A 57,671-nucleotide genomic window follows, 5' to 3' on the forward strand; every position below is an offset into this window, starting at 1 on the left:
GCGTGTGCGGTTTAAGAAACTCATGAAGGAGCGTTTCTTAAACCGAATTTGGGTTTACAGACACGCAGTGGTGTGCTGTCAACGAAGCTTATGCCCGTGCATTTGCCCAACAGGACCTTCTTGATAAACAAGCTTGAGGGTATGACTACATCCCTTTCCAGTTCTACTAAACGGTTATAAGAAACAACTTTGGGAAACAGATGGCGAAGATGCTTACATACTTTTTCAAGATAGAAATGTTTAAAGCAGCGATAACCGGAAGTGTGGAAAAGAATCATTATCAGCATGACTTCTGCCTTTGACATTGTAGAACTTCGATGATATTTTCTTTTTCCAGTAGGTTTTAGCGTATATTTTGCTGTTATAGCATCAAATAACTTGCAGAAGTCGTCTGCCATACAAAAGATTTCTGTAATTTTGTCTTCGGTGATCATAGCGATTTTTGTTTGTAATTATTTGTATTTCAACACCTTAAAATTACAACAAATTTCTCTAATCACCAAATTTATAGACACTTATAATTCGTCGAACTCACGTTAAATAGTAAGGAAGTAGACAATAGCAAAACTGATAAACAAGTTTGGTTGTCAAATCAGACAATCTGTTGGTCTTCTAAAATTTTCATAAATACTTACAAGCGTATAGCCTGAAAGCTAAGCAACTTAATAATTTATAAAAAGCAGATGCAATAAGAAATAAATTTGTACTTTTGCTCTCCAAAAGTGTTTCAACATATATGCGCAAGGCCCTACTCTATATTTTCATTTCCTCACTCTTTTTGACGGGATGTAACGAAACAAACAATCTTTTGAAGTCATCTGACTATGACTATAAGTATGAAGCTGCCAAACAGCTTTATGCTGAAGGACATTACAATAGTGCTTCTTATCTCTTGCAAAACGTGTTAACAGCCATGAAAGGCTCTAACAAAGGAGAAGAAAGTCTTTATCTACTTGGACTAACCTCTTTAAAGTCCAAAAACTATGATGCTGCTTCTACCTACTTTAAGAAGTATAATGAAACCTACCCTAAAGGAATTTATGCAGAAGAGGCTAAATTCAACACAGGTATGGCTCTATATTTAGGTACTCCAGAACCTAAATTAGATCAAACAGCTACCTATCAAGCCGTTAATCAGTTTCAGCAGTTTTTAGACGCTTATCCAGCTAGTCATCTTAGAGAAAATGCGCAACAATGTATTTTCGAACTACAAGATAAACTTGTAGAGAAACAATATCTCAATGCTAAATTGTATTACGACCTAGGTTCTTATATTGGCAATGGCGTAAATGGTAACTATGAAGCATGTATCATAACAGCCGAAAATGCAATCAAAGATTTCCCTTACACAAAGCGTCGCGAGGATTTAGCATATCTTATTCTGAAAGCTAAGTTCGATTATGCTCATAATAGTATAGCTCAAAAACAAGAAGAACGCTTCAACGATGCAATAGATGAATATTATGGATTCTTGAATGAATATCCTGAGTCTAAATATCTTAAGGATGCAAAGGCTTATTACGACAAAACTCCTGTAAAATATAAACGTTCTACAAATAATTAAGACGAAGCCTTTCTTCTTTCGTTTTGCTCCCACTAGACACTTCAAAAAAAGAATATAATAAAGAATACGAATATGGATTACAAAAACAGCAAAGCCCCCACAAACACAGTCACGCACAACATTATGGACTTTGCCCGTGGTACAGGAAATGTCTACGAAAGCGTTGTCATTATGTCGAAGCGCGCTAATCAGATTGCAGCCCAGATGAAGGAAGATTTGAGCAAAAAGTTGAAAGAGTTTGCTCAAACTAATGACAATTTAGAAGAGACCTTTGAAAACCGCGAGCAAATTGAGATTTCTCGTTACTACGAAAAACTTCCTAAACCGACGTTAATTGCTATCGACGACTTCCTCCACGATAAAATCTATTATCGTAATCCGGCGAAGGAAAAAGACATGTTAGACTAAACCGTATTCAAGTATGTTACAACGCATTCAAAGCGTATATCTTCTATTGGCCGGATTGATTCCGGCCATAGCCTTATTCGCACCTTTAGCATTTTTCACCAAAGGAAATGGCTCATATATAATGATGGCAACAGGCTTTATGGCAGCTGAAATAGCGCCATACTCTGGTAGCTCTCAAATCCCTTGGGGAATCGGCACCTTTGCAGTGCTGACCATCATTCTTTCGTTGCTCAACATCTTCAAATACAAAAACAGATCACTGCAAATAAAACTCTGCAACTGGACGGTTTTATGTATTGTTTTGTTCTATGTGGCTTATGTTGCTTATTGCATCATCTTTAGTCAAAACACTGCAACAGAATTCACACCAGCTCTCTGTGCTGGTGCCCCTGCTCTCTCTCTCATCTTTGTTATCTTAGCAAAAATGGCAGTCAAACGTGATGAAGCACTCGTTAGAGCAGCCGACAGAATTAGATAAAATAAAACAATGCTAAAGTAGGCTTGGCACCAATAGTTCAAACCTACTTTAGTTCTCCTATACCCCGATAAAACAAAGAGCCATGAGTCTCAACAAAGCTATGCTCATCGGCAATGTTGGAAAAGAACCCAATATCCGATATATAGACAACGGTGTTTGTACTGCCGCATTCCCTTTAGCCACAACTACTCCTGGTTATACTCTTCCCAATGGAACACAAGTACCAGAACGCACGGAATGGCACAACATTATGCTTTGGCGAAAATTGGCTGAAGTGGCAGAAAAATATGTACACAAAGGAGACAAACTCTACATTGAAGGAGAAATAAGGACAAGAAGTTATCAAGACAAAAAAGGCACAACACGATATATCACAGAAATTTGGGGGAAAGAAATGCAGATGCTTTCATCTAAACCCATAGTTGAATCAGCTCCTACAGGCAATACCGAAACAGATAAGCAAGAAGAGAATGCCACAACTTCTGACAAATCTTCACTTCCTTTCTGATGCGCCAGAGATCTCTTTTTGGCATGCCACCGAAACAGTAGAGGAACTTGTTTCTTTGCTCCCTGCAAAGAAACAATACAAAGAGGAAATAGAACAATTTGGAGCACTATTACGAAAAAAGGAAAGACTGGCAACTCGAGTACTCCTACACAGAGCATTAGGAGTAGAAGCTAACATCGACTATCTTCCCTCTCGCCGTCCAGTCCTCACCTTTCCTAAAAAAGAAATTAGCATTAGCCATTCACATAGCTATATTGCTTTCTCAACGGCAAAATTTCGCCACGGAATTGACATTGAAGTTTATGGTTCTAGAGCTTTGAAACTCCATAAAGCTTTCTTAAATGAATCAGAAGTTAAACTCTTAGCTAAAGAAGATTCAGAACAAATGGCCACTATGTTGTGGAGTGCAAAAGAGGCTGTCTATAAATTCGCAGACATACAAGGATTAGATTTCTCTAAAGATATTCTTATCACAAACTACACTGCCGACACTCTGCATATATATCTTCCCCGTTTCAAGAAAGAAAGTATTGTTCATTATTTTTTTCTGCAAGATTTTGTCCTTACTTATGCCATACAAGGACATAAAATAGAAATAGGAAAAATATCCTTATAGCATTTGTAAATATCCTTATAGCGTTGGCGTATGCTATAAGGATATTTACAAGCCTCCTTATTGTATTTTTATCTATCCTTTATAAGGTAGATGCCCGTTCTACAAAAGAAGCAAGCCTAACTAATTTCTGAAAAATTAGCTTTATTTTTTTTCAAGAGCTGCAGCTGCTGCCAAATAACAGTATTTTGTGGGAGATTTTCCTTTGGATCTTCTTCGAGAATTTTCTCAGCCACATGGCGTGCTTCTTCCATGAGATCGTTATCACGAAGAATATTTGCAATTTTCAAGTCGAAGGGCATTCCACTTTGTGCTGTTCCTTCTAAATCACCTGGCCCTCTAAGCTTCATATCTTCTTCTGCAATTTCAAAACCGTCATTGGTGTCGCACATAATTTGCAAACGACGACGCGTATCCTCTGAAAGTTGAGGTCTCGAAACTAGGACGCAATAACTTTGCTCTGCTCCTCGTCCTACTCGTCCCCTTAACTGATGCAACTGAGATAAGCCAAAACGCTCTGCATTCATAATAACCATAACACTAGCATTAGGAACATTCACGCCCACCTCTATTACCGTCGTTGATATTAGTATTTGCGTTTCATTATGGATAAAAGCCTGCATTGCAGCATCTTTTGTGTCGCTCTTCATCTGTCCGTGAACAAGTCCCACCTTGAAGTCTGGAAACCACGCTTGAAACTGTTGCGCCCCCTTTTCTGCATCTTGAAGATCTAGTTTCTGACTTTCTTTTACAAGAGGATATACCACATATACTTGACGTTCCAATTGTAATTGATAACGAATACCATCTATCAATTTCTCCAAACTATTTGTGTAGTAATGGACCGTAGAAATGGGTTTTCTCCCAGGTGGTAGTTCATCTAAAATAGAGACATCCAAATCACCATAAACAGTCATCGCCAAAGTACGAGGAATGGGCGTTGCTGTCATCACTAAGATATGTGGTGCACGATGATTCTTTTGCCAAAGGGCTGCCCTCTGCTTCACGCCAAAACGATGTTGTTCATCGATTACAGCAAGACCTAAATTTTGGAAATGAACTGTAGGTTCTATCAAAGCGTGTGTACCAATAAGAATTTTTACGCTTCCTGTTGAAACTTCTTCTAGAATTTTTTTCCGTGTTTTTCCCTTAACGCTTCCTGTAAGAAGTTCAACACGAAGAGGCATACCTTTCACGAGTGACTTAATTGTTGCACAATGTTGCTCTGCAAGTATCTCTGTAGGGGCCATGATGCAAGTTTGGAAATCATTATCAATCGCTATTAAGCAACACATCAATGCAACAATGGTCTTACCACTGCCCACATCTCCCTGAAGCAAACGATTCATTTGTGCTCCACTGTTCAGATCGCTTCGTATTTCTTTTATGACTCGCTTTTGGGCTCCTGTCAGAGAAAAAGGCAAGAAATCATTATAGAAAGAAAGAAAATTCTTTCCGATATGCGCAAAATTAAATCCAACAACTTTATTTTTCCGACCTTTACGATAATGGAGAATATCAAGTTGAAGATAGAACAACTCCTCAAACTTCAAGCGATGAAGCGCTAAAGGCAACTCTTCTGAAGAAGTAGGAAAATGTGCTGCGCGTAAGGCTGAGTATAAACCTACTAACTGATTTCGATGTATTAGATAATCGGGCAATGTTTCTTGTAACTGCCCTTTCGGTATCAAATCAAAGGCATTATGAATGAGTTTTGCCAAGATCTTTGAAGTGAAATTGGCTTTCTTCATCTTTTCGGGAATAGAATAGATAGGTTGTAATCCTAAATTTGGATTAGATGTGCTAGGCTCAATCTCGTCGAGCTCTGGATGAGCAAAAGAGTACGTCTGACGATAAAGATTAGGCTTACCTAATAAAAGATAAGTGTAGCCTATTTTATAATTCTCTGTCACAAAGTTCAATCCGCCAAACCATACAAGTTCCACATATCCCGTCCCATCTGTAAATACAGCTTTCAGACGACGCTTCCTCCCCTTTCCCTCATCTGAAAAATCTACGATTTGACCTTTTAACTGGATATACGGAATAGCACTTTCCACCTGCAGAGCTTCCTCAGGAATAACCGAAGCCATCTCACGTATAGTATAGATTCTACTACGGTCTATATACCGATAGGGAAATGTATAAAGTAAATCCCCAACGGTTTCAATACCCAGACTATCCTTAAGAATTTTAGCTCGTCCAGGCCCAACCCCTTTTAGATATTTAATGTCTTGAGAAAGAATCTGCACCTGCTGTATTTTCTTTATCACTCTTTATTCCAGTATCATTCCTTGGCGCATCTTCTTCACTACATCGCGAGAAATAAAACGTTTCAAAATGGCAAAAGCAAAATCCATTGCGGCACCAGGACCGCGTCCTGTAATAATATTGCCATCTTCCTCTACAAGAGCCGTAGAATGAATAGCTCCTGGTAGTTGCCCTTCAAAACCAGGATAGCATGTTGCTTTACGCTCTTTAAGAATACCGGCTGCAGACAAAACTATAGGGCCAGCACAAATAGCACAAACCAAACGTTCTGCAGCATTTTGGGTTTGAAGAGCTTTGCGTAACGCCAAGTTGCCACGTAAGTTTGATGCTCCAGGCATTCCTCCAGGAATAATCATAGCTTCGGAATCCGATAGATCAATGGAGTCTAATGTTGCATCTGCCACAACTCTAACACCATGGGAACTTCTCACTTCAAGTCCACTACTTATGCTAACAAGCTGTACATCTAGTCCTGCACGTCGCAACACATCTAACGGTGTTAAAGCTTCTATATCTTCAAAACCATTTGCTAAGAAAATATGAATCATATTATTTCCTCTTTTTATTAAGACATTACTAGCTTAATCTTGAAGACAAGCTAGATACTGATGAATGGTTTCTTTTAATCCTAAATATAAAGCATCGCAAATAAGAGCGTGCCCAATACTTACTTCATCTAGCCAAGGAATCTGTTGATGAAAATATCGTAAGTTATGCAAGCTTAAATCGTGTCCCGCATTCAATCCTAGCCCTATTTCCTTAGCATAGGTTGCAGCTTCAAGAAAATCTGTTATAGCAACTTCAGGGTTTTGCACATAAGTGGCGGCATAAGGCTCTGTATATAGTTCTACCCGATCTGCGCCTGCACGTTTTGAGAATTCTACCATTCTCTTATCTGCGGATACAAAGAAACTTACACGAATTTTTTTTTCATGAAAATGAGCTGCTATATCCATGAGAAAATCTAAATACTTCTCAGTATCCCATCCCGCATTAGACGTTAATTGGTCTGGTTTGTCTGGCACTAGGGTAACTTGATTTGGCTTTACCTCACATACTAGTTTGACAAATTCCTCGGAAGGATAGCCTTCAATATTAAATTCGGTTGTCAGAAGAGGTCTCAATTCGTAGACATCATTATAACGAATATGCCGCTCATCAGGACGAGGATGTACTGTAATACCTTGAGCACCAAATCTCTCACAATCTTTTGCAACTTTCAAGAGATCTGGATTATCTCCTCCTCGAGCATTGCGTAGAGTAGCCACTTTATTTATGTTCACACTCAACTTTGTCATAGCAATCTACTTTTATATTGAAAAATAATGCGTATCTTCGCTCCGTTTCAAAATGCGAAAGTAGAAAATTTATTTGAATTTCCGGATATCGCTGAAATGTTTATAGTTAACATCAGGTAAGTAAATGGAGGAAAAACAAATTAAAATAGCCCTTTTTGGTAATGCTAATCAAGTAAAGAAAGGAAATTATATAAAAGAACTCTTACAGAAATTAACTGATAAAGGAATAATTGTCTGCATAGAGCATCAGTTTGCCCAATTCATCTCAAAAACTTTACAATTAAGTATTAATGATTTTCAACAATTTATTTCTTATCAAGAAACACAAGCAAATCTTGTCATCTCAGTAGGAGGTGACGGAACGTTGTTACGTACTGCTGCAGCTATTGGCAATAGCATAACACCAATTTTAGGTATAAATACGGGGCATTTAGGGTTTCTTGCAGATGTAAGTCCCGCAAATATTGATACAACTATCGAGGCGTTTCTGAATGGATACTACACGATAGAAGAGCGTAGCCTTCTATCCGTAGAATCGACACAGAATCTATCTGTTTATCCCTACGCTCTCAACGAAGTTGCCATATTAAAATTCGACAATTCAGCCTTAATCCAAGTAACAGCAGAAGTTGATGGAAATTTACTCACATCTTATCTAGCAGACGGACTTATTATCTGCACACCAACAGGTTCTACTGGATATTCACTGAGTGTGAATGGTCCTATTATTTCTCCTTATTCCAAAACTTTTTGCATAGCTCCGATTGCTCCCCATAGTCTGAATATTCGCCCAGTTATTGTGGATGATAGTTCTGTTATAACATTAAAAGTTACATCGCGCACACAAAAGTTTCTTATGGCCATAGATGGTCGTAGTCAAGTGATGGACGAGACTGCAACAATCGTTCTTAAAAAAGCCCCATACACTATTAGAGTTATGAAAATAAAACACCAACACTTCTTTGATACGTTGCGCGACAAAATGGGTTGGGGAGCAGATCAGAGATAAAATTCATGCAAATACCTTTCTTTCATAAAAAACGATTTTCGGCAGAAGGAAAAAAACTTCTTTCTTATCGTGTCCTATCCCAATGGTTATGGCGAACAAGTGCGGGATATAGACTGCAAGCTACCATCAATACCATAATCGGTATAATCTTAGTTCTAACAGATCTTGCCTTTGTTTGGGGAACTAAATGGGCTGTTGATATTGCAACAAATAGCAACAACAAATCTCTAAAGCCTGCTATACTTTTCTTGGGCTGTATCATTATCATACAAATACTATTGGGAATAACCTCACGATGGATTAGAGCCATTCTTGGGGTAAAAGCGCAAAACAAGATGCAGCACGATGCTTTTTCTCACTTGCTACGAAGCGATTGGAAAAGTATGCAACAGTTTCATACAGGAAACTTAATCAACCGTATAGAAACAGACGTCAATAATATTATTGGATTTATCACAGAAAGCATCCCTTCACTTTTCACAACTATCTTCCAATTTATTGGTGCTTTCCTTTTTTTATTCTATATGGATAAAACGCTGGCCTGCGTGATTGTCTTGGTCGTTCCGTTCTTTCTTATCAGCAGCAAACTATATGTACGCAAGATGCGGACATTAACACGAACTGTTCGCGAAACAGAAAGCAAGATCCAAAGTATCATACAAGAGAGCCTACAACACACAATGGTCATTAAGACCTTGGGACGTACACAAACAATACTAGAAAAACTCTCTACAACTCAAAGACAACTCCGGAAAGAAATTGTGAGTAAAACAAAATATGCCACAATTTCTTCCAGTTTAATGAATGCAGGATTCGCTACTGGCTATCTCCTTACCTTCACATGGGGAGCTGTGAGTTTGCATAGAGGTCTTATTACCTATGGAGCATTGATTGCATTTGTACAACTAGTATCTCAAATACAAGGCCCAGTAAAACAACTCACTCGCTTCATTCCGGTATTTATAAGTTCCTTTACTGCCACAGAGCGCCTCATCGAATTAGATAATATCCCTCTGGAACGAAATGAGAATGATTTACGAGTGGAGTCATCAGCAGGAATAAGCATAGATAACCTAACATTTTGCTACTCGAAAACGTCACGTAAGATTTTCGATAATTTTAGTTTTAACTTTCCAGCAAGTAGCATTACTGCAATTTTAGGAGAAACAGGCAGTGGGAAAACGACACTTATCAGATTATTATTATCTCTCATTGCGCCAAAAGAAGGATATATTACTTTACAAGACAAGAGTAAGAAATTTCCAATTAGCCCAGAAACACGTTGTAACTTTGCCTATGTGCCACAGGGTAATACTCTTCTTAGCGGAAGCATACGAGAAAACTTACTACTAGGTTCACCTTTAGCTTCAGAAGAAGAGATGAAACAAGCACTTGAAGATGCTGCAGCAGAATTCGTCCTCTCCCTTCCAGAGGGGCTCGACACTATTTGCGGAGAAATGGGACATGGATTATCTGAAGGTCAGGCTCAACGCATAGCCATCGCGAGAGCTTTGCTAAATCCAGCTCCAGTTCTTTTGTTAGATGAGGCAACGAGTGCGCTTGACGCAGAAACCGAAAGTCGTGTTATTAAAAGAATTATTCAGAAATACCAAAATCGGACAATTATCTTTGTAACACATCGCCCAGAAATTCTCAAATATTCCACACAAACTCTTTTTCTTTAGTTGCAAAGAGATTTTCCCAAGATTTTTCCAATAAATTCTCTTTTTATTTTATCACTCTATATGCTAAAAATCAACATTTTAACCTCTACAAACCAATATCCTCTCCCATTTAGTAAGAAAAAAAAGAATAAAAGATTTGGTAGTTAAAAAGAAAGTAGTACCTTTGCAATCGCAAACGGGAAAGTGCCGTGCGGCCAGCTCCCTACAAACCCCCCAGGGCTTGATCGCAGCAAGGGTAGTTGGTTGTAGCGGTGCGATACGGAGAGCTTTCCCACCCCCGCCTCTTTAGCTCAGTTGGCCAGAGCACGTGATTTGTAATCTCGGGGTCGTTGGTTCGAATCCGACAAGAGGCTCAAAAGACACTTAGCTTTAACTAAGTGTCTTTTCTTTTTATTTATAATATTCTTTTGACACTATTTGTTCAGCTTTTCACCAGTGGAGGACTGCACGCCCTCCTATCCCCGTTTTTAAGTGATTTCCTAAAGATACAAAGCCACTTAGGTCCAGTATGGGAGTTGCTATGCCATAACCTAATTCACAATAGGCAGATAAAGAACGTAAGGTTACAAAATTTAGGTATATGCGCTCCTTTTCTATATATCGAGTCAATCCAGGCAAACGTGAGAAAAGTAACATTGGGCTTTCATAAGCAATGGAAGTCTTAACATAATAAGGACTATCATTATACCAATGATTCCCTAACAGATAAAAACGACCAGACATTTCATCAGCCCAATCACTCAAAATATTCTCATCGCGAAAGAGATCATAATCTATAAAAGCCTGCCGACTCTTATTCAAGAAGAATCCTGAACCTATACGGAAGAACAATGTTCTTAGAGCATACAATCTGTGGGCATATTGAACATCTACTTCATAACGTTCGTAGCTACATTGAAAACTCTTCGTATGTAGCCCTCGCTCATAGTCCAGCCTAAAAGTTGGCCATTTACTATAAAGAGGTATTTTTCTTTCTTCTTTGCGATAATAATACAAAGCTGGTGTCCACTCCAAACGAAGGTGTGGAGCAAAAGAATAGAGGGATTTTGAAAAATAGCTAAGCAACCGTTCTTTCATCCATGGCAGTTGAACATCATTAAGAACTAAACAACGACGATGGAAATTCAGACCTGTTGTTATTTTCAAGCCAATTTTCGGTTGAAAAGAGAAATATAACTTAGAGTAGATATCTCGATAATTTGTAAAAATATCATTCCTCGAAAGATTTATTAGTTCACTTCCCGCATGGTTTTGTTCAAGCTGCCGACGAAAATAATCAGCTTGCTGCTTTGAATAAGTATAATTTCCCGAACCAACTTCAAAGCGTAAATGGGCCTCCCAAACAGGTAAGAAACTATAATCAAGTGGCAAACGCCAATAGAGTTTCCTCTCTTTGAAACTATAACTTAGCTTTGGAAACCAAACAATTTGCTGCTTAGTTCTAAGATTGAAAGAAATTTTCAAACGAGTTTGTACCTGCAAACCTTTTCGATGACTCCATGCAAACATTTCTGGAGTAATAATTGCTGGAAGTCGCAAAGAATTTGAGCCAAAACTTATATGATGCCGATCAAGAAAGAGATCCTCCATATCACTCCAAGAAAAACGTTTTTTCTTGACCGTGATATTAGAATCTATCTTCGTGGTATCCGTCAGAAGGGAAACCGAAGAAGACTCTCTCCACAAAGGAGTTTTTAGTCTATTAACGCAGTTCGTATCAACTCGTAGATAATAAAGATGAGTTAAGTCGAATGTCTTATTACTGGCAATAGAAATTTGTTTATTTACAGAGAAGTCATACTTAATACTAACGTCATACTTAGCTTTTAAGCGATTCCCTAGCAAGTTTAGGTTTAAATAGATTTGCAGTTGGTAGGGAAATAGACAAGCGAGACCTGTACGAGGAACCCTCCCAACAACTCGGATGTTCATAGCATCATAATAGAAAGACAAGTCAAAATTAGTAACAGCTCCTGTCCCTATGTCCACATCATATATTCCTTCAACTAGTTGTGTATTTCTAAATCGTGGTCGCACTTCTACATGAGCACATTCTCGTCCTCCCTCTGTAAAACGATAGCATAATTCATAGGTATAATACCTTCTATTTTGTCCGTTAAAAGGTGAAAGGATATTATCTGTAAAAATCTGAGAAGAATAAAGAGATAAACTAAAACGCTGACGAATTATATCCGAAGTATTACGGAGTCGAGGAAGATTAGAATAAAATTCAATCTCTTTAATATCTACCGCTCCATTTGCATGATGCTGAAAGAACATCCGACTTTGAGTTTCATATTCATTATCTCCTCTTTCAAAAGTAAAAAGTCCACGAATCCAACGTGTAACAACATTACTCCGATGAGTCTGCAGATGACAACGAGCCTCAATAGAAGCAGCGTATTCCTTGGCAGAGAGTGAATATCTAGAGGGGAATGTATAAGTTAGTCGACAAAGAGAATCCATCGATACCGCCCTAGCCTGCAATATTTGAAAGCAAAAAGAAAAACAGATAAAAAGAAAGCAAATGTATCCTAGCCTCACCTCACTAAAGAAGTGAACCTTTAACATTATCGTTCTTAGCACTATTTTGTTACTCTCTATTTTCAATCTTCAAGATATCTTCTAAATTCCGATTTAGCTTCACGAATTTGTTCGTCAGTGAGAGAGTAAGACTGATTAACAAGCCATTTGCTAAAAGCTGCAAGAGCCTTAGTTTTCATTACGGCTCGACCTGTTCTAACTCCACTTTGAAAACTATGAGAAGGTAACAGATTTCTATTAAAATTTCCGTCAGACATATTTATGTAATTCTTCTATTTCATACTTAAGAACGGGAAACAGCTTTAACTCCTCTTACTGCCCTCAACTTACGAATTAAGGCATTGAGCACTTGTGTGTCATCTACTAAAATTGTAAGCATACCACTAAACAACCCTTCGTGAGAATCTATATTGATACTGCGAAGCATAATATGTTCCTCCTTTGAAATAACAGATGTTATATTATTGACAATACCTAAATCGTCTTGGCCTATCACATTAAGCACAATAGGATATTGTCCCTTCCCCTTTCCTGCCCAACGAGCACGTACAATCCTGTAGGGAAAACGCATACGGAGAGCTGGAGCATTAGGACAATTATTTCGGTGTATCTTGATACCTCCACTCACTGTAACAAAGCCGAAGACTTCGTCTCCATAGACAGGGTTACAGCAATGAGCCATTTGAAAATGCAAACCTTTGAGCTCATTGTCAATAACCAAGACATCATCTGGTATTGTTATATTTGCAGCCAATTTTTTTTCAAGATTGAACTCTTCGGCACTGCGTTGCACAAGATGATCTGATGAATTTTGATTACGGTTAAGAATCTCAAGATATTGTTCTATTACAGCATTCAGATCTAAGCGATTATCTGCAATAGATTTGTAAAACTCATTAGCTTCTTTGAAACCTAATTTCTTTATCGTTATATTCCAAGCTGATTCGTCCCAAGTAATCTTCCGGTTCTTCAACTTACGCTCCAACACCTCTCGAGCAAAATTCCCATCAGTAGCCTGCAAGTCATTCACACTAGAACGTATCTTTGCCTTTGCACGTGAGGATACTACCCAATTAACCCACTCCAACTTCGGAGTTTGAGTCGTAGATGTTATAATCTCTACCTTCTGGCCACTTTCTAAGGGCTGACGTATTGACACATTACGCCCACCTATACGAGCTCCTACGCAATGATCACCCACATTGGTGTGTATCAAATAGGCAAAATCTAGAACGATAGCTCCCTCTGGAAGTTTGTACAAATCTCCCTTGGGAGAAAATACATAGACAGAGCCTTCATGAAGATCAGAACCTAAACTCTTCGACAACTGCGATTCATCACCTTGCTCTAGAGCTTCTCGAATATTGGCTAACCAAGTATCAACCCCTCTATCCGAAGCCTTGATACCTTTGTAACGCCAATGTGCAGCCAAACCATGTTCTGCTATTTCGTCCATACGAGACGTGCGGATTTGTACCTCCACCCATTTATCTTCTGGACCACGCACTGTTATATGAAGACTTTCATACCCATTGCTCTTAGGGACAGTAAGCCAATCTCGTAGACGACGTAAATTCGACTCATACTTATAGGTTATAAGTGAAAAGACCTTCCAACAAAGTTCTTTTTCTTTTTCAAAAGGAGCATCTATAATTACTCGAATTGCAAACAAATCATAGACGCCCTCAAAAGAACAATGTTGCTTCTTCATCTTTTGCCAAATAGAGTGAATACTTTTTGTGCGCCCTTTTATATGACAAGAGATTCCCTCTTCTTTCAAACGTTCACGCAATGGAGCTATGAATCGTTCGATATAAGAGTCACGTGCACGCTTTGTAGCATTGAGTTTTTCTTTTATATGATAGTATGCCTCAGACTCCATATACTTTAGACTCAGATCTTCTAATTCACTTTTCAGCGTATAAAGACCTAACTTATGAGCCAAAGGTGCATAAATGTAAGCAGCTTCAATTGACAAAATCCGCTTAGATTCCTCATTTTGTACATCCCGAACCAAGCGCATTTTATTCACGCAATCAGCTATAAGCAGAAGAATCACACGCATATCTCCACATTGGGCCACAAAGAGATTGCGAAAACTATCTGTTTCCATGGTTTCAATCTTTGTATCCAACAAATTCTCGATACGCAGAAAAGCATGTAGTGCAATTCTAACATCGCTACCAAAAACTTTCTCCACCTCATCTAACTTGGTAGTTTCAAAGACTAATGAACGAAGGATACAAGCCACAAGGGCATGGCCCCGCAATCCTATTTCAGAAGAAGCAAGAAGGCAAGCTTGCAAACTTAGTACAACTCGATTCAGCCCAAAGACATCTTCAGTAACAGCCCCTTCAGCCATTCTTTTTTTCAAAAAAGTCCGGATTTTTTCAGCATCTTTGAAGGAAAGTCCTAAATGTCTCATATGAGCCAAGGCCCAAATTGCGCGATGAGCTTCTAGCGAATGACCACCTTTTCGAATCCCGCATATATGATTATCCAATCTTTGCATATCTGCTATAAACTTTTATGTAATAGAGCGTAAAGAGGTTCTTATAATACACTTAACGTTAAGAGCAACTCAAAAAGTATATAAAATATCTTAGAATCCATCGACATCTAAATCATGTCCACTTTGTTCCTTCACAAAACTGTCTATCAACATCCGTGCTATTGAAAGTTTGGATGGAATATTTGGTAAATTATCCGACTTAAACCATCCACCTTTTGTCAATTCAGAACGCTGTATTTGTATTTCTCCACTAACATAGTCTGCCTTAAAACCGATCATCAATCCTGATGGATAAGGCCAAGGTTGATTACCAAAATAGCGGATATTGTTTATTTCTATATGTGTTTCCTCTCTCACTTCTCTGCGCACACAATCTTCCAAAGTTTCTCCTGTTTCAACAAAGCCTGCAACCAATCCCATATAATCAGCACGGAATTTATTACTCTGTACTAAAAGAATCTCATCGTTACGCTGCACAGCCACTATGATGGCCACAGCTAAAGAAGGCCAAACTTCTTTGCCACAACAAGTGCAACGCTTAGATATATCTGTATGAAACTTCATTGGTGCTCCACAAACTCCACAAAACTTTGTATTTGTATCCCAGTATTGCAATTCATAGGCTTTCCCTGCCATGAGATAATCCGAAAGTGAAAGAATTGAATAGGATTGGCGCAATCCAACCATCTGAAAACCACTCTCTGATATAGGCACATCTATAGACACCCAACAGCAAGGAATACCGTCCATCTTTGGGAGAGGATGAGTTTTTTGCCAATCTTCAAGGAGTATAGGAGGAGTATTTCCAATGGGTAAAGTCCCTTTATCAGTCAATAATAATTGATCTCTACAAAAAATGAAGTATTTCATATACTATCACTCTGAACAGAAACAAGTTTTTAGAAAGAGTCTTCTTACCCCTTCACAACCATAAAAACACAGAAACAAGTAGGTCGCAGTCATCATATAGAAGCCACAGAGCTCTAACTGACAAATACGTCTTACCTGTTATAGTCCCAACCATAAAACTGCCCAGGCAATGAGATTTCGGACAGTCCAGCTAGTATCATTGAATAATAAAGAGGAGGGAAAAGAAGATCTCCTTCCCCTCCTTTCTAAGTTATTCGTTAATATTCAAATCTTTCACAATAGCAGCCACTTTGACATCAGCCTGTTGGCATGCTTGGTCATATTCAGCAGCAGAAGCAAGATCACCTTTAACTTCAATATAGAATTTAATCTTAGGTTCAGTACCACTGGGGCGAACACTAATTTTTGTACCATCTTCAGTGAACCATTGCAGTACATTGCTAGCCTCTGGCATGTCGAGCGGAGTAACTTGACCATCAGCACCATAAACCTTCAATTCTTGATAATCTTTAGTCACAAGGACCTTAGACCCAGCAAGAACACTAGGACGATTATTGCGGAAATCTACCATCATAGCCTGGATTTCATCAGCTCCACTCTTTCCTGGACGTACAACATTGATTGTTTTGTTATAAGAAAAACCATACTCTGCATAAAGATCCATCAAAACATCATAAAGCGTTTTACCTTGATCCTTTGCCCAAGCACAGATTTCTGCTAACAAAGAACAAGCACTTACTGCATCCTTGTCACGACAGAAGTCCTCAGCCATGAAGCCATAACTCTCTTCGCCACCACCGATATATTGCATATCACCTTCATCTTGGTGCAACCGGACCTCACGAGCAATCCATTTAAAACCGGTATAACAGTCGAAGAAGCCCAATCCGTTCTTTACAGCCATATCGTGAATGGTTTCATTAGTAACAATTGTCTTAACGATGAATTCATTACCCTTCATTAAACCACGTGCAATACGATTTTTTATAATGTAGTAAAGGAAGAGCATACAAGTCTGATTACCATTTATAAGGACCCATTCTCCTCTATCATTTTTGCAAGCCATACCTACACGGTCAGCATCTGGATCAGAAGCCATCACAATGTCTGCATCAATACTCTTTGCCAACTTCAGAGCCAAAGTCAAGGCCTCTCCATTTTCGGGGTTAGGACTCTTTACGGTTGGGAAATTGCCATCGCGCACCATCTGTTCTGCAACAGTATGAACATTGTTAAAGCCCCACATCTTGAGACTCTGTGGAATAAGCATCATACCAGTGCCATGCAACGGAGTGTAAACAATCTTCAAGTCTGACTGACGACGAATCACATCAGGATCAATGCTCAACGTGTGCACTTTTTGCAAAAATTCTTCATCCATTTCTTTACCCAGCGTTTTGATAAGTGCTGGATTAGCCTCGAAACGCACATCAGCCACCGTAACACGTGTTACCTCATCAATGATACCTGTATCGTGCGGAGAAAGAACTTGTGCACCATCTTCCCAATATGCTTTGTAACCATTATATTCTTTCGGATTGTGAGAAGCTGTTACAACAACACCACTCTGACATCCCAAGCGACGAATGGCATACGACATCTCTGGCGTTGGTCGCATATCCTCAAATAAGTAGACCTGGATACCATTAGCAGAGAAAACTGCTGCACAAGTCTCTGCAAAAAGACGGCTATTATTACGACAATCGTGCCCAACAACAACGCTGATAGTTTTTCTGTCAGCAAAGCTACGTTTCAGATAGTTAGATAAACCTTGAGTCGCAGCTCCTACCGTATAAACATTCATACGATTGGTGCCAGCTCCCATGATACCACGCAAACCACCTGTACCAAATTCAAGATTCTTATAGAATGACTCGATGAGTTCTGTCTTATCTGGATTTGCCACCATTTCGCTTACAGCACGACGAGTTTCTTTGTCATAAAGGTTTGAAGACATCCATTCCCGTGCTTTTGCAATGCAGTCGTCAATCAATTGTTGATTTTCCATAATCTGAATATTTTATTTGTTTTATTTGTTTACTTGATTTTCAGCTGGAAGTATCTCGATCCAATAACCATCGGGATCTTGAATAAAATATAGTCCCATCTCTAAATTCTCATAACAGAGACATCCCATCTCTCTATGCTGTTCTCTAACAGCAGCATAGTCTCCTTCGACTCTCACACAGAGATGAAATTCACATTCGCCCAAATTATACTCTTGAGGGTGATCGCGCAGCCAAGTTAATTCCAAACGAAAAGAAGAGTGACCATCTCCCAAATACACAATTTTGAATTGTCCTTCTGGACCATCGATTTCTCCTACTGGAACAAAGCCTAAAGCCTCTCGATAAAACATCAAAGAACGTGACAAATCTGTCACATTAAAGTTGAAATGATCAAAGTATCCTTGGATTTCCATATATATAGTAATATTTATAAAGCGAAGTTACATCAAAAGACACAAAAGAACAAACCACTTTATAAAAAGTTCCTACTTATGAGCCAAGAATTAGACAAAATAAACAATAGGACTAATACAACAACAACCTTATTCCATCGTCATAAAAAGTTGGACAACTGTGTAATCTGCTACTATGAGATTTGGAAACTTAGAATTTGAAATAGTTATATCAACTCTATATGTGTCAGAATAAAAGGTCCCATTAGTCTTATCCAGACTTTTATTGTCATTCACAAATACAATAAGGGCGTCAGCTGATAGCCTTATTTCGTCAGCCTGCGTTCTTATTGCATTTTCAGACACAATAAGGATATTTATGATTACTATTAATTGCGTGTGCGCTATTACTTGCCTAGAACAACAAAAAAACAGAAACATTGGCAAAGAGATAACCAATGTTTCTGTTCAAAAAATTCAGATAAGTCTAAAAGATGAGTAGAACACTAGGAACTTCGCTTAACGAGTCAGCACCTTAAAAGACGCAGTGCTTCCATCCTTGCGGACAGCCGTAATAATCATGGCCGGATGTCCGCTATAAACAAAAGGGACGGTAACACAAGACTCTCCCGTCAGATTTTGTGTATAAACAAGACGACCACTCAAATCGTGAACTTCAAGGCTTCTTACGTTCTCTGCAGGAGAAAGGGTTAATCCCTCTACACCTACACGAAGTTGAAGATTACCCTGAACCTGAGGGGTTTGTACCGCTGTCAGTTTATCTATTTCACTCAACTGTGTTGTAATCTCATAAATTTGAGGAGCAACGCCTGTCCAGCGGAAACGAACACCAGTAGCTTCAGGAACAGCTGTCAAATCAACAACGCTAACATAGGATGAAGAAAGAGTTCCTAAAGATTGCCAAGACTGAAAGTCTTTGGTTACTTCAACATCTACATTTGCACCCGTTGCTTTCTGATAAACTGTCAAAGACTTTGGAGTACGCAAGGCATCGAGACGAATAACGATTTCTTGAGCTGCAGTAGCCTTTGTTGCACCTTCACCATCAGTAAGTTGTAAAACCTCAGATCCGTCGGCTGTCACACGAGGCAAGAATTTCTCGAGGTAGGACTGACGATTCACTACTATATCGTAGAGACGTAACCATTTTGAGGTGTTAGGATTAGTAACATTCAAACGAACGAAACGTGCCTTTTGATGGCCGCCTTCAAAATCGCAATAGGAAACATCATTATTCAGCTTCGTTACTTGCGGTAAATTGATACGGAAGGTAGTCTGATTCGTACCCTTTACCTTCAAAGAAGTCCAAGAAGTACCATTTTCTGAAATCTGCACCAAAGCTCCATTAGGATAGTCGCCATTTGTTGTTCCCATATAGAGGCGAATATCATCAATCGGAGTTGTTTCTGTAAGTTCCATTTGATAAATATCCCCAGTCTGCTGATTACGTCTAATACACGTAAAAGTGGCAGGATTACCGTCTATAAAAAGATTAGCAGTATGATTGTCATAAATATCTGCTGCTGGAATCGTACTCCCTTTCACCTTTGTCAGAGTAGGAAATTGGAAATTCAGACGTGCTTTTTGTAAGCGCACAGACCGAGTAGCAGCATTATTATTCTGAATGATCAAGTAACGCATAAAACTTTCAGGAGCAGTAGATGACTTTAAACGAGTCCATTTCTTACCATCAGCACTGTATTGTACCCAAAAGTTGTTGAGCAGAGTATCTGCCGCCACCAAAGATGCCAAGCGTGTAGCATTAGGGAACTCAACACCAACATATTGTCCCTTTTCTAAAGTAATGGGCTGAGGCGTATTAATATATCCACTCTGTGTTGCTTCTGACCAAACGACACGAACAAAAGCTCCTTCTTTGTTTGAAATGGGAGAAGGCTTTGACAATTGCTCTGTCTTCTTGAAGAAGCCGTCAAGAGCATGAGCTTTGAGGTATTCAATGAAGGGTTTCAGATATTGCTCAGAAAGTTTAGCTATTGAAGTTGACACACTAATACCACTTCCCATTCCTTCTAAAGCATAAACTTTATAGGAATTTGCAGAATTAAGAGTATCTGCTGCTGAAAGTGTTTCTACATAACGTTGCCACTTAGCCTCATCCGTATTTTCTAAAGCCGCAACGTCAAGGAACTGTGCCGTAGCTGTGGCCATATCACGAAGCTTAAAAATCCAGGGATGGATATCTCGATAGAAAAGTCGATCAGATTCAGAAGTTGAAGAAGCTAAAGTCTCCAACACCTTGCATGAATCCGCAATTCTCTGCATTTCTGCACGAAGTTCTGTAGGATTATGGCTAGCTTTATACGCCGTAATCTTATTGTTCAAAGTTGCCGCATCATTCCACCGCAGATAAGGAGCAATACTGCGGAAGGCTGCTGCCTTGCTTCCTAACACAGAATTAACAGCAGCTTGCCAACTGTTCTGATTGTTAAAAGAAGCTGTGTGCCAAGCATAGTCAGCTACACTAAAGACTGGGATTTTAGCAATTTCACCTTGCTGCATCGGATTGCTAACAATAGATATTCCACCATTTAAACTTGCAGGCAGTGTGGAATTATTACCAACAGCAGGCATATCTACAAAATTGGAATACATATCACTAGCGAAAATCTGGCTATCTGCATTATCGTTGCAAGGATAATTCCACCACCAGCCGACATTACGGCCTAGTGGAGTCGCAGTAACATTCAAGTCTCTACTATTAGGAACACTCCAAACCCCCCATCCTGTTGTATAAATGGTGATCTTCGAAGGAGTGTTACCTAAAGCATTGAAGAATTTTGTAAACTGCTCTTCGCTACTTGCAAAATTGCGGCAATAGATTTGAGGAACAAAATGAAGCGGCTTAACAGTATCAGCAGCTGCTGCACCTGCAACATTGTATTTTGAATCCATTGCTTTCTGCAATTGCGTCAAGCGATCAGCATTTAGTTTGTATCCGGCATCATCTGAAGGTATACCTACATCGTCAACAAAAACGCCAAACTGACGGACACCCAAATCATACATTTTGGCAAATTTTCCCATAATGTCATTGATTACAGTATTACTGCCCAAAAATTTATTACCGGGATGAATTGCCCAAATAAAGTTGACTTTTGTTGCATGGGATTCTGCAGTCACTTCACGAAGCATAGCCTGTGATAACCAGCCATTTGTTTCTTGCTGTGCAGTAACAGAGGTTGGATATGCATCCATCCATTTCTCAGAATGATAAGGATCACTCTTGGCACCATAAAGGTATGTATTCATCTTATAGCGCATCATAAAGCGCATTAAGTCCTTTTTTACACTTACTGAATAGGGATAGCCATAATATCCTTCTACGATACCACGATTTTTGATATCAGCATAATCATAAATAGTAATACAGGGCATAGATGTATGACCACCATCCAACATCTGCTCCAACGACGCCAAACCATAGAAGGTCGCATCTGTATTCTCACCTAAAATAACGAGACGTGCTACTCCGCCGTCATTCGTAAGGCTTACAACATGACGATCATAACGACCATTCGTGAAGAGACTACGATCTAACCCTAACGTAGACACGCGGTTATCAGCAGCTTGACCAGAATGATTTACTCCTAACCATATTGCAGCTACGCCTGTCCTTGATTGATTTGTAAAGTTTGCTATCAAGCCATGCTCTTGGAGTACTTCTTTCACTCGATTACGTGTAGCCTCATCAATACCACTTTCTGCAATAATGTCTACGGTCGATGTGAAGGATGTTGTTCCTGTTCCACTAACTTCCTTCTGCGGAATTGGATAAATCGTATATCTGCCATCTGCATAGACAAAGCAGCTACTTGCAAGCATGGCAGCAACGAATAATGATTTAAGTTTCATATTTTGATGGTTTAGGTTTGTTTGCTATAACACAAAACATGAATCAGCACTACACAGTGGTAGTCTGATTCACGCTATTAAAACATTTATTTACGAAGAGCTTGAAGAGTCTCCTCAAGAGCTTTTATCTTTGCTTCAGAATCTGACTTTTTCTTCTGCTCAAGCGCCACAACTGCAGCAGGTGCATGAGCTACAAATCGATCATTAGATAGTTTCTTTTCAACAGAAGCTAAGAAGCCACGGAGATGTTCCAAATCAGCTTCAGCTTTCGCAATCTCTGCATCCTTGTCCACAAGATCACCAAGAAGTACGTCATATTCAGAAGTTCCAACCATAAAGCTAGAAGCACCCTCACCCTTCTCTTCAACAACAGCAATAGCAGAAAGATTTGCCATCTTCATTACAATTCCATCTAGTTCGGGAACAGGATTAGCCTTGAGCACCTCAAGCGGCAACACTTCTTTTTTGGCAATATTGCGTGCATTGCGAACAGCACGTACACCCTGAACAATACCTTTCACTATAGAAATCCCATGAAGGATTTCTGCATCATCTGCTTGCGGAGCTGGTATAGTTTGGGGATCTATCATCAAGCTTTCTCCAGCCTTACGCTGTGCAAGATGCTGCCAAAGCTCTTCCGTGATGAAAGGCATAAAAGGATGCAACAAGTGAAGCAAATCGTTGAAATAACTCTTAACTTGGCACAGCGTAGAAGCATCAATCGGTGCTCCATAAGCAGGCTTAATCATTTCCAAAAGCCAACCAGAGAACTCATCTGTCAACAAACGATAAACCTCCATTAGAGCTTCACTCAAACGATACTTTGAAAAAAGATCTTTAATAGTTTCTGCGCTACTTCGAAGCTGTGCCCCAAACCATTCTAGAGCTTGGGTATTGGTCTGAGACTGTTCTGTATCAGCCACTTTCCATCCTTCGATCAAACGATAGCAGTTCCAAATCTTATTACAGAAATTGCGACCTTGTTCACACAAAGCATCATCGTAAAGAATGTCGTTGCCCGCAGGCGCAGCCAACATAAGCCCCATACGAACGCCATCGGCACCAAACTTATCTATCAAATCAAGAGGATCTGGACTATTTCCCAGCGACTTAGACATCTTGCGTCCTAACTTATCACGAACAATACCCGTGAAGTAAACGTGTTTAAACGGCATCTTACCCGTGAATTCATAGCCAGCCATAATCATGCGGGCAACCCAAAAGAAGATGATATCGGGACCTGTAACCAAATCACTTGTAGGATAGTAATAGTTAAATTCTTCATTATCTGGGTGAGAAATACCCTTGAATAAAGAAATCGGCCACAGCCAACTTGAGAACCAAGTATCAAGAGCGTCTTCATCTTGGCGCAAATCTGTTTCCGAAAGATTCGGGTTATTACTTTGCTGGCGAGCTAACGACAAAGCTTCTTCAATAGTTTCAGCTACGACAAAAGTATTATCTGGCAAATAATAAGCAGGAATACGATGTCCCCACCATAGTTGGCGACTGATACACCAATCTTTTATATTCTCCAACCAATGACGATAGGTATTTTTATATTTTGTGGGATAAAATTTAATTTCATCACTCATAACTGGCGGTAAAGCCAAATCAGCAAAATGTTGCATCTTCAAGAACCACTGCGTAGAAAGTTTTGGTTCTATAGGAACATTCGTACGTTCAGAGAAGCCTACATTGTTAGTATAGTCCTCAACTTTTTCCATCAAGTTAGCTACTTCAAGATCTTTTTCTATTTTTTTACGAACCTCAAAGCGATCTTCTCCCACATAAAGACCTGCAGCCTCAGAGATACTACCATTATCATTGAAAATATCGATAGTATCTAAGTGGTGCTTTAAACCGAGCGCATGGTCATTAATGTCATGAGCAGGAGTTACTTTCAAACATCCTGTTCCGAATTCCACATCTACATATTCGTCCTCAATAACAGGAATCACACGATTCACTAAAGGCACACGAACTTTCTTTCCACTCAACCAACGATTCTTTGGATCCTTAGGATTAATACACATTGCTGTATCACCCATAATCGTTTCTGGACGCGTTGTTGCTACAACTGCATACCTATGTCCTCCTTCATCTGTATGAACCACACAACCTTCAGGAACTGGCGTAGACATATCATCATCTACTACATAGTAGCGGAGGTAATAAAGTTTTGATTTCTCTTCTTTGTAGACTACCTCCTCATCAGAAAGAGCTGTTAAAGCTTTAGGATCCCAATTAACCATGCGAACACCACGATAAATAAGCCCCTTACGATAAAGCTCTACAAAAACATGGATTACACTCTTAGAACGTTCTTCATCCATTGTGAATGCAGTGCGATCCCAATCGCAACTAGCACCAACACGGCGCAACTGCCGAAGAATGATACCACCATGTTCATCGGTCCATGCCCAAGCATGCTTTAAAAACTCTTCACGAGTTAAGTCTGCCTTGTTAATGCCTTGCTCAGCCAGTCTATTAACGACTTTTGCTTCTGTAGCGATAGAAGCATGATCTGTACCTGGGACCCAACAAGCATTCTTGCCTTCCATTCGAGCACGACGCACAAGAATATCCTGAATTGTTTCATTCAGCATATGTCCCATATGCAGCACACCTGTCACATTGGGAGGAGGAATAACAACAGTATATGGTTCTCGTCCATCAGGCTTAGAACTAAATAGTTTATGGTCTGTCCAATATTGATACCACTTATCCTCCACGTCTGCTGGAGTATACTTAGGCGCTAATTCCATTCTTTTAAATTTTGTAGATTTAGTTTATTCGGCAAAGATAGCTCTTGCATTGCAAAAAACAAAAGATTCGCAGGCTTTTGATGCCCATGCTTAACCATTTACTTGCGTGAACTTTGCAAATTTTAATAGAAGATTTTTCTCTCCGACATTTTCAAATTTAACTTTTGCGCGAGCATTACTACCTTCTCCAGATATTTCAATGATCTCACCTCGACCAAAACGCTCATGTTCTATACAGGAACCAACCTTTACATTAAAAATTGATGATTCTGAATAGTTATGGGATGAAGCATTTTCGATGCGAGAATATCTTGACGCAGGATTTATCGTAGGAGAAGGAATACTTGCTACTTGAGGCCTGCTATTCACGCGAGGAACACAGGTAATGTCTTCACCATCATACAATAAATACTGAGAATCAATATCGCACAAAAAAGGAGATGGATTACAAATTTCCGCCGCCCCATATCGATAGCGAGATTTAGCATAAGAAAGAAAACAACGAGTTTTAGCACGCGTCACTGCCACATAGAAAAGCCTGCGCTCTTCTTCCATTTCTTTCGGATAGAAGCGAGCATTCGGGTTTGGAAAAAGATTGTCTTCCATTCCCGTAACAAAAACTGTATCAAACTCTAAGCCTTTGGCAGCATGAACTGTCATGAGTGCTACTGCAGGACCTCCATCAGCTACAGTATCTTGAGAAGAACTTAAAGAGGCTTGCATCAAATAATCACCAAGACCTACGTGCTCATTACCAAAGGTTTCCAATTGCTCTTGCGAGAACTCTTTTATAGCATTCAGCAGGCCATCCACATTTTCCACCCTACTCAATGCTTCTGGAGTTTTCTCAGAGTGTAATTCTTCAGCAATTCCTGAACGCTTTATAACTTCTGAAGCTAAATCGTAAGCTCCTATTGTGGATAAGGATTCCTGCAAATCTTCAATGAGAGATACAAAGGCTAGAATTTTGTTCTGTGTTGAGGTTGAAATCTTCACCTCATAATCTTGAGGGGTTTTGAGAACCTGCCATAAACCGACTTGGAACTGAGCTGCAGCATAACGTAATTTAGCTAAGGTCGTTGCCCCTATTCCTCTCGTGGGATAGTTGATAATACGTGCCAAAGCTTCCTCATCCTGCGAGTTACAAATCACACGAAAATAAGCCAAGACATCTTTTATTTCCTTATGCTGATAGAAAGACATGCCTCCATATATTTTATAAGGAATATTCATCTGATTCAGAGCACTTTCGAAAGATCTACTTTGAGCGTTGGTTCTATACAGAATCGCTATATCTGAATACTCTATATCATAGAGGGAACGTAGGCGAAGAATCTCTTTTAACACCTTCATACTTTCATCTTGGTCACTATACGAAGACATCACACGAATACGCTCTCCCTCTGACAGGTTACTAAAGACATTCTTCTGTATACGGTCTTTATTGTGAGATATAATTGAATTTGCAGCATTAACAATAGTCTGAGTCGAACGATAGTTTTGCTCCAGCTTAATGAGACGAGCCTTAGAATAATGCTTTTGAAAACTTAATATATTTCCAATATCAGCCCCTCGAAAAGCATAAATACTTTGAGCGTCATCACCAACTACACATAAACGAGAATTTTCAGAAGGAGCCAGTAATAACAAGATACGCGACTGAAGATAATTAGTGTCTTGAAACTCATCAACAAGAATATATCTGAAAAGACGCTGATACTTCGCACAAATATCTTCGTGATCACGCAACAAAAGGTATGTAAAAAGCAGCAGATCGTCGAAATCCAAAGCATTTGTATTACGACAGCGCTGATAATATGCAGAATAAATTCGGTGAAGTTCAGGCATATTATCACGGGCATCGCGCTTCAGAAGATCTTGACTCTGCGCGTAATCTGAAGGTAAGATAATCTTATTTTTTGCAAAGGAAATTCTACTATTCACAGTAGCAAGATTGTACGCTTTATCATCTAAACCAAATTCCTTAATAATGGATTTTATCAATTTACGAGAGTCTTCTTGATCGTAAATAGTGAAAGTAGAAGTAAAACCCAGAGCTGCATGCTCGATTCGCAAAATACGAGAAAACACACTATGAAATGTGCCACACCACATCAAACGATCTGAATTATTAGGTAACAAATCTCTCACACGATTTGTCAATTCCTTTGCTGCTTTGTTTGTAAAAGTCAGAGCTAAAATCTCATAAGGGGCATACCCATGCTCCAACAAATAGGCTACCTTGTATGTCAGCACACGAGTTTTCCCCGAACCTGCTCCAGCTATAACGAGAGATGGACCATCACTATACGTTACAGCTTCTAATTGTCTACTATTCAATGATTTTGAAAAAGTTTCTTCCATAAAGAATCAATGTCTTTTGGTTCGAGTTTTGTCGTACTCTAACTTACGCATATAAAATTTCTTTTGCATAACGACATCTTCCAACTCCCTACGCAAAGAGTCTACATTCGCTACTTTCTTACTTTCAACATCCATCAGCATAAGTTCAGAACTAGAGCGAGCCAAATGAATACTATCAAGCAAAAGAATAGCTTCTTCTCGCGCTGTCAAGGCCAGCGGATAGTTCTTGCGTAATTTCTCAATCATTTTTTCTGCTTCATCATACTTTTTAGCCGTGAGTTGTGCTCGAGATTTATTCAACAATGTTTGACCTTGCGCCTCGTCTGATTGTCTAACGCTAGACCACCTATTGCTCGGCTTACAAGAATACAACAAGAAGAAACTTAAAAATAAGATAAAGGAGAAGTACCGCATTTTGAATCTTTTAATTGCAAAAATAACAATAAAATTAGTAATTTCGCATCTAAAAAATAAAATAAATGAGGAATCTCCAACAGGTAGATATTATAGATATTCTACATAAAGATCATATATTCGAGAAACTTTCACAAACTGCCGACAAGCTACAAATCGAAACTTATCTTGTCGGAGGGTATGTGCGCGATCTCTTCCTCAACCGTCCGACTAATGATATTGATGTGGTTGTTGTCGGATCAGGAATTGAGTTTGCAAAAAGTTTTACTGACACATTAGGAAAAGGAGCCCATCTTTCTATATTTCGCAACTTTGGAACAGCGCAAGTCAAGTGGCATCACTACGAAATAGAATTTGTGGGAGCACGTAAAGAAAGCTACTCACATGATAGCAGAAAGCCAATTGTGGAAGACGGCACACTTGAAGACGATCAGAATAGGCGCGATTTCACGATCAACGCTCTTGCTGTATGTCTGAACCCTTTGAATTTTGGAAAACTTATCGACCCTTTTGACGGAATAAAAGACTTGCAAGATGGCATCATTCGCACACCTTTGGATCCGAACATCACATTTAGCGATGATCCTTTACGCATGTTACGTTGCATACGCTTTGCTACACAGCTTAATTTTCGCATTTATGACAAAACCTTTGAAGCGCTCACTCAAAACAAAGAGCGAATCAAAATTATCAGCTCAGAAAGAATCATTGATGAATTAAACAAGATAATGCTCTCTCCACGCCCCTCCATTGGATTTGTTGAACTTCACAGGTGTGGACTACTCGAAATCATTCTTCCAGAAGTTGCTAAACTCGACATTGTTGAAACACGAAATGGTAAAAGTCATAAAAACAATTTTTATCATTCGCTCGAAGTACTTGATAACGCCTCAAAAAAAACAAACAATCTATGGCTACGTTGGGCCGCCCTACTCCACGATATAGGCAAACCTAAAAGCAAGCAATGGGACCCTTCAATCGGGTGGACTTTTCATAACCACAATTTCTTGGGAGAAAAAATGCTACGTCCATTGTTTCGCAGGCTAAAACTACCGCTTGATGAGAGATTGAAGTATGTTAGCAAACTCGTTGGGCTTCATATGCGCCCAATTGTTATGTCTGATGACATAGTAACAGACAGTGCAGTTCGACGCCTTCTCTTTGAAGCAGGCAAAGATATTGATGATTTGATGCTTTTATGCGAAGCTGACATTACTAGCAAAAACGAGCAACGAAAACGCAACTTTCTGCAAAATTTCCAATTGGTACGTCAAAAACTAATCGACATAGAAGAAAAGGATCGCATTAGAAATTTCCAACCACCTGTTACTGGCAACGAAATTATGGAACTCTTCAATCTTGGCCCGTGCCAAGAAATTGGAAGGTTGAAAAGCTCACTCAAAGATGCTATCCTTGATGGAGTAATCCCTAACGAACATGACGCTGCTCTAGAATACATATTAAAGAAAGCTGCTGAAATGGGGCTACAAAGAACTAAATAACAGCATAGGAAGAACTCATTCTGCAGTTTATCTCAAAAAAATAGGCAGAAGCTTAATCTTGAGCTTCAGCCTATTTCAATAAAAAGGACTCCATCACTAGAATTTTCTTCTCGGTTATACAACTTGAGCATAAAAATCCTTATTGTATCAGCTGACATAATAAGCCTGTCGGCAGACATCCTTATTGTAGCCGAGAAAACAATAAGGATATTTATTCGAAGGAACAAAGAAAGAAGTTACTACAGAGCTAACTCTGCGATATAGAAGCATCTGCTCTAATCACAACATTCTTTTGCAATAGGACAAAAGAAAAAGGTCTATGAAAATCATAGATCTTTTGGAGATTCTTTACGAATGTCAAAAAGATATGTTATTTTAGCTTGGATTGTTCCATTATTTGAACGAGAGAAGACGTCTTTTTTGGAATTACCAAATAAATCACTCAAACCGTAATAGTAGCGCCCCTCTAAGATAAAATGACCTGCTTTCGTGTTTAGCTCTATACCTGCTCCTGCTGCTATCCCGTAATCAAATTTCTTACTAACACTCATTGAATATTGTGCAAACATGCCATTAGGTCGGTCAGGATGACCTGCGCTATCAAATGTCCAAGTGGAACTTTGCTTACTCTTCTCTCTAAATAAATATCCGATCTGGGGGCCCACAGCAAAGAAGCCCATCAATCCCTCCGATTCTTTTCCCCATCCCAATCGTGCCAAGAAAGGTATTTCAAAATAGTTGAGATGCCGCTGATATGTGTCGGGTAAGGGTTCTATATTGGAGTTCAATATGTTTTCATTCCAACCTAATTGTGCATAATTCAGTTCAAATTGTAAGGCGCAATAAGTTTTGAAATAACGCTCACTCATGATTCGCACCGTCAATCCAAAAGTTGGTCCCACGTGCCAGTTTTGCTTAATAGAAGGAGTGAAGGATACTTTGTTCATAAGTACACCTGCATTCACACCAACAGATATTGCACGCCTAGATTCTCCAATTTGGGCGAATGTGTCTAAAGCGGGGATAACAACAAGAAGAAATAACAGAAAGCGCTTCATTATAAACTATTTTGCAGTAATTTTATCAATTGTTCTATTGGGCTTGTAGTGGATGAGAAACATACTTTGGTTGATATAGCCGCCATCTTCTTCGGTGCGGCCGAAGCGAAGATTACTCTGCAATAAACCTTTCTCTGTTCCTTGCACATTATACTTCTCACCATATTTGAGTATACCCTGTAACATCTGAAGCCCAGTGTCATACCCCAATAAGCCCATTCTTGGAATAACATCTAAGGGCTGCTTCTTGAACCACGCTTGATAGTCGGCATTAAACTGCCTGACATCAGCAAAAGATGGCTCATAATAGGAAGGAGTGAAGATATAAGTATCGTTAAGGAATAATTCTCCTTCATATCTGGCTGATTGGTTCAACCATGAGGAATAGCCTATTAAAGATAATTCGGTCTTAGGCATTGCTTGACGTACTTCGCTGAGTTTTGAGAACACATTCTGCAAAGCGGAGACATCTGAAGCATCAGGGACCACAATTATATGCCTCTTATTGTTGAGTGCCGTTTTCAACTGAGCAATCGTTGCATCTTCATTAGCATCTACCACGGTAGCACCTTGCACCAGTAGACGCTGACGAAGATATTGAGTAAAATCCAGTTGATCTGCTTTGTTTGTATGTAAGAAAAGAACGGATTTTCCTTTAAAAGTTTTCAAGAAAAGGTCGGCTGCTAGTATTTTCTCATATTCTGCAGGGGTGTTAAGAAGATACACGTAGCGATTGACATTCACCTGCTTTGCCTTAGATGAGAAAGGAACTATCATTCTTATTCCATTACTCCGACAAAAACTGGAAACTTCATCGAAATGAGAAGGATAGACTGGACCTATTAAGAACTGAACCCTGTTGTTCTTTACTTTACTCAGAATATCTGTAAGATTAGTGGAAGAGGAAAGCTCATTATAGGTATATACATTTATATTGCTTCCATTCTCTCGAACTTTATCAGCAGCCATAAGAAAGCCGCGATAGAATTCTACGCTTCTCTCTCCTTCTATTCCCGTAGCAGTGAGTGGAAGAAGAATTGCTGCACTCACACTGTTCTGAGCAAGACTTTTGGATTGTTGCTTCTGTGCTGGGACAATCTGAGGAATTCGTAATACCAAACCTTTTTTAAGTTTGAAGTTTGCTTCTTTCATCTGCGGATTACTTTCCATCAAACTATCAACAGAGATTCCATACATTCTAGCAATCCCCCATATAGTTTCTTCCTTCTGTACTTTATGAGTGGCATAGCGAGAATACTCTTTCTGCGACATAGCAGAAGGAGCTGTTCCTGTGCTAGGAATCTTAATTAGCAGACCTTCTTGAAGAGTTTCAGCTGTAAGCCCCGGATTCTGAGCCACAATTTGTTCAACTGTAACGCCATAGTTTTTTGATAGCCTATACAACGTTTCTCCTTTAACAACCGTATGCTCTACAACTCTTGTTTGTGCCACAACAACACTTATACACAAAACAAAGAAAACAGATGCTAGTAAAAAACTTCTTAACTTCATAACTTCTTCTTAATTATGTCTGCAAAAATACATATTTTTGATGGAGTATTTGGCTCCTATCATAAGATTTACGTATATTCGCTTGTGCAAAAAGCATTGATTTATGAAGATATATTTTTTAGAAGCGGCTATAACATGGCTTTTCTGCACGCAAAGCATTTCTGCGCAACGACAGGATGCTAACCGCCTTTTTTTTGACGCAAAATATACAGAAGCTGCAACACTGCTACAACAACAAATCAAGAAAGCTCGAAAACAAAACCAATCAACAACAATACTTGAGGCAGCTTTGCAGCGAGCACGCATCGGAGAAAATATGATTCTCCACGCAGACACCGTGGTTTGTTCCGATACCATTGTGATAGATAGAACACAACTATTCTCTGCTCTTGAACTCTCAAACGACATTGGAACATTGCTCCCTGCAGTTCAACTTTTTCCTGAATATGCTGCTCGCCTCGGAAATAGTGCCTATATTAATGGTTGGGGCGATATAGCTTACTTTTCAATGGCAGACAGTTCTGGCCTACACAATCTCTATCGCAGTTTGAAGATAAATGATAAATGGACATCTCCTCAACCTCTACCTGGGTTGCAGACAACAGACAAAGATCGCGACTTTCCTTTCATGTCGACAGATGGTACAACATTGTATTTTGCTGAACAGGGAGCCACATCTTTGGGGGGATTTGACTTATTCATCACTCGATACGATTTTGATACCCATAAATTTTTAAAACCCGAACAACTCAGAATACCTTACAATTCACCATATAACGATTTACTTTATATAAAAAGGAAAGACGGAAGTATACTACTTGTAACTGACCGTAATCAGCCTGCTGATAAATTACAAATTCTCACATTGAAAAAATAAATAAACCTCAAACTACATTTATCTATAATGGAAAAGAAAATCTTTGAAGAATCCGAACTGATTATTAATTCTGATGGGAGCATTTTTCACCTCCATCTTCTTCCTGAACAATTAGCAGACAATGTTATCCTAGTAGGTGATCCAGGTCGCGTACCTTTAGTTGCTGCAAATTTCGAATCTATCGAATGCGATATACAAAATCGTGAATTCCGCACTATCACAGGTATGTTTCAAGGAAAACGTATAAGTTGCGTTAGTACAGGTATTGGCTGCGACAACATTGATATTGTACTGAACGAATTAGACGCTTGTGCGAATATAGACTTCAAAACACGTCAGTTATGTCCTACACAGCGCCAGCTTACAATAGTACGTATTGGAACATGCGGTGGTCTACAACCATATACACCAGAAGGAACATATATTGCTTCAGCAAAAAGCCTTGGCTTTGATGGTCTTCTTAACTTCTATGCTGGACGCAATGAAGTGTGTGATTTAGAGTTTGAAGAAGCCTTCCTTCAACACATGAAATGGACTGGTTCAACGTGTATTGCTCACCCCTATGCCATTGATGCTGATACTGAACTGATCGAACGTATAGCAAAAGACGATATGGTCCGTGGGGTAACTATTGCTTGCGGTGGCTTCTTTGGTCCCCAAGGACGTGAACTTCGCTTGCCTTTGGCTGATCCTAATCAAAACCAGAAAATCATGGATTTTAAGCACAACGAATGGCGCATTACTAATTTCGAAATGGAATCTTCTGCAGTAGCAGGCTTGGCCAAACTCATGGGACATCGAGCAATGACATGCTGCATGGTCATCGCAAACCGTGTGAGTCACAAGGCTACGCCAAACTACAAGAATAATATCGAAAACCTCATTCGACTTGTACTTGAACGCATTTGACAAAATATTAAAAAAGAAAGAGAGCTTGCAGACTTTTTTCGCACACGTAACTTATTAGTCTACAAGCCATTTCCTCTTTTAATACTCAAATTATGTTGTATAACATAGATTTAGAATTTGCTAATTCGGTACGAATCCTTTATCTTTGCTCACAGTTATCCTGAAACAATCTTTTTACCTTAAGAAATTCTAATTACCTATCGAAACACAAAAGGCGGCAGATCGTGAGATTTACCGTCTTTTATTTTATTATAACACAAGAAATCCCATCAATTAAAGATAGTTTAGAGAAGATATATTATTTATGCAAAGAAATCTTTCGTCTTTTATTGCAAGATAATCCTTGCTATCTTGACAATAAATAATATATTTCTCTTCCATAAAAAAAACATTTTAGAGGGAGAGAAATATCATAGATTATTGCTATAAGAGGAAAAGAATGTGAGACGTCGTAAATCTATCCTAAGATGACGCATTGGGAGTTTTTTTAATGGAAACTGAGATCATAAAGAATATTATCATTACTCTCTAAATGTTTACTTCATCAGAAAAAGAATAATTATAAAATAAAAGAGTTGAAGTTTATAACTTCAACTCTTTTTGCGGTGCGTACGGGACTCGAACCCGTGACCTCCTGCGTGACAGGCAGGCATTCTAACCAGCTGAACTAACGCACCGTATAATTGTGGGCAAAGATGGATTCGAACCACCGAAGGCATAAGCCAGCAGATTTACAGTCTGCCCCATTTGGCCACTCTGGTATTTGCCCGTGCATTTCATTTCTGATTTGCGAGTGCAAAGGTAGTAATCTTTCACAACACTACCAAATGAATCTGCATTTTTCTTCAATTATTTTTGCAACTGCCAATCGAAGTCTACCATCTTTATAGCTGTAATGGCAAACTCTTTACCTTTATTTCCAAGCTTACCTCCTGCGCGTTCTTCTGCCTGTTCTAGAGTATTGACAGTAATAAGGCCATAGATTACTGGTATCTTACCATTGGTATTCTGACGTGCAAGTTCCTGCGTAACACCTTGACATATATTATCAAAATGAGGGGTATCTCCTTTTATGACACAGCCAATAGCAATAATTGCATCTACCCAGCCATGTCGTGCTAACTCTGCACAGCCATGGATAAGTTCAAAGCTACCAGGAACATGCATCACCTTAATTGCTTGTTCTTGCACTCCATATTCCTTCAATGTTGACAGGGCTCCTTCAAGTAATTTGAAAGTTATATTGTTATTCCATTCTGCACAAACAATACCGAAGCGCATTTCTGAAGCATCTGGAATATTATTATCACTCAATATAAAAACAGATGAAGACATTTATATAGATATAAGATGAGTTTATAACTGAAAATTGAGAATTGAAAGCAGAGCACTAAAGTGCCTAATTTTCAATTCTCAATTATTTTAAAATATGATTTACTATACAATTTATTTGCTTACAGCTTCAATAAAAGCATCAATAGCGGGGTCTGTAATTGTACCATTGGGTGCTTGTCCTGGTTGGCAATAGCGGCTATTGGGATAAGTTTCCTTAACCTGCTGGAACACTTCCTTAGCATCAGCTTTCTTCTTCTGAGCCATTAGCAACTCACCAGCTTGGATAAGATATTCAGGGCTCATAGCGGCATTAGCTGCACGATCTGCTGCTTTCTTGAAAGTCTCTACAGCTTTATCGAGTTGTCCATCATTTGCATAGCTATTAGCTAATGTTGCCAACGCAGCAGGAGTAATGGTATGGTCACCTTGTAGAGAATATGCCTCGAGATACTTAATTGCATTCTTAACATCTGCTTTCTGAGCAGCACCTGTTTCACCTTCTGCTTTACGAGCATAAGAGATACCTGCATAGAAATTAGCAAGATTGGAAGCATTTGTAAAGTGATTGCTTGCCAATTTGATATAACCAGGAAATTTACCATCTCCCTTCAGCGCTTTATCATAATCCTGTTGAGAGATATAAGCCATACCAAGAGTGAGCTGAGACTGTTGCTTTTCTTCTGCCGACTTTAGCCAGAAGTAACCACCTACGCACGCTGCGATAACAACTGCCAACGCTACAAGGCCAATAATCAGCTGTTTCTTGTACTTAATAACAAAGGCCTCAGACTGCGCCAAGGCATCGTTTACTTCCAATTGAGATTTTTTATTTGTCATATTTGGCGTTTTTTATTTTCATAAGAAAGCACTGCAAATTTAGCCTTTTCCAATCGATTGAAAAAATAAAATCTGTTTTTTTTATCTTGCACATTCTTTTCATTTAAGAATTGCCTAACTTTGCCTGTGCTTCCGATAAAAAGCAGTCTTTCACACGATATTAAGACTAACGTTTCTATCTTTAATCTCAAATGATTCTCAAACATCTCTCCATCATAAACTTCAAGAATCTATCTTCCGTTGAGCTTGATTTTTCCCCAAAAGTAAACTGCTTTGTAGGGGCCAATGGAATGGGAAAGACAAATGTTTTAGATGCAATCTACTACTTGTCATTTCTCAAAAGTAGTATATATACACAGGATTCCTTAAATATAAAGCACAATGAAAATTTCTTTATAATTCAAGGAGATTATGTGTCAACTAATGGAAAAACGGAAACAGTAGCTTGCAGCATGAAAGCAGGGAGTCACAAACATGTAAAAAAGAATCAGAAAGAAATACGCAGATTTTCTGAGCATATTGGTTCTATCCCGCTCATTTTGATTTCGCCTGCTGATTCGCTGTTGGTAAGCGGTAGTAGCGAAGAGCGAAGGCGTTTTATGGATATGGCCATTTCGCAATACAATTCAAGTTATTTGGAATGTCTTATACGCTACGAGAAGACGCTAAAACAAAGAAATGCAATTCTCAAGCAAGCGCAAGACGACGTACGCAATATACCCACAGATGTTATCGATGTTTTAGAGGAAATGATGTCTGAGGACGCACAAGCCATATATGAGGCGAGAATTGATTTCAACCAGAAGTTTCTACCTATCTTCCAAAACATTTACTATCAGCTATGCAACACAGACAAAGAGCAAGTGAGCATAGAATATGCTTCTCATCTCTCACGCGGCCCCCTAAAGTCACAACTTGCTGACTGTAGAAGCAAAGAGGTGTTCTTAGGGTATTCACTTCATGGTACTCACAAGGACGATTTAATCCTGTCACTAAATGGTTATCTAGTGAAGCGAGAGGGATCACAAGGACAGACTAAAACCTATTTTATTGCACTTAAATTGGCCCAGTTCATCTTTTTGAGAGAACACCTACAAGCTACAAGTCTTAACAACACCACTACACCTATCCTCCTCCTAGACGACATTTTCGACAAGTTGGATTCTGGCCGAGTGGGCAAAATCATTGACTACGCTAACGGAAGTGCTTTGGGACAAATCTTTATTACCGATACCAATCGAGAGCACTTGGACTTGATTCTTGAATCAGCCAATAGCAACTATAAGCTCTTCAAAGTCAAAGACGGAGAAATTTTTGAATGAGAAATTCAAGATAGCATCTCATGGAAAGAATAAAGGAAGAAAACTTAGGCAGTGTTGTGGCCCGTTTTCTCAAGGAAACTGGATTACAAACACAACTCAATCAATATAGACTGAAGCAGGCGTGGCCTATTATTACGGGTGAACTAGTAAAGAGTAAAACGCAAGATTTGTACATCAAGAATCAAACGCTCTATGTCAAACTTAGTTCCCCTGTTCTTCGTTCCGAACTCTCGCTACGAAAGCAGGAATTAAAAACACAATTAAACGCTTACGTACAAGCGCAAGTTATCAGTGACATTACTTTCGTATGAAAGATTTCCCACTCTCTCAAAAAATAGCGAGTTGCAGTTAGGTTCTATCCTTACTACAACTCGCTTTATTTTCTTTCTAAACACTGGCTACATCAACGCTTCAAGATAGCAGCGACGACAGAGGCAAGACTGACACCTAAGGTGCTAAAGCCCATTATTTCTGCTAAACTAGTGGCCTTACGTCTGCTCTTGGCAGGAACGATTATTTCACATCCTGGACTAATATCTTCCTTAGAACGTACTCGGGTCACTGTTCCGTTCATATTCACAGCAAACACACGACGACTCTTTGCACGCTGACCATAGCCACCAGCTTGGTTAATATAGTGGTTTAGACCAGCCCCATTGGTATAAGCCACTGTATTGGGATACATCACTTCGCCGTTAATAGACACTGTATTATTAAACTGCGGAATAATGAGTTTGTCACCATCCTGCAGCACTACATCCCATTGACTACCTGGATTCTCCAATGCCTTATCGAGATTTATTCCCACCGTACGCGTATCTCCTAACTGCACTTTAGAAATACTTGTTGAGTCCTCACTATTCACCGTAATGATCTTTAGCATAGTTTGCAGCTTGATTTTCTCTTCCGGTGTCAACAGACGTTCTAAGCGCGCCCCCTTAGCGTAAGCATAAGCTGTCAAACCTCCAGCGTTCTTCACAAGGTCGCTCAAGCGAGAAGCTTTGCGTGATAGGGTGTACTTACCGCCAAAGGCTATTTCACCAGAAATGGTCACGTGTTGCTGCTCTACATAGCCAGGACTTCTGCGAACATAAACCTCATCGAAGGGTTCCAGTTTGAAATTGTTCTCTCCACTGATAACAAAACCATCACGAAGAGAGAAGCTATACGTCTTTGCGATGACGTTTTCACTTGACAAAGCCTTGTTGTCACGAATACGGCGTGAAACATCTATTTTCACTAGCGAAGCTGCATCTGTCAAACCGCCCGCTTGAAGAATAAAGTCTTCCAGCGTCATATTGTCAGAAAACTCATATTCACCCGGATAAACCACCTCGCCCATAATGGTAAGCACTTGCTTCTCTTGCATATCGCGCTTTGAAGGCACATAGAGCACATCGCCATTTCTCAACGAAATATCGGCTACATCGTGATTCATAACGCCTTTCACATCAACCGACACCACTTCGTGTGTTCTATCGTCTTTCAAACGGCGCAAGATGGCGTGGTCGACAAAGGCATCCTCGCGTGTTCCTCCTGCTGTTTCCAATAGTTGTCGTACTGTAGTGATATTTCCATCCATCTGATACATACCAGGACGGAAAACAGCACCTTTCACTTCAACCATATTGGAATAGCGATCCAAAACACTATCTACACTCACCGAGTCTTCATCGGCAAGTTGAAACCTATTTCGCTCAAACTCATCAATAGAATACACGCTATACATACCGCCGGCTTTACGCACCAAGCGAACATTGGCGGTATAGGCATCGCCACGGAAGCCGCCAGCATATTTGATAAGAGTACCCACACTCTCATTGTGCTTCATCTCATAGAACATAGGACGGCGTACCTTACCGGTGATATTCACCAAGGCCTCATAGGGACTCACCACGATGACATCACCCGATGCCAAACGCACATTGCCCGTCATGCGTCCATTCAGAATATAGTCGTAGATATCGCAAGTTGAAATCAAACGACCTGAACGATAAATCTTGATGTTTCTCAGCGTACCAATCTCATTGGTTCCTCCAGCCATATAGAGAGCATTAAATACGGTGGCAAAGGCCGAGAGCGTAAATGTACCAGGATTTTTCACCTCACCCATCACATTGACGGTGATTGTCTTCGTTTGTCCCACTGACAAACGAACATTGCTACTCTGATAGCGACTTCCTAACGTTCCACGAAGACGGGAATTGGCTTGAGCCACTGTTAGACCTGCCACATTCACAGGGCCAAAGCCCTCCAAGTCTATGTAACCATCGGGAGAAACAGTCGCTTGAAAACTCTTCTGAGATGCCCCCCAAACATCCACAAATACTGCATCGCCAGGCCCTAAGCGATAGTCGCTAGGCATAGCTATATTCATATCGCTTTCAAAAGTCAAATTCTTATTATTGAAGATATTGCGTCCAAACACTTGCCGGCCTTTAGGTTTCTCGTTATTGCCCATCAGCTCATCAAACATAGCTAACGAATCGGGAAGGACAAAATTGAGGTCCTCACTCATCTGGCGGCGGCGCAGTTTCACATTGTTGTCACTGAGGCTCTTCTCACTCTTTACACGATTAAACACTTCCGGTTGAGTATCAGAATCATAATCATCACGATTCTTTCCATTATTCTTACGCAAACGCGTTTGCTGCTCTTGCGACAATCCTGAAATATTACGTGCTCCAACAACATCGCCCTTCTTTTGCTTTTCGTATGCTGCTCGGATCTTACGAATGCGATCCACTGTCACACCACGCTCCATTAAGTGCGTCACAATCTGGGAGCGCGAAGCCCCCTTTGCATTCTCCGAAATAATGTATTCCATTATTTGATTGTCGGTCATAGACGACTGCGCCCACACACCAACAGGAAGCATGAGCATACATATCAATATTATCGCTGCCTTTTTCATTTGACATTATTTTCTATTTAACAACGCGAAGCTTCCCTCATTTTCTTTCAACTACGACACCTTTCATAAGGCATCCAGCCCAGCTTCTGCCAGCTTGTAAAGTTAGCATTTCCACTTTCGGCAAACCTCATTGTAACATGTTAAACGATAGCAATTCGTTTATATTGTTTAGATAGAGCAAAGATAATAAAAAGCACTGAAGACACAGCATCTTAAAGCAACTATTTAAAGCAAAAAGCAGTTAAATGCAAGACAAGCACAGATATTCTAAAAAAAATTTTTACCTTTGCAAGCACATACATCTGGGGCAGACTGGATTTGACAGCAGGTCGAGATGAAGTGCAAGCATGCGGTGCGCCTGAAAGTGGGCACCTTAATATCGGCTTTCAAAAATTTAACTGGCGAAAACAACTACGCTCTCGCTGCCTAACCGAAGTATAGTAAGTTCGGGCTTTATCACGACACTAGGTGTTGTGACGAGACATCACTCCACAGCCGTTGTTCCGAGGCTCACGGGTCAAGTGGTGCAGACAATTCGGGAATCGTCTAGGGTAGCCTCGCACCCTCGATTAAATTTTAGAGGATAAGGTGCAGACTTAGTGGCTCTGGTCTTTATCTACACCCGAAAAACTTAAGCAGAGATAAGCATGTAGAAACCATTTTAGCTCCCTGTTTGGACGAGGGTTCAATCCCCTCCTGCTCCACAAACTCAAAAAGAAGTTATACAAGAAGTATAACTTCTTTTTTAATAACAAAAATACATAACACTTATATATTAGGATAATAGAATACTACAATGCAATAAAGAAGCCAGCTGACAAAATAAGAAAAAACTCAATCAAAACAATACCAAAAACCAACACGAAAGAGTCACTTCATAGAAAAAGCTATAAATGTAAATATTTCTCACCCTCGTCTCTCACTTTTCCGTTCGCAACTTTCGTACTCTTAGACTTTTCCCTAGAGATAAAGTAGACATACAACAGTTGCTCTATACACAGAAATCAATAACCACGCAACACATATCAATGAATCACCCTACCCCCCTTCTCGTACCCCAAAAGCGCAAAAGTTGACTACCGCAGCCAATAGTGAGAACGCAACACACTGTAGTACGATACAAGAAAGCCATACACTAATAATATTTCTCTTCAAAACAAACAAAGCACCCTAAAAGAGCCCCTCAGAAGCACAGCCTAGCCCAAATTAGCACAGTTTTCTAGATTTAGGCATAAATCGCGAATTCTTTCATGCCTCTACAGGAACTTCAAATACAAACACATCTTTTCTGGACAAACATAACTTTTTGTCCAAATCCCCCAAACCAAGCCTCAACAGCCTTGACGCTCTCTTCAGATTGGAAATATCTACAGAACACACACTATAATCCGCAATATTTACCGTTTTTCAGTTTTTTCTTTGTATTTTTGGACACAAAATAAGAAGCAGAAGACATGTTCAGCTTAAGAAGAAGAAATTGGTTTGTGCCCAAAGGTCAGCAGATGACCGACTTCGACAAACGTATCCTGGAGTTGCAAAACCAAGGACACATTGTCCCTCCTCGCCGTTTAGTTCTAAACGAAGAACAGATAACAGGCATCCGCCGCTCAAGCGCAATCAATACAGGCGTTCTTGATGCCGTGGCAGAGAAAATATGCGCCGGAATGAGTACAGAAGAAATCGACCGCATCGTATACGAATACACCACCGCACACGGGGCCATACCCGCAGATCTCAACTACGAAGGCTACCCCAAGAGCGTATGTACGAGCATCAACGAAGTGGTATGTCACGGCATCCCCTCAGAAGATGATATTCTCGAAGAGGGCGACATCGTTAATGTAGACGTTTCAACCATCAAAGACGGCTACTTTAGCGATGCCAGCAGAATGTTTATCATTGGCAAAACCACGCCAGAAAAAGAACGCCTCGTCAGAGTGACCAAAGAATGTCTCTATATTGGCGCAGCAGCAGCAAAGCCATGGGGCTTCATTGGCGATGTAGGTAAAGCCATCGGTAAGCATGCCCACAGCAACGGATATAGCGTTGTAGAGGAATTCTGTGGTCACGGCGTAGGACTCGTTTTCCACGACGAACCAGAAGTGAACCACTACGACACCCACCAAGACGGAATGCTCCTCGTGCCAGGCATGGTTTTCACCATAGAGCCGATGATTAACATGGGAGGGCGAGAAGTATTTATCGACTCCGACGATAACTGGACCGTTGTGACAGAAGACGAGCTCCCCAGCGCACAATGGGAACACACCTTCCTCATGACAGAAGATGGAGTTGAAATCTTGACTTATTAGAACGATGAACGATATATATATATTAGGAATAGAAAGCAGCTGTGACGATACGAGCGCTGCCGTTATAAAAAACGGCTACCTACTTAGCAACATCACAGCCTCGCAAGCCGTTCATAAGGCCTACGGAGGCGTAGTGCCCGAACTTGCTTCACGTGCACACCAGCAGAATATAGTGCCCGTTGTAGATCAAGCACTCAAGCAAGCAGGTATAACCAAAGAACAATTATCAGCCATCACCGTAACCCTAGGCCCTGGTCTCATGGGATCACTTCACGTTGGTGTTAGCTTTGCCAAAGGCCTTGCCACCTCCCTAGACATCCCTCTTATCGAGGCCAACCACCTGCAAGGGCACATTCTGGCACACTTCATTTTGACAGAAGGAGAGGAACTACGCGTCCCACCCTTCCCCTACCTCTGCCTAATGGTGAGTGGCGGCAACTCTCAAATAGTAAAGGTGAACGCCTACAACGACATGAAAATACTCGGACAGACCATCGACGACGCCGCAGGCGAAGCCATGGACAAATGTTCGAAAGTGATGGGCTTTGGCTATCCAGGCGGCCCCATCATCGACAAGCTGGCACGTCAAGGTAATCCCAATGCCTACACCTTCGCCAAGCCCCACATAGCAGGTCTCGACTATAGCTTTAGCGGTCTGAAAACCTCTTTCCTCTATTTCCTACGCGATGAAATAAAGAGAGATCCCGACTTTGTAGAACACCACAAAGAAGACCTTGCAGCTTCATTGGAGAAAACCATCGTAGACATCCTCATGAAGAAGCTTACACAAGCCGTAAAAGAAACCGGCATCACAGAAGTAGCTCTCAGCGGAGGCGTGAGTGCCAACACAGCACTACGCGAAGCCTTCAAGACTAGGCAAGACAACAAACAATGGACCATCTACATCCCTAAGTTTGGCTATACTACCGACAACGCAGCCATGATAGCCATTACAGGCTATTACAAATACTTAGACAAAGACTTCTGTCCTATCGACAAACCAGCCTACTCACGTACAACACTATAAAACCTCACAATATGGACTTTGATGTAAGATTAGTCAGTAAAGAAATCAACGAACTCCTGTGGAACTCAAAAAAAACACTCTCCACAGCCGAGAGTTGCACCGCAGGGCGGATTAGCAGCATCATCACAGCACAACCTGGAAGCTCTAATTATTATATAGGAGGCCTAGTTTGCTACGCCACCGAGCTCAAAGTGAAGTACCTCGGTGTATCCCCCGAAACCATCGAGCAACACAGTGTAGTGAGCGAAGAAGTAGTAAGGGAAATGGTAGCCGGTGCCAACAAGATGTTTGGTAGCGACTACGCAGTAGCCATCAGTGGCTTTGCAGGTCCTGGCGGCCCCGACGGCACAGGCCGCCCCGGCGTACTAATAGGAACAATCTGGATAGCCGTAGGCTCTAGCGACAACATCGTCACCTACAAGATTGAAGAAGACAATGGCCGTGAACGCAATTTAGAAAGCGCCACCAATAAGGCCATCCACATACTCCTCGACTACCTCAAAGAAAATTGCCCGAAAGAGGATTAATCGAAAGAGCAACTTATCGTTAAGAACGGGACTTCAACCTCCTCACCACCCCAAGCCCCCGACTTCCGACAAAACAATGAGTTGTAATGGCTAGGCAAAGGAAAAAAAACAAAAAAGGTATAAAATTATTTTGTTCTTCGTTTATTTTACACTAACTTTGCACCTCGTATTGGGAAAGTACACTAACAACGAATTAAAAAACAAGTAGATAGCAATGTCTAAAATTTGTCAGATCACCGGAAAGAAAGCCATGATTGGCAACAATGTTTCCAAATCAAAGCGTCGCACAAAGCGCAGTTTTGACGTGAACCTGTTCCGTAAAAAGTTCTACTATGTAGAGCAGGATTGCTGGATTCAGCTTCGCATCAGTGCTGCTGGTCTTCGCCTTATCAATAAGGTTGGCCTTGACGCTGCGTTGAACAACGCGGTTGCCAAAGGTTATTGCGACTGGAACTCTATTAAAGTAATCGGTTAATATTTAAACATCATGGCAGGAAAGAAAGCTAAAGGTAATCGCGTTCAGGTTATTCTAGAATGCACAGAAATGAAGGAAAGCGGTCTGCCCGGTACATCTCGCTATATCACGACGAAGAACCGTAAGAACACGCCGGAACGTTTGGAGGTGAAGAAATACAACCCCATTCTCCGTCGTATGACCATTCACAAAGAAATTAAATAAAGATAAAGCACTATGGCAAAGAAAGCAGTCGCAACGTTGCAGGAAGGTAGAACCGACGGCCGTTCCTACACAAAAGTCATCAAGATGGTTAAGAGTCCGAAGACTGGTGCTTACGTCTTTGATGAGCAGATGGTTCCTAATGACAAAGTTCAAGAATTCTTCAAGAACTAATAAGTCCCTTCTGATAACAACGATAAAACCCAGAGCCAAAGCTCTGGGTTTTATCGTTGTTATCAGAAAAAAATTGTAAATTTGCAGAACAAGAAAAGTCGTTCTCACATAATATCAAGGCAATGGGATTTTTCAATTTATTCAGCAAAAAGGAGCAAAAAGAGGTACTTGACCAAGGACTACAAAAAACCAAGAGTAGCGTTTTCAATAAGATTGCCCGCGCTGTTGCAGGAAAAGCAAAAGTCGACGACGAAGTTCTTGACAACCTTGAAGAGGTTCTCATCACTTCCGACGTAGGCGTAGAAACAACCGTCGAAATCATAAAAAGAATAGAAGAGCGCGTAGCCCGCGACAAATACGTGGGTGCATCTGAATTGAATCGCATCCTGCGCGAAGAAATAGAAAGCCTCCTCGTTGAAACAGGCAACAACAACGGAGAAGGCTTCGTTATCCCCGCAGACAAAAAAACATACGTCATAATGGTAGTAGGAGTAAACGGAGTAGGAAAAACCACTACTATCGGAAAACTTGCCTACCAATTCAAACAAGAAGGGAAACGCGTATACCTAGGCGCGGCCGATACTTTTCGAGCAGCAGCTGTTGAACAACTCTGCATCTGGGGAGAACGTGTAGGAGTTCCCGTTGTAAAACAACAAATGGGCAGCGACCCTGCTAGCGTGGCTTTCGACACCCTCTCATCAGCAAAAGCCAACGACGCAGACATAGTCCTCATCGACACCGCAGGACGACTCCACAATAAAGTGGGCCTCATGAACGAATTGACAAAAATCAAAAATGTCATGAAAAAAGTTGTGCCTGATGCTCCCAACGAAATTCTACTTGTCCTCGACGGGTCAACAGGACAAAATGCATTCGAACAAGCGAAACAATTCACCAAAGCTACAGACGTTACTAGTCTTGCCATCACAAAGCTTGATGGAACAGCAAAAGGTGGTGTAGTGCTTGGCATCTCACACCAACTTAAAGTACCAGTAAAATACATAGGACTTGGTGAAAGGATGCAAGACTTGCAACCTTTCAATAGCAAGAGCTTTGTAGAAAGTCTGTTTGAAGAAGATAAAAACAAATGAATCTTGCAATCTTCATCTCAGGAGAAGGAACAAACTGCGAAAACATCATTCGTTACTTTGCGGACAATGCCTACATAAATGTCTCACTTGTCGTTAGCAACAAAAAAGACGCTTACGGGTTGGAAAGAGCAAAAGCATTAGGCATACCTACCTACATAGCAAACAAAGAAGTTTTTTCAACCCCTCAACAACTACTTCCACTCCTGAGAGATATAGATTTCATTGTTCTAGCAGGCTTTCTATTGATGATACCGGACTACCTCATAGATGCCTACCCCAAAAGGATTATCAACCTCCACCCAGCCCTACTTCCTAAATACGGAGGAAGAGGAATGTACGGACAGCATGTCCATAAAGCAGTGAAAGACGCAAGAGAGAAAGAAACAGGCATGACTGTCCACTACGTTTCAAACATCTGTGATGGCGGAGAAATTATAGCACAAATAAAAACGCATATCAGTACAAACGATAGCATCGAGGAGATTGCAAACAAAGAGCACCAACTCGAACTTGAACATTTCCCTAAAATCATAGAAGAAGTCATACTTCAAAACATTGAAAAATAAGAAATTCACTCAATGAATATAGATATTATCACCATGGGATGCTCCAAAAACCTTGTAGACTCAGAGCGTCTCATGAATCAGTTTGCAGAACACGGATTTAAAGCATACCACAATCCGAACGAGACACACGGTGATATAGCAGTCATCAATACCTGTGGCTTTATCACTTCTGCAAAGGAAGAGAGTATCAACATGATTCTTAATCTTTGCAATCAGAAAGATGCAGGAAGGCTAAAGAAAGTCTTCGTTATGGGCTGCCTCTCTGAACGATACATGGACGAACTAAAAGCAGAAATCCCACAAGTAGATAAATTTTATGGAAAATTCAATTGGAAGGATTTGCTGAAAGATCTCCAGTCCGACTACGATACCCAAACTCTCGGAGAACGTGTCCTAACAACTCCCTCACACTATGCGTATATTAAGATTGCAGAGGGATGTAATAGAATGTGTGCTTACTGTGCTATCCCGCTCATCACAGGCCACCATGTAAGTCGCCCCAAAGAAGAGATTCTTGATGAAGTCAGAGAACTAGTTGCACAAGGAGTAAAAGAATTCCAGGTAATTGAACAAGAACTCACTTACTATGGCATCGACCTCCATAATAAGCCAATGATTGCTGAATTAGTTGAGGAAATGGCTAAGATACCTGGAGTAGAATGGATTCGCTTACATTACGCCTACCCTAATGACTTCCCTACTGACTTACTTCGTGTCATCAAGGAAAACAACAATGTGTGTAATTACCTAGACATCGCATTACAGCATATCAGCGACAACGTACTGCAACGAATGCGGCGTCATGTTACGAAGCAGGAAACACTCAATCTTATCAAGAAGATGCGAGAAGAAGTTCCCAATCTGTGTATCCGCACAACACTCCTAGTTGGCTTCCCTGGTGAAACAGAAGAAGACTTCAAAGAACTCTATAATTTTGTTCGTGATACCCGCTTCGATCGCATGGGTGTTTTTGCCTATAGCGAAGAAGAAGGAACTTTTGCAGCTCTCCACTATGAAGATGATATCTCAGAAGAAGTAAAGCAAGAACGAGTAGACAAACTGATGGAACTTCAAATGGAGATTTCAACGGAATTAAACGCTGAAAAAGTTGGTAAGACTTATAAAACTATCGTTGATCGACAGGAAGGAGAATTCTTTATCGGCCGAACAGAATTTGACTCTCCAGAAGTGGATTGTGAAGTTCTTATTCCTGTCACGGAGGGACTCACGATTGGAAAGTTCTACAACGTAGACATTGTAGATTCTGATGAATACGACTTATATGGAACTACACTGAAATAGACACTACGACTATGAATAATAAAGATTTCCTCAACAATTTGGCTGCGCGTCTTGAAACAACTCCTCAAGACATACAGACAATTATTGAAGCTTTCTCTAAAGCTCTTTCTGAGAAATTGGAGGAAGGCGATACGCTGGCCATCCAAAATTTCGGTTCTTTTGAAATCAAAAAGAAAATGGAACGTATCCTTATAAATCCTTCAACAAAACAACGTATGCTTGTCCCTCCCAAACTTACCATTGCATTCAAAGCAAGCAACACACTCAAGGATAAAGCCCAATAAGCTAATGAACACCAAGTATTCACCACAAGATCTTGCAACTTTCTTTGCTCAATACCAAGGCATCTCGAAGAAAAACGCTGAAACTTTCATTCGCAGTTTTTTCGACACGGTTGAATCTGGCCTTATCGATGATAAGTTTGTAAAAATAAAAGGGTTTGGTACCTTCAAGATTATCATTGTAGGAGAACGAGAGAGTATCAATGTGAACACGGGAGAGCGGATTCAGATTAGTAGTCATCCGAAAATCACATTCACACCCGACACCTTACTAAAAGAATCCATCAATAAGCCCTTTGCACAATTCCAGACCGTAACACTTAATGAAGATATTAAAGATAGCGATCTTGCAGAAATAGACAGCAAAGTTGCTTTAGAAATTGAATTAGCTGAAAAGGAGGCTACTAAGGCTCTCGTTGAAAATGAAACAACAGCACAAACTGAAACCAGTTCTCAAAATGAAGAAGATTTGATTTCAGAACCTACTATGCTCCCAGAAGATTCTGTATCCACAGAAGATATTCTTATCAAGGAAGAATCTAATTGTAGCGTTTCACCAGAGGTAAAAAAATCTAACAAAAGAGAAGATATTAGTTCCCTTGACAACAATTTAGAAGTACAGGATGCATTAGAACAAGAAAAGTCTCCACTCATCGAAATCTCTGAAGAGACTTCTTTTATTCCCACAAATGAGAGGCATTCTGAAAACTATAAATACGAAACAGACAGTATGGATAATGCTGAAGAAGACAGAATAGAAGAACAAATGTCTCCAGCAAGTCATAGTATAATGCGTCTATTGAAAGTTGTGAGTGTCATATTATGTAGCTTAACACTATTAACCGCCTTTTATTTTGCAGGTTATTATCACATCTTTGGCGATCACATGGAAACAGCTAAAATTTCAACAATTTCTAACCACACAGCTTCTGCTCCACAAGCAAGCTCAACAACTACACCGGCTGATTCCTCACAAAGAAAATCTACGAAGACTAAGGAAGCGAACAAGCCCGATGATCTCCCACAGACTACCGCTCCTGCTGCTTCTCTCACTCCTCAGTTGCGACCAGAAGATAAGTACGCACAAATGGAAGGTAGCAACTATAAGATTGTAGGCGTTATTGGCACACACAAACTACAAAGTGGAGAAAATCTTTACAGATTAGCTAAGCAAACCTACGGAGACCGCGATTTTGCTAAATACATTATTTTCTTTAATAAGATAGAAAATCCAGACATTATTACAATTGGTAGCGTAATAAAACTCCCGCAACTCGAGAAAAAAAATTAAGATTTATAATTCTATTTATACAGAAGAAAGAAGATATTCTGTAACTTTGCCACGATGACTGAATTATCGAAACATATAGGAAACTTATTGTTGGAGCATTGCTGTGTCATTGTCCCGGGCCTAGGGGGCTTTGTCACGCAATATGTTCCGGCACGCCTTGTTGCCGATGAACAGTTATTTCTCCCCCCCCTGAGAAGCGTAGGCTTTAATCCACGCCTAACGATGAATGACGGCTTGCTCATCCAGTCATATATGCAAGCATACCACCTCACTTATCAGCAAGCTCAAAAGAATATCGAGAAAGAAGTAAAAATCCTCAAGCACAAACTACAAGAAACAGGAAGTGTTGAAATAGGGAATATTGGGAAACTTCTTCACAATCTTGAAGGTCACTACGACTTCGAACCTATTCCTGCAGGGATTATATCGCCTTGCTTGTATGGATTGGACTCTTATGCATTGGAACTTCTCAATATCCATCAAGAGGACTTACCTGCAAAAGAAGAAACGTCCCCCTCTCCTATTCTTTCTGTAAAAGGAGGAAAGAAAAAAGATGATTATACAATTACAATCAATCGGGAGGTTGTAAACTACATTGCTGCTGTAATGATAGCCGTAGTGTCCTACTTTCTTTGGGCTACACCTGTTGGGACTATCGATACAGGCAATCAAAGAGCCACAATTCTGCAAAGTGAACTTATATTCTCAAGACTAGCTCACAAGCAAGCGGCTCCAAAAGAAGCTTTACCAAAAAGGCCTGCTCTACAAACACAACAAGATGTACAAAAAGGACAAACTAATACTGAGACCACTACCACGCGTGAAGAATCAAAACCCTACACCATTGTCTTAGCCTCAAAGGTCTCCGGCAAAAATGCAGAGACCTATGTGAAATCGCTTCATAGCAAAGGATTAAAAGATGCTGAGATTCATATAGGGAAGACCACTCGTGTCATTTATGGACATTATAAAACAGAGAGTGAAGCCTATCAACAACTCCACACTTTGAGCAACAATCCAGCAATTAGTTCTCCTTGGGTAATGCACCTCAAATAATCCAACTTTTTCTATTTTTTATGAAACGCATACGCTGTCCTAAATGTGACACTGCTATATCGTTTGACGATAGACTCTATGAACCTGGACGCATCCTCGTGTTCGGCTGTCCTGAATGTCAAAAACAATTTAAGATTCGTATTCCACGAACAAACGCAGAAAAAGAAGAAGAACGTCCCACTTTTGGCATACTTACTGTTCTTGAAAACGATTTCCAGCTCAAGACTGATATTCCACTCTACGAAGGCGACAATATCATAGGCCGCTTCGTTAAAGGAACAAAAGCTAATGCTGCGTTCAAAACTGTGGATCCTAGTATCGATACCACTCATTGCATTGTGAATGTAAAGCCTCTCAAAGATGGACGAACAACCATCACTCTTCGAGATGCACCTTCGGGGACAGGTACTTTCCTGCAAGGCGAAATTCTAAATGATCGTGAGAGAGCCACAATTGAAAACGGTAGTATCATCAATATTGGAGCTGCCACTATTATTCTGAAACTTCAAACAGACGATGAAGCATAAACTATTCTGCATACTTTTTTTCTGCATGACAGTATCTGCTCTATTTGCCCAATCAGCATCAACAGAAACTGCCAATGATAGTATTTTCAAGGGTGAGTTCTATTCTCCTCGTTATCATGTTCAACTAGTCATCGACCTTTATCATGAATCTATATCTGTTCCAGGCTACGAATTTCTCGGAAAAATGAACGGCTATATGAAAGGAGATGCCAGTCAATATCTCTATGGTGTATGGATGCTCACTAACTATAAGATTCAAGGCAACCAAGCCGAACTAAGATTCACCAATGATATTGGTTCAGACTCCCAAACCATTCTTTTTACCCGAAAAGCTGATAATACCTACATTTATTCCACGAAGAATGGAAATAATGTCAGTAAAGCTATAGGGCGAAAACTTGTAAAAATTGCAGATGAAATGATCTTCACACGAAAGGCCGAAAAACTTCCATAAAATAAAAATCATAGATAAGTGTAAACATCCTTGTTGTGTTTTCAAATACAATAAAGATGTCAGCAAATAGAATAAGACTATCAACTGATACGCTTATTATATATACGTTTCCTTCTTACAGCACAGCAGCTCTTCTACCCAAATACTCATAGACGATATTGACATTATCTAAAAGGAGAGAACTTTTCCCACATACAAATATCAGTAATACTTCTTCAGGTATATTGCGGATAAAGAGCATGAAGTAATAAAAATCAGCAAGATTCTAAAATAAGAAAAGGATTCACACTTGTGAATCCTTTTCTGAAGAGGTACCTAGCAGATTCGAACTGCTGTTGACGGTTTTGCAGACCGCTACCTAGCCACTCGGTCAAGGTACCATTGCTATCATTTCTGATTTGCGAGTGCAAAGATATTAGAAAAGTTTGGACTGACCAAATTAATTATTAACTTTTTCACAGATCAAAGAAACCTGTTGGTATCCTTCGCTTCAAGACGCACAACTCTGCCGTACACCCTACACTATCTAATGCTTCTTGAATAGTTTTTCTGCACAACTCAGGATGATTGTTTTCTTCACTTAAATGGCAAAGCCAAATGCGCTTAATGAGTGGGGATAAAGAAGAAACCAGCGCTGAAGCAGTTTCCACATTACTACTATGACCTAAACCACTCTGAATTCGATTCTTCAGATAAAGCGGATAAGGGCCAGTCATAAGCATGGCTTCATCATAATTTGCCTCTATAACTAAGTTCTCAGCCTGATTAATGAAACGACACATCTTTTCTGTAATTTTTCCACAATCTGTCATCAAGCAAAAGTTGGTAGAGTTAGTCGTAATAAAGTATCCATTATTTGCACTAGCATCATGTGGTACTTCAAAAGCTGTAATTGTAAAAGGCCCCAAGACAATCTTTTCACCTGGCATGAGAACGCGCTTGTTATTTTCAGCAATTTTTTTCGACATTAAATAATTGTTCTCCATCCCTTCATGAACTTTCCCAGCAGCATAGACTGGTAGGTGATATTCCTGGCTTATTGCTCCTACCGCTTTAACATGGTCTGTGTGATCATGTGTTACTAAAATGGCACTTATTTCTCCTTGTGACAGTCCATAATCGCGGAAATAACGTTTAAAGCTACGTATGCCAATACCTTGATCGATAACTAAGCCAAAGCCGTCCTCGAGCAAATAATAGCAATTGCCACTACTACCTGAACCGAAGCTAATAAATTTCATTTTAGTGATTATATTTTGTCTTGGCAAAAGTAGCAATTTATTACCAATGTTTTATATAATAGTAGCCTTTTCTCTTCATTAATATCTTTATAGAAGACTAGAATGGTAGTCCTACAGCAAAATGAAAAGCAATATCACGCGATAAACGCGGACGAATAATTGGATAATGTTCTTTTACCGAAGAATAAACAGGATTAATGGCTTTCATGCCTAAATCGAAGCGAAGAATAAAATAACTCAAATTGAAGCGAAACCCAATTCCATAGGCTACTGCTATTTGTTTATAAAATTCACTAAACTTAAACTTACCACCATCTTGGTTAATATAGTCTCTTGTGTTCCAAATATTACCTGCATCAACAAAGGCTGCACCATCTAGTTTCCAAAACAAATGAGTACGCCATTCTGCACTCAAATCAAGCTTCATATTACCCGTTTGCTTTATGAAGTCAATCTCTCCGTTCTTACCCGCATAAGAGCCTGGCCCCAGCCCACGAACAGCCCAGCCACGAACACTGTTTGCTCCACCTGCAAAATAGCGTTTTTCATACGGAATAATCGAAGAGTTGCCATAAGGGATTGCTATACCGAAGGCTGCATGAAAGGCTAGACTATTTCGTTCATCAAATTGAATACATCGTACAAAATCCACATCGGTTTTAATATATTGAGAATAGGCAATATTAAACATTTCATATTGCCCATTTCGGTTCTTCTTTGCGCCGATTAGCGCACTCATTCCACGCAGTAAGTTTCCTGCACTTTCTATATTATATTTTAATTGCCATCCCCGCGTGAGATTAGACACACTGCCTAATAGCGAATTCTGCAGCATCTTATCCTGCTGACTATTATAGATAAAAGAATATCCCCACCGCATGATAAAGAGATCCTCATAACTAGCCCTAAGTATGGAGTTTCGGGGATCTATTCCATCCAAATAATTACGACGAAATGTTGATGAAATCCAAGGAACAAAGACATAATTGAGACTTATCATATCGAGGCGGTGTTGGAAACCTGGATGAGAAGAATTTCGCCAACGGAAAGCCCAATCCCCCGTTAAAACGCGACGGTGAAACTCTGGACGATTCTGAGAGTCGTACATGAAAGACACACCACTAGTTACCATGAGTTGTTTAGTCCCTCGGCGGAAACTAAAAGGAAGTCGTGTGGCGGGAAAACGCAAAGAAAGTTCTGCGCTATACTCCAAATAGTTTTCATCTTTATAACCTTCCAAGCCACGAATAGCCTCGTATGCACCTCTTAGCTTCAACGACAGAGCTTCTGCCCCTTGAAAGAGATTGCGATTTGTGTATGTTAGCGCTACTGCAGCCCCTAGATCTCCATTTGTGTTTGTTCCTTCCAATTCGGAACTAATACTATTCAGCTTGTTACGTACCACTTGTATATCCGCATCCAGTAGAGGTTTGCTTCCAGGCACTTCTTGAAAGCGAATCGAGGAATAGCTCACTATCGGCAAACTATTGAGCATGGAATATGAATCTTGAACATTTAATTCACGATACAAACTATCAGGGCGCAAACGTATATGGTTTAGATACACTGTCTTCCGAACTTTCGTGCGTAAAGGATTCTTAGCGTCACTTTGGAAAGAAAAGCCATCAATAGATAAAGCTTTCTGAGACTCCATAGTAGTAGACAAGGGGAAAGCGGAAGAACCTTCATAGAGATCCAACCTACGCACAGTGAAACGCTCATAATCCTTAGTACTATCTACCCCCACGGGACGTGAAAAAGTCATAGTTAAATCAACGCCCATATCATTGGAAACTGTATCTACACGAAACTTCACATAATCTTTTTGTAACCGGTAATAACCAGCATTTAGGAGTCCTGCGATAATTCGACTTCTTTCTTCGCTAAGAACCGCTGCATCGAAAGGCATTCCTTTATAGAGTAAACTTTTAGCCGATAAACTATCGATTTGCCTCTGCATTTCCTTATCATCTACTATTGTGTAAAGATTTGCAACATAGTAGCGACGCCCAGGCTGCAAATGATAAATCACATCTGTCTTACGCTTCTTTGTTGTAACATCAGTATGGACAGAAGCATGAATATATCCTTTTGCCTGCAATGCTGCTTCTAAGCTTCTACGTGAAAACTCTGCCATAGTAGAGTCGTAGACTACGGGAGCCTGTCCTATACGACGAAAGAAGCGGCCGGCACGGCGTGTAGTGTCGGACTGAGAAACGCTATAGATAGCCAAAGGTACTTTCAGCAAACTAAACCAGCGCGCGTTAGGTTCTTGGCGTACATACGAACGATAATCTCCCACCTTCAGCGACTTATTATCCGAGGTCATCTTCACAGAACGAAGCATTGTTTCATCCTTTTGCAAAAATTTTGTTGGATTACAAGCTGTAAAACCTATTAGAAGGAGGAACCATCCAAACTTATAGAATATAGAAATTTTCAAAATTATCGATTTTATTCCTGCAAATATACCACATTTTCATAGATGCTTTACACATATTATAATAGGAATCCCTCAAAGAAACCTTTTATTACCTCTGCTTAGTATGGAATTACGCAGGACTTATAAGAAGAGATTTTTTTCGTAATTTTGCAACAACAAAAAGAAGCTTGTATTTATGCTGACAAAGAACGAGATAAAATACATCCAATCCCTTGCACAGAAAAAACATCGAGATAAGGAAAATGTGTTCCTTGCCGAAGGTCCCAAAGTTATAGGAGAGCTGGTTGGTCTTTGTACGTGTAAGATGCTGTGTGGAACAAAGCATTTTATTGACAGCCACCCAGAATTTCAATCATACAATATCAGGGAAATCACAGAAAGGGAACTACAACATGCTTCGTTTCTAAAAGCACCGCAAGAAGCTTTAGCCATTTTTGAAAAGCCTACAGAGAGCGTCTGTCCAACTTCGGGCTTATCATTAGCTCTTGACTGCGTACAAGATCCAGGCAATTTAGGGACAATCATCCGATTAGCCGACTGGTTTGGTATTGATGCGCTTTTCTGCTCATTGAATACAGCAGATGCTTATGCTCCTAAAGTAGTACAAGCTTCTATGGGAGCTATCGCCCGCGTGAATATTCATTATGTCGATCTCCCCTTTTTCTTGAGCCAACAGAACGTACCTATTTATGGAACATTCTTAGAAGGCGACAATATCTACCAAAAAAAATTACAACAGAATGCAATTATAGTAATGGGTAACGAGGGGAACGGTGTTAGCAAAGAAGTGGAACAACTGGTGACGGAAAAACTATTCATCCCTAACTATCCTACCAACCGTAAAACTGTGGAAAGTTTAAATGTGGCTATTGCTACAGCTATTACCTGTGCAGCATTCCGACAAAAGATTTAACATTTTAATCATGTTTTTCTATATCCAAATCATACTTTTAGGAGTAGCTAGCATAGCTCTCTTACTTTTATATCTTTTACGCTGGCGTGACTATACACTTCCTCAAAAATGTAAATGTCAACCAAAAACAGTGAAAGAAGAAAAGCCTAAGATATCCGTCATTATCCCTGTTTCCAAGGAAGCGATACTTCTAGAACGAAATCTTCCGTATATTCTCAAACAGAAGTATCCTTCTTTTGAGGTCGTGGTGGTAAACATAGCCTCTAATGCAGAAACGAGTGATGTTCTAAAACGCATGGAGGCAAAGTACAGAAATCTTCGACATACCTTTGTTCCAACCACTTCTCGTTATATAGACAAACAGAAATTAGCACTCACATTAGGGATCCGAGCAGCACATTCAGAATGGTGTCTTCTAACAGCGCCCGACTGTCGCCCAATAAGCGATTTATGGCTCGAGACAATGTCTCAAAATCTAAAGCCCATCACAATCGGATATGCAAATTATATAGACGACGGTAGTAGTCTTGCACGACGAGCTATATACGAGCGTATTTGCTCACAACTTCGCATACTACGTGCAGGTGCTCGAGGAAAAGCCTGTGGAGCTGATGGAACAAACTTCATTATCTCAAAACAATTTTTTCTTGATAATCACGGTTTTGCAGGTAGTTTAGAACTTCCTTTTGGTAGTTGCGCCTTACTCGTTGACCAATTGGCCACGAAGGAGAATGCCAGTTTTATATGGGACACAAGAGCTACCATGCTTCAAGAACTCCCCAATGCATCCGTACTTAATAAAGAGCGAATGTACTCTACGGCTATTCGAAAACACCTCAGCAAGAACGCACATTGGTGGAGACTACGGGAAGCGTTTGCTAGCTGGGCTACATATCTATTCTTGCTAACAGAAAGCACATATATAGCAAGTCGTATTTACGAATCAACAATCGCAGAAGCATATGAACTCATACACCTTTTGACGGATATCTTCAGCTTGATTCTCTTAGTGTGCTGGATAATCACCCCCATCATTCTTTTTAGACAGCTCACAAAACAATTAGAGCTTCGTAAATATGGAGTATCACTTCATCTCTACGCAATACTTCAGCCTTTCCGCACCTTTATAAATAAGATAAGAAGCTTAAGACATCAAGAGGATTTTGTCCGGCCCATCATCTGACAAGACGCAGAAAGGATTTAATACTCAAAAAATAAAGATTTCATTTTGTTCTTCAAGCTAAAATCTCTAATTTTGCAGCCGCTATGGCTAGTAAGGACAATATGCTGATAGACATAAGGAAGGCTGCAAGCGGAATCGAGCCTTTACACTTCTCCCTGCACGATGATTTCTTTGCTGAACTCGAGCAAGATGAAATCAAAGGCGGAAGGCTCGATGTAACTGTCAAGGTACGTGAAACAGCTGGAGACATCTATCAAATTAAAATTTTCTTACGAGGATCGGTAATTGTTCTCTGTGATCGCTGCCTTGATGAACTCTCTATTGACATTAACACTTCAGATGTAGTGAGAGTCTCCTATGGTGATGAAACAGAGACAACAGATTACGACCTAAAGTTCGTACCTCACAACTCTAATATGTACAACATCGCATGGGACATATATGAGATTGCCGTGACATCTCTCCCCCTAGAGAGAGTCCACCCCGAAGGTGAATGTGATAAAGATATGCTCACCCGCTTTTCTGCGGAAATGCCTATTGACGAACTCGATGCTTAGCAAATAAAAATAGAATTATAACTAGTTAAAATAAAATAGAACCATGGCACATCCCAAAAGAAGACAATCAAAGACGAGAACTCTGAAGCGCAGAACTCACGATAAGGCAGTAGCTCCTACGTTAGCTGCATGTCCTAATTGTGGTGGTTGGCATATCTACCATACGGTATGTCCTTCTTGTGG

The 57,671-nt window shown here is 40.1% G+C and carries 50 protein-coding genes, 4 tRNA genes, 1 other RNA gene and 1 pseudogene (1 of these 56 running past the window's edge); 32 read left to right on the forward strand and 24 right to left on the reverse strand.

Annotated elements, in window-relative coordinates:
- Window positions 1-53 precede the first annotated feature (53 nt).
- Window positions 54-434: pseudogene (locus ACO4R2_RS02260) on the reverse strand (IS982 family transposase); the annotation flags it as partial.
- Between the two features lie 302 nt (window positions 435-736).
- Here ACO4R2_RS02260 and ACO4R2_RS02265 point away from each other — a divergent pair.
- The 5 genes from ACO4R2_RS02265 (at window position 737) to ACO4R2_RS02285 (ending at window position 3,574) form a co-directional block, all read left to right on the forward strand.
- On the forward strand, window positions 737-1,564 hold the full coding sequence (locus ACO4R2_RS02265) for an outer membrane protein assembly factor BamD (RefSeq protein WP_311491139.1): 828 nt from the start codon (window positions 737-739) through the stop codon (window positions 1,562-1,564).
- Window positions 1,565-1,636: 72 nt separating this feature from the next.
- A complete protein-coding gene (locus ACO4R2_RS02270) occupies window positions 1,637-1,972 on the forward strand; it encodes a DNA-directed RNA polymerase subunit omega (RefSeq protein WP_311491140.1) in 336 nt (111 codons plus the stop codon).
- A 13-nt stretch (window positions 1,973-1,985) separates the two neighbouring features.
- Window positions 1,986-2,450, forward strand: coding sequence for a DUF4293 domain-containing protein (locus ACO4R2_RS02275; protein WP_347719979.1), 465 nt, complete (start codon window positions 1,986-1,988; stop codon window positions 2,448-2,450).
- An 82-nt stretch (window positions 2,451-2,532) separates the two neighbouring features.
- Entirely contained in the window at window positions 2,533-2,958 is a 426-nt protein-coding gene (locus ACO4R2_RS02280) for a single-stranded DNA-binding protein (protein ID WP_311491142.1), read from the forward strand.
- Window positions 2,921-3,574 (forward strand): 4'-phosphopantetheinyl transferase superfamily protein, encoded by a 654-nt coding sequence (locus ACO4R2_RS02285; RefSeq protein ID WP_484769018.1) that lies wholly within the window; start codon window positions 2,921-2,923, stop codon window positions 3,572-3,574. The genes ACO4R2_RS02280 and ACO4R2_RS02285 overlap by 38 nt, the downstream gene beginning before the upstream one ends.
- Before the next feature lie 116 nt (window positions 3,575-3,690).
- Here ACO4R2_RS02285 and recG read toward each other — a convergent pair whose 3' ends face one another.
- Genes recG through ACO4R2_RS02300 form a run of 3 tightly spaced genes read right to left on the reverse strand, consistent with a single transcriptional unit; the run spans window position 3,691 to window position 7,140 of the window.
- Window positions 3,691-5,823 (reverse strand): ATP-dependent DNA helicase RecG, encoded by a 2,133-nt coding sequence (gene recG / locus ACO4R2_RS02290; RefSeq protein ID WP_484769019.1) that lies wholly within the window; start codon window positions 5,821-5,823, stop codon window positions 3,691-3,693.
- A gap of 24 nt (window positions 5,824-5,847) precedes the next feature.
- Complete coding sequence (locus ACO4R2_RS02295) at window positions 5,848-6,390, reverse strand: DJ-1 family glyoxalase III (protein WP_484769020.1); 543 nt, start codon at window positions 6,388-6,390, stop codon at window positions 5,848-5,850.
- Between the two features lie 33 nt (window positions 6,391-6,423).
- Window positions 6,424-7,140, reverse strand: coding sequence for a pyridoxine 5'-phosphate synthase (locus ACO4R2_RS02300; RefSeq protein ID WP_484769021.1), 717 nt, complete (start codon window positions 7,138-7,140; stop codon window positions 6,424-6,426).
- Between the two features lie 124 nt (window positions 7,141-7,264).
- Here ACO4R2_RS02300 and ACO4R2_RS02305 point away from each other — a divergent pair, with 124 nt between their 5' ends.
- The 3 genes from ACO4R2_RS02305 to ACO4R2_RS02315 all read left to right on the forward strand — a co-directional run bounded on the left by ACO4R2_RS02305 (window position 7,265) and on the right by ACO4R2_RS02315 (window position 10,187).
- Entirely contained in the window at window positions 7,265-8,149 is an 885-nt protein-coding gene (locus tag ACO4R2_RS02305) for an NAD kinase (protein WP_484769022.1), read from the forward strand.
- Window positions 8,150-8,154: 5 nt separating this feature from the next.
- Entirely contained in the window at window positions 8,155-9,834 is a 1,680-nt protein-coding gene (locus ACO4R2_RS02310) for an ABC transporter ATP-binding protein (protein ID WP_484769023.1), read from the forward strand.
- 279 nt (window positions 9,835-10,113) lie between these two features.
- A tRNA-Thr gene (locus ACO4R2_RS02315) sits at window positions 10,114-10,187 on the forward strand.
- A gap of 76 nt (window positions 10,188-10,263) precedes the next feature.
- On the opposite strand, the gene ACO4R2_RS02320 is transcribed toward ACO4R2_RS02315, so the two are convergent.
- From ACO4R2_RS02320 to ACO4R2_RS02365, 10 genes are all read right to left on the reverse strand, one after another.
- Window positions 10,264-12,405 (reverse strand): DUF5686 family protein, encoded by a 2,142-nt coding sequence (locus ACO4R2_RS02320; RefSeq protein ID WP_484769024.1) that lies wholly within the window; start codon window positions 12,403-12,405, stop codon window positions 10,264-10,266.
- A 35-nt stretch (window positions 12,406-12,440) separates the two neighbouring features.
- Entirely contained in the window at window positions 12,441-12,635 is a 195-nt protein-coding gene (locus ACO4R2_RS02325) for a hypothetical protein (protein ID WP_311491149.1), read from the reverse strand.
- 26 nt (window positions 12,636-12,661) lie between these two features.
- Complete coding sequence (locus ACO4R2_RS02330; protein ID WP_484769025.1) at window positions 12,662-14,740, reverse strand: RelA/SpoT family protein; 2,079 nt, start codon at window positions 14,738-14,740, stop codon at window positions 12,662-12,664.
- Window positions 14,741-14,980: 240 nt separating this feature from the next.
- Entirely contained in the window at window positions 14,981-15,760 is a 780-nt protein-coding gene (nudC, locus tag ACO4R2_RS02335; RefSeq protein WP_484769026.1) for an NAD(+) diphosphatase, read from the reverse strand.
- 250 nt (window positions 15,761-16,010) lie between these two features.
- Window positions 16,011-17,768, reverse strand: a complete 1,758-nt coding sequence (locus ACO4R2_RS02340) for a phospho-sugar mutase (RefSeq protein WP_484769027.1) — start codon at window positions 17,766-17,768, stop codon at window positions 16,011-16,013.
- 21 nt (window positions 17,769-17,789) lie between these two features.
- On the reverse strand, window positions 17,790-18,182 hold the full coding sequence (locus ACO4R2_RS02345) for a VOC family protein (protein ID WP_484769028.1): 393 nt from the start codon (window positions 18,180-18,182) through the stop codon (window positions 17,790-17,792).
- Between the two features lie 498 nt (window positions 18,183-18,680).
- Window positions 18,681-22,055: a glycoside hydrolase family 84 protein gene (locus ACO4R2_RS02350; protein WP_484769029.1), complete on the reverse strand. Its 3,375-nt coding sequence runs from the start codon at window positions 22,053-22,055 to the stop codon at window positions 18,681-18,683.
- An 86-nt stretch (window positions 22,056-22,141) separates the two neighbouring features.
- Window positions 22,142-24,823 (reverse strand): valine--tRNA ligase, encoded by a 2,682-nt coding sequence (locus tag ACO4R2_RS02355; RefSeq protein WP_484769030.1) that lies wholly within the window; start codon window positions 24,821-24,823, stop codon window positions 22,142-22,144.
- A 90-nt stretch (window positions 24,824-24,913) separates the two neighbouring features.
- Window positions 24,914-27,187 (reverse strand): ATP-dependent helicase, encoded by a 2,274-nt coding sequence (locus ACO4R2_RS02360; RefSeq protein ID WP_484769031.1) that lies wholly within the window; start codon window positions 27,185-27,187, stop codon window positions 24,914-24,916.
- 6 nt (window positions 27,188-27,193) lie between these two features.
- Complete coding sequence (locus ACO4R2_RS02365; RefSeq protein WP_311491070.1) at window positions 27,194-27,487, reverse strand: hypothetical protein; 294 nt, start codon at window positions 27,485-27,487, stop codon at window positions 27,194-27,196.
- Window positions 27,488-27,666: 179 nt separating this feature from the next.
- Here ACO4R2_RS02365 and ACO4R2_RS02370 point away from each other — a divergent pair, with 179 nt between their 5' ends.
- Window positions 27,667-29,103 carry a CCA tRNA nucleotidyltransferase gene (locus tag ACO4R2_RS02370; protein WP_484769032.1) on the forward strand — a complete coding sequence of 479 codons (1,437 nt, stop codon included), beginning with the start codon at window positions 27,667-27,669 and terminating at the stop codon, window positions 29,101-29,103.
- 326 nt (window positions 29,104-29,429) lie between these two features.
- Here the strand turns inward: ACO4R2_RS02370 and ACO4R2_RS02375 are convergent, their stop codons facing one another.
- On the reverse strand, window positions 29,430-30,161 hold the full coding sequence (locus tag ACO4R2_RS02375) for a porin family protein (RefSeq protein WP_311491072.1): 732 nt from the start codon (window positions 30,159-30,161) through the stop codon (window positions 29,430-29,432).
- Between the two features lie 6 nt (window positions 30,162-30,167).
- On the reverse strand, window positions 30,168-31,613 hold the full coding sequence (locus tag ACO4R2_RS02380) for a PBP1 and LysM peptidoglycan-binding domain-containing protein (RefSeq protein WP_311491073.1): 1,446 nt from the start codon (window positions 31,611-31,613) through the stop codon (window positions 30,168-30,170).
- 163 nt (window positions 31,614-31,776) lie between these two features.
- Between ACO4R2_RS02380 and ACO4R2_RS02385 the strand changes: the two genes are divergently transcribed.
- Window positions 31,777-32,550: a hypothetical protein gene (locus tag ACO4R2_RS02385; RefSeq protein ID WP_484769033.1), complete on the forward strand. Its 774-nt coding sequence runs from the start codon at window positions 31,777-31,779 to the stop codon at window positions 32,548-32,550.
- A 27-nt stretch (window positions 32,551-32,577) separates the two neighbouring features.
- Window positions 32,578-33,459, forward strand: coding sequence for a nucleoside phosphorylase (locus ACO4R2_RS02390; protein WP_484769034.1), 882 nt, complete (start codon window positions 32,578-32,580; stop codon window positions 33,457-33,459).
- A gap of 603 nt (window positions 33,460-34,062) precedes the next feature.
- Here ACO4R2_RS02390 and ACO4R2_RS02395 read toward each other — a convergent pair.
- The 4 genes from ACO4R2_RS02395 to ACO4R2_RS02410 form a co-directional block, all read right to left on the reverse strand.
- Window positions 34,063-34,136 (reverse strand) — tRNA-Asp (locus tag ACO4R2_RS02395).
- Between the two features lie 9 nt (window positions 34,137-34,145).
- Window positions 34,146-34,228: transfer RNA gene (locus ACO4R2_RS02400), tRNA-Tyr, on the reverse strand.
- Window positions 34,229-34,308: 80 nt separating this feature from the next.
- Entirely contained in the window at window positions 34,309-34,794 is a 486-nt protein-coding gene (gene ribH, locus ACO4R2_RS02405; protein ID WP_347719487.1) for a 6,7-dimethyl-8-ribityllumazine synthase, read from the reverse strand.
- 111 nt (window positions 34,795-34,905) lie between these two features.
- The gene (locus ACO4R2_RS02410; RefSeq protein ID WP_484769035.1) at window positions 34,906-35,631 is read right to left on the reverse strand and encodes a tetratricopeptide repeat protein; all 726 of its coding nucleotides are present in this window, start codon (window positions 35,629-35,631) and stop codon (window positions 34,906-34,908) included.
- 191 nt (window positions 35,632-35,822) lie between these two features.
- Here ACO4R2_RS02410 and recF point away from each other — a divergent pair, with 191 nt between their 5' ends.
- Window positions 35,823-36,953: a DNA replication/repair protein RecF gene (recF, locus tag ACO4R2_RS02415; RefSeq protein ID WP_484769036.1), complete on the forward strand. Its 1,131-nt coding sequence runs from the start codon at window positions 35,823-35,825 to the stop codon at window positions 36,951-36,953.
- 20 nt (window positions 36,954-36,973) lie between these two features.
- The gene (locus tag ACO4R2_RS02420; protein WP_311491079.1) at window positions 36,974-37,264 is read left to right on the forward strand and encodes a DciA family protein; all 291 of its coding nucleotides are present in this window, start codon (window positions 36,974-36,976) and stop codon (window positions 37,262-37,264) included.
- Window positions 37,265-37,356: 92 nt separating this feature from the next.
- Here the strand turns inward: ACO4R2_RS02420 and ACO4R2_RS02425 are convergent, their stop codons facing one another.
- Window positions 37,357-39,867 (reverse strand): SLBB domain-containing protein, encoded by a 2,511-nt coding sequence (locus tag ACO4R2_RS02425; RefSeq protein WP_484769037.1) that lies wholly within the window; start codon window positions 39,865-39,867, stop codon window positions 37,357-37,359.
- A gap of 304 nt (window positions 39,868-40,171) precedes the next feature.
- On the opposite strand from ACO4R2_RS02425, the gene ssrA reads away from it, so the two are divergent.
- The 15 genes from ssrA (at window position 40,172) to ACO4R2_RS02500 (ending at window position 51,151) form a co-directional block, all read left to right on the forward strand.
- Window positions 40,172-40,574: a transfer-messenger RNA gene (gene ssrA / locus ACO4R2_RS02430) on the forward strand.
- Window positions 40,575-41,321: 747 nt separating this feature from the next.
- Entirely contained in the window at window positions 41,322-42,179 is an 858-nt protein-coding gene (gene map, locus ACO4R2_RS02435; protein WP_484769038.1) for a type I methionyl aminopeptidase, read from the forward strand.
- Window positions 42,180-42,183: 4 nt separating this feature from the next.
- A complete protein-coding gene (tsaD, locus tag ACO4R2_RS02440; protein ID WP_484769039.1) occupies window positions 42,184-43,206 on the forward strand; it encodes a tRNA (adenosine(37)-N6)-threonylcarbamoyltransferase complex transferase subunit TsaD in 1,023 nt (340 codons plus the stop codon).
- An 11-nt stretch (window positions 43,207-43,217) separates the two neighbouring features.
- Window positions 43,218-43,733 carry a CinA family protein gene (locus ACO4R2_RS02445; RefSeq protein ID WP_315092342.1) on the forward strand — a complete coding sequence of 172 codons (516 nt, stop codon included), beginning with the start codon at window positions 43,218-43,220 and terminating at the stop codon, window positions 43,731-43,733.
- 214 nt (window positions 43,734-43,947) lie between these two features.
- Window positions 43,948-44,208 carry a 50S ribosomal protein L28 gene (gene rpmB, locus ACO4R2_RS02450; RefSeq protein WP_009346706.1) on the forward strand — a complete coding sequence of 87 codons (261 nt, stop codon included), beginning with the start codon at window positions 43,948-43,950 and terminating at the stop codon, window positions 44,206-44,208.
- Between the two features lie 12 nt (window positions 44,209-44,220).
- Window positions 44,221-44,412 carry a 50S ribosomal protein L33 gene (gene rpmG, locus ACO4R2_RS02455; RefSeq protein ID WP_311491099.1) on the forward strand — a complete coding sequence of 64 codons (192 nt, stop codon included), beginning with the start codon at window positions 44,221-44,223 and terminating at the stop codon, window positions 44,410-44,412.
- 12 nt (window positions 44,413-44,424) lie between these two features.
- Window positions 44,425-44,583 carry a DUF4295 domain-containing protein gene (locus ACO4R2_RS02460; RefSeq protein WP_009346708.1) on the forward strand — a complete coding sequence of 53 codons (159 nt, stop codon included), beginning with the start codon at window positions 44,425-44,427 and terminating at the stop codon, window positions 44,581-44,583.
- Between the two features lie 122 nt (window positions 44,584-44,705).
- Window positions 44,706-45,674, forward strand: a complete 969-nt coding sequence (ftsY, locus tag ACO4R2_RS02465; protein ID WP_311491098.1) for a signal recognition particle-docking protein FtsY — start codon at window positions 44,706-44,708, stop codon at window positions 45,672-45,674.
- Window positions 45,671-46,240, forward strand: coding sequence for a formyltransferase family protein (gene purN / locus ACO4R2_RS02470; protein WP_311491097.1), 570 nt, complete (start codon window positions 45,671-45,673; stop codon window positions 46,238-46,240). Before ftsY ends, purN begins: the two co-directional genes overlap by 4 nt.
- A gap of 12 nt (window positions 46,241-46,252) precedes the next feature.
- On the forward strand, window positions 46,253-47,542 hold the full coding sequence (gene rimO, locus ACO4R2_RS02475; protein ID WP_484769040.1) for a 30S ribosomal protein S12 methylthiotransferase RimO: 1,290 nt from the start codon (window positions 46,253-46,255) through the stop codon (window positions 47,540-47,542).
- A gap of 11 nt (window positions 47,543-47,553) precedes the next feature.
- Complete coding sequence (locus tag ACO4R2_RS02480; RefSeq protein WP_311491095.1) at window positions 47,554-47,826, forward strand: HU family DNA-binding protein; 273 nt, start codon at window positions 47,554-47,556, stop codon at window positions 47,824-47,826.
- A gap of 4 nt (window positions 47,827-47,830) precedes the next feature.
- On the forward strand, window positions 47,831-49,114 hold the full coding sequence (locus ACO4R2_RS02485) for an HU family DNA-binding protein (RefSeq protein WP_484769041.1): 1,284 nt from the start codon (window positions 47,831-47,833) through the stop codon (window positions 49,112-49,114).
- 54 nt (window positions 49,115-49,168) lie between these two features.
- Window positions 49,169-50,170 (forward strand): HU domain-containing protein, encoded by a 1,002-nt coding sequence (locus ACO4R2_RS02490; protein ID WP_484769042.1) that lies wholly within the window; start codon window positions 49,169-49,171, stop codon window positions 50,168-50,170.
- A gap of 20 nt (window positions 50,171-50,190) precedes the next feature.
- Window positions 50,191-50,697 carry an FHA domain-containing protein gene (locus tag ACO4R2_RS02495; protein WP_347719477.1) on the forward strand — a complete coding sequence of 169 codons (507 nt, stop codon included), beginning with the start codon at window positions 50,191-50,193 and terminating at the stop codon, window positions 50,695-50,697.
- The gene (locus tag ACO4R2_RS02500; RefSeq protein WP_484769043.1) at window positions 50,687-51,151 is read left to right on the forward strand and encodes a hypothetical protein; all 465 of its coding nucleotides are present in this window, start codon (window positions 50,687-50,689) and stop codon (window positions 51,149-51,151) included. Before ACO4R2_RS02495 ends, ACO4R2_RS02500 begins: the two co-directional genes overlap by 11 nt.
- A gap of 309 nt (window positions 51,152-51,460) precedes the next feature.
- On the opposite strand, the gene ACO4R2_RS02505 is transcribed toward ACO4R2_RS02500, so the two are convergent.
- The 3 genes from ACO4R2_RS02505 to tamL all read right to left on the reverse strand — a co-directional run bounded on the left by ACO4R2_RS02505 (window position 51,461) and on the right by tamL (window position 54,835).
- A tRNA-Cys gene (locus ACO4R2_RS02505) sits at window positions 51,461-51,531 on the reverse strand.
- A 75-nt stretch (window positions 51,532-51,606) separates the two neighbouring features.
- A complete protein-coding gene (locus ACO4R2_RS02510) occupies window positions 51,607-52,392 on the reverse strand; it encodes an MBL fold metallo-hydrolase (RefSeq protein WP_484769044.1) in 786 nt (261 codons plus the stop codon).
- Between the two features lie 97 nt (window positions 52,393-52,489).
- A complete protein-coding gene (tamL, locus tag ACO4R2_RS02515) occupies window positions 52,490-54,835 on the reverse strand; it encodes a translocation and assembly module lipoprotein TamL (RefSeq protein ID WP_484769045.1) in 2,346 nt (781 codons plus the stop codon).
- Between the two features lie 175 nt (window positions 54,836-55,010).
- Here tamL and ACO4R2_RS02520 point away from each other — a divergent pair, with 175 nt between their 5' ends.
- From ACO4R2_RS02520 to rpmF, 4 genes are all read left to right on the forward strand, one after another.
- On the forward strand, window positions 55,011-55,748 hold the full coding sequence (locus ACO4R2_RS02520; RefSeq protein WP_484769046.1) for a TrmH family RNA methyltransferase: 738 nt from the start codon (window positions 55,011-55,013) through the stop codon (window positions 55,746-55,748).
- Window positions 55,749-55,878: 130 nt separating this feature from the next.
- Complete coding sequence (locus tag ACO4R2_RS02525) at window positions 55,879-56,931, forward strand: glycosyltransferase (protein WP_484769047.1); 1,053 nt, start codon at window positions 55,879-55,881, stop codon at window positions 56,929-56,931.
- Between the two features lie 83 nt (window positions 56,932-57,014).
- Window positions 57,015-57,488 carry a YceD family protein gene (locus tag ACO4R2_RS02530; protein WP_311491086.1) on the forward strand — a complete coding sequence of 158 codons (474 nt, stop codon included), beginning with the start codon at window positions 57,015-57,017 and terminating at the stop codon, window positions 57,486-57,488.
- Window positions 57,489-57,531: 43 nt separating this feature from the next.
- Window positions 57,532-57,671 carry the 5' portion of a 50S ribosomal protein L32 gene (gene rpmF / locus ACO4R2_RS02535; RefSeq protein ID WP_009346725.1) on the forward strand. It continues 49 nt past the right edge of the window, so only the first 140 of its 189 coding nucleotides appear in the window; it begins with the start codon at window positions 57,532-57,534; its stop codon lies beyond the right edge, outside the window.

Source organism: Alloprevotella sp., from assembly GCF_057240785.1.

Bases quoted from the DNA above. Each gene is read 5' to 3' on its own strand.
- ACO4R2_RS02420 (WP_311491079.1), top strand. From the start codon at position 36,974: ATGGAAAGAATAAAGGAAGAAAACTTAGGCAGTGTTGTGGCCCGTTTT.
- rpmB (WP_009346706.1), top strand. From the start codon at position 43,948: ATGTCTAAAATTTGTCAGATCACCGGAAAGAAAGCCATGATTGGCAAC.
- ACO4R2_RS02265 (WP_311491139.1), top strand. From the start codon at position 737: ATGCGCAAGGCCCTACTCTATATTTTCATTTCCTCACTCTTTTTGACG.
- ACO4R2_RS02485 (WP_484769041.1), top strand. From the start codon at position 47,831: ATGAACACCAAGTATTCACCACAAGATCTTGCAACTTTCTTTGCTCAA.
- ACO4R2_RS02480 (WP_311491095.1), top strand. From the start codon at position 47,554: ATGAATAATAAAGATTTCCTCAACAATTTGGCTGCGCGTCTTGAAACA.
- ACO4R2_RS02285 (WP_484769018.1), top strand. From the start codon at position 2,921: ATGCCACAACTTCTGACAAATCTTCACTTCCTTTCTGATGCGCCAGAG.
- nudC (WP_484769026.1), bottom strand. From the start codon at position 15,760: ATGAAATACTTCATTTTTTGTAGAGATCAATTATTATTGACTGATAAA.
- ACO4R2_RS02360 (WP_484769031.1), bottom strand. From the start codon at position 27,187: ATGGAAGAAACTTTTTCAAAATCATTGAATAGTAGACAATTAGAAGCT.
- ACO4R2_RS02325 (WP_311491149.1), bottom strand. From the start codon at position 12,635: ATGTCTGACGGAAATTTTAATAGAAATCTGTTACCTTCTCATAGTTTT.
- ACO4R2_RS02305 (WP_484769022.1), top strand. From the start codon at position 7,265: ATGGAGGAAAAACAAATTAAAATAGCCCTTTTTGGTAATGCTAATCAA.
- ACO4R2_RS02280 (WP_311491142.1), top strand. From the start codon at position 2,533: ATGAGTCTCAACAAAGCTATGCTCATCGGCAATGTTGGAAAAGAACCC.
- ACO4R2_RS02385 (WP_484769033.1), top strand. From the start codon at position 31,777: ATGAAGATATATTTTTTAGAAGCGGCTATAACATGGCTTTTCTGCACG.
- rpmG (WP_311491099.1), top strand. From the start codon at position 44,221: ATGGCAGGAAAGAAAGCTAAAGGTAATCGCGTTCAGGTTATTCTAGAA.
- ACO4R2_RS02490 (WP_484769042.1), top strand. From the start codon at position 49,169: ATGACTGAATTATCGAAACATATAGGAAACTTATTGTTGGAGCATTGC.
- ACO4R2_RS02500 (WP_484769043.1), top strand. From the start codon at position 50,687: ATGAAGCATAAACTATTCTGCATACTTTTTTTCTGCATGACAGTATCT.
- ACO4R2_RS02275 (WP_347719979.1), top strand. From the start codon at position 1,986: ATGTTACAACGCATTCAAAGCGTATATCTTCTATTGGCCGGATTGATT.
- ACO4R2_RS02295 (WP_484769020.1), bottom strand. From the start codon at position 6,390: ATGATTCATATTTTCTTAGCAAATGGTTTTGAAGATATAGAAGCTTTA.
- purN (WP_311491097.1), top strand. From the start codon at position 45,671: ATGAATCTTGCAATCTTCATCTCAGGAGAAGGAACAAACTGCGAAAAC.
- ACO4R2_RS02410 (WP_484769035.1), bottom strand. From the start codon at position 35,631: ATGACAAATAAAAAATCTCAATTGGAAGTAAACGATGCCTTGGCGCAG.
- ftsY (WP_311491098.1), top strand. From the start codon at position 44,706: ATGGGATTTTTCAATTTATTCAGCAAAAAGGAGCAAAAAGAGGTACTT.
- ACO4R2_RS02390 (WP_484769034.1), top strand. From the start codon at position 32,578: ATGGAAAAGAAAATCTTTGAAGAATCCGAACTGATTATTAATTCTGAT.
- ACO4R2_RS02375 (WP_311491072.1), bottom strand. From the start codon at position 30,161: ATGAAGCGCTTTCTGTTATTTCTTCTTGTTGTTATCCCCGCTTTAGAC.
- ACO4R2_RS02330 (WP_484769025.1), bottom strand. From the start codon at position 14,740: ATGGCTGAAGGGGCTGTTACTGAAGATGTCTTTGGGCTGAATCGAGTT.
- ACO4R2_RS02520 (WP_484769046.1), top strand. From the start codon at position 55,011: ATGCTGACAAAGAACGAGATAAAATACATCCAATCCCTTGCACAGAAA.
- ACO4R2_RS02460 (WP_009346708.1), top strand. From the start codon at position 44,425: ATGGCAAAGAAAGCAGTCGCAACGTTGCAGGAAGGTAGAACCGACGGC.
- ACO4R2_RS02320 (WP_484769024.1), bottom strand. From the start codon at position 12,405: ATGTTAAAGGTTCACTTCTTTAGTGAGGTGAGGCTAGGATACATTTGC.
- ACO4R2_RS02345 (WP_484769028.1), bottom strand. From the start codon at position 18,182: ATGGAAATCCAAGGATACTTTGATCATTTCAACTTTAATGTGACAGAT.
- ACO4R2_RS02495 (WP_347719477.1), top strand. From the start codon at position 50,191: ATGAAACGCATACGCTGTCCTAAATGTGACACTGCTATATCGTTTGAC.
- ACO4R2_RS02370 (WP_484769032.1), top strand. From the start codon at position 27,667: ATGAGGAATCTCCAACAGGTAGATATTATAGATATTCTACATAAAGAT.
- ACO4R2_RS02530 (WP_311491086.1), top strand. From the start codon at position 57,015: ATGGCTAGTAAGGACAATATGCTGATAGACATAAGGAAGGCTGCAAGC.
- map (WP_484769038.1), top strand. From the start codon at position 41,322: ATGTTCAGCTTAAGAAGAAGAAATTGGTTTGTGCCCAAAGGTCAGCAG.
- ACO4R2_RS02310 (WP_484769023.1), top strand. From the start codon at position 8,155: ATGCAAATACCTTTCTTTCATAAAAAACGATTTTCGGCAGAAGGAAAA.
- ACO4R2_RS02270 (WP_311491140.1), top strand. From the start codon at position 1,637: ATGGATTACAAAAACAGCAAAGCCCCCACAAACACAGTCACGCACAAC.
- ACO4R2_RS02340 (WP_484769027.1), bottom strand. From the start codon at position 17,768: ATGGAAAATCAACAATTGATTGACGACTGCATTGCAAAAGCACGGGAA.
- ribH (WP_347719487.1), bottom strand. From the start codon at position 34,794: ATGTCTTCATCTGTTTTTATATTGAGTGATAATAATATTCCAGATGCT.
- ACO4R2_RS02350 (WP_484769029.1), bottom strand. From the start codon at position 22,055: ATGAAACTTAAATCATTATTCGTTGCTGCCATGCTTGCAAGTAGCTGC.
- ACO4R2_RS02300 (WP_484769021.1), bottom strand. From the start codon at position 7,140: ATGACAAAGTTGAGTGTGAACATAAATAAAGTGGCTACTCTACGCAAT.
- ACO4R2_RS02355 (WP_484769030.1), bottom strand. From the start codon at position 24,823: ATGGAATTAGCGCCTAAGTATACTCCAGCAGACGTGGAGGATAAGTGG.
- rimO (WP_484769040.1), top strand. From the start codon at position 46,253: ATGAATATAGATATTATCACCATGGGATGCTCCAAAAACCTTGTAGAC.
- tsaD (WP_484769039.1), top strand. From the start codon at position 42,184: ATGAACGATATATATATATTAGGAATAGAAAGCAGCTGTGACGATACG.
- ACO4R2_RS02445 (WP_315092342.1), top strand. From the start codon at position 43,218: ATGGACTTTGATGTAAGATTAGTCAGTAAAGAAATCAACGAACTCCTG.
- ACO4R2_RS02510 (WP_484769044.1), bottom strand. From the start codon at position 52,392: ATGAAATTTATTAGCTTCGGTTCAGGTAGTAGTGGCAATTGCTATTAT.
- recF (WP_484769036.1), top strand. From the start codon at position 35,823: ATGATTCTCAAACATCTCTCCATCATAAACTTCAAGAATCTATCTTCC.
- ACO4R2_RS02425 (WP_484769037.1), bottom strand. From the start codon at position 39,867: ATGAAAAAGGCAGCGATAATATTGATATGTATGCTCATGCTTCCTGTT.